This window comes from Marinobacter alkalisoli, assembly GCF_045449795.1.
Classification (GTDB): Bacteria; Pseudomonadota; Gammaproteobacteria; order Pseudomonadales; family Oleiphilaceae; genus Marinobacter.
This window is the reverse complement of sequence record NZ_JBJJLB010000027.1, coordinates 114,780-172,450: the sequence shown is the minus strand read 5'-3', so window position 1 is coordinate 172,450 and position 57,671 is coordinate 114,780. Positions and strand designations below refer to the sequence as shown.

The 57,671-nt window shown below is 58.2% G+C and carries 53 protein-coding genes (2 of these 53 cut by a window edge); 24 read left to right on the top strand and 29 right to left on the bottom strand.

Annotated elements, in window-relative coordinates:
* A protein-coding gene (locus tag ACJO3M_RS13535) for a 3-hydroxyacyl-CoA dehydrogenase NAD-binding domain-containing protein (protein ID WP_407001907.1) crosses the window boundary here: on the bottom strand, positions 1–1,530 show its 5' portion. 564 nt of this gene lie to the left of the window's left edge; 1,530 of the gene's 2,094 nt are visible here — the first part of the coding sequence; the start codon lies at positions 1,528–1,530; its stop codon lies beyond the left edge, outside the window.
* Positions 1,531–1,789: 259 nt separating this feature from the next.
* Positions 1,790–2,617 carry an IclR family transcriptional regulator gene (locus tag ACJO3M_RS13530; protein WP_407001906.1) on the bottom strand — a complete coding sequence of 276 codons (828 nt, stop codon included), beginning with the start codon at positions 2,615–2,617 and terminating at the stop codon, positions 1,790–1,792.
* A 285-nt stretch (positions 2,618–2,902) separates the two neighbouring features.
* Between ACJO3M_RS13530 and ACJO3M_RS13525 the strand changes: the two genes are divergently transcribed.
* Positions 2,903–3,832, top strand: a complete 930-nt coding sequence (locus ACJO3M_RS13525; protein ID WP_407001905.1) for a 2-hydroxyacid dehydrogenase — start codon at positions 2,903–2,905, stop codon at positions 3,830–3,832.
* Between the two features lie 33 nt (positions 3,833–3,865).
* Here ACJO3M_RS13525 and ACJO3M_RS13520 read toward each other — a convergent pair whose 3' ends face one another.
* Positions 3,866–5,218: a hypothetical protein gene (locus tag ACJO3M_RS13520; protein WP_407001904.1), complete on the bottom strand. Its 1,353-nt coding sequence runs from the start codon at positions 5,216–5,218 to the stop codon at positions 3,866–3,868.
* A 199-nt stretch (positions 5,219–5,417) separates the two neighbouring features.
* Here ACJO3M_RS13520 and ACJO3M_RS13515 point away from each other — a divergent pair, with 199 nt between their 5' ends.
* Together ACJO3M_RS13515 and ACJO3M_RS13510 are read left to right on the top strand one after the other, a co-directional pair.
* Entirely contained in the window at positions 5,418–6,623 is a 1,206-nt protein-coding gene (locus tag ACJO3M_RS13515) for a 3-oxoadipyl-CoA thiolase (protein ID WP_407001902.1), read from the top strand.
* Positions 6,624–6,691: 68 nt separating this feature from the next.
* Complete coding sequence (locus tag ACJO3M_RS13510; RefSeq protein ID WP_407001901.1) at positions 6,692–7,861, top strand: acyl-CoA dehydrogenase; 1,170 nt, start codon at positions 6,692–6,694, stop codon at positions 7,859–7,861.
* A 171-nt stretch (positions 7,862–8,032) separates the two neighbouring features.
* Here ACJO3M_RS13510 and ACJO3M_RS13505 read toward each other — a convergent pair whose 3' ends face one another.
* Positions 8,033–9,340, bottom strand: a complete 1,308-nt coding sequence (locus tag ACJO3M_RS13505) for a DcaP family trimeric outer membrane transporter (RefSeq protein ID WP_407001900.1) — start codon at positions 9,338–9,340, stop codon at positions 8,033–8,035.
* Positions 9,341–9,670: 330 nt separating this feature from the next.
* On the opposite strand from ACJO3M_RS13505, the gene ACJO3M_RS13500 reads away from it, so the two are divergent.
* From ACJO3M_RS13500 to ACJO3M_RS13485, 4 genes are all read left to right on the top strand, one after another.
* The gene (locus ACJO3M_RS13500) at positions 9,671–10,867 is read left to right on the top strand and encodes an acyl-CoA dehydrogenase family protein (protein ID WP_407001898.1); all 1,197 of its coding nucleotides are present in this window, start codon (positions 9,671–9,673) and stop codon (positions 10,865–10,867) included.
* 10 nt (positions 10,868–10,877) lie between these two features.
* Positions 10,878–12,020: an acyl-CoA dehydrogenase family protein gene (locus ACJO3M_RS13495; protein WP_407001897.1), complete on the top strand. Its 1,143-nt coding sequence runs from the start codon at positions 10,878–10,880 to the stop codon at positions 12,018–12,020.
* Between the two features lie 130 nt (positions 12,021–12,150).
* On the top strand, positions 12,151–12,912 hold the full coding sequence (locus ACJO3M_RS13490; protein ID WP_407001895.1) for a class II aldolase/adducin family protein: 762 nt from the start codon (positions 12,151–12,153) through the stop codon (positions 12,910–12,912).
* 77 nt (positions 12,913–12,989) lie between these two features.
* Complete coding sequence (locus ACJO3M_RS13485; protein WP_407001894.1) at positions 12,990–13,445, top strand: MaoC family dehydratase; 456 nt, start codon at positions 12,990–12,992, stop codon at positions 13,443–13,445.
* Positions 13,446–13,517: 72 nt separating this feature from the next.
* On the opposite strand, the gene ACJO3M_RS13480 is transcribed toward ACJO3M_RS13485, so the two are convergent.
* The 12 genes from ACJO3M_RS13480 to ACJO3M_RS13425 form a co-directional block, all read right to left on the bottom strand.
* Complete coding sequence (locus ACJO3M_RS13480; RefSeq protein WP_407001893.1) at positions 13,518–14,666, bottom strand: ABC transporter substrate-binding protein; 1,149 nt, start codon at positions 14,664–14,666, stop codon at positions 13,518–13,520.
* Between the two features lie 55 nt (positions 14,667–14,721).
* Positions 14,722–15,429 (bottom strand): ABC transporter ATP-binding protein, encoded by a 708-nt coding sequence (locus tag ACJO3M_RS13475; RefSeq protein ID WP_407001892.1) that lies wholly within the window; start codon positions 15,427–15,429, stop codon positions 14,722–14,724.
* A complete protein-coding gene (locus ACJO3M_RS13470) occupies positions 15,416–16,186 on the bottom strand; it encodes an ABC transporter ATP-binding protein (RefSeq protein WP_407001891.1) in 771 nt (256 codons plus the stop codon). The genes ACJO3M_RS13475 and ACJO3M_RS13470 overlap by 14 nt, the downstream gene beginning before the upstream one ends.
* A complete protein-coding gene (locus ACJO3M_RS13465) occupies positions 16,179–17,210 on the bottom strand; it encodes a branched-chain amino acid ABC transporter permease (protein ID WP_407001890.1) in 1,032 nt (343 codons plus the stop codon). Before ACJO3M_RS13465 ends, ACJO3M_RS13470 begins: the two co-directional genes overlap by 8 nt.
* 2 nt (positions 17,211–17,212) lie before the next feature.
* Positions 17,213–18,076 carry a branched-chain amino acid ABC transporter permease gene (locus tag ACJO3M_RS13460; protein WP_407001889.1) on the bottom strand — a complete coding sequence of 288 codons (864 nt, stop codon included), beginning with the start codon at positions 18,074–18,076 and terminating at the stop codon, positions 17,213–17,215.
* Between the two features lie 161 nt (positions 18,077–18,237).
* On the bottom strand, positions 18,238–19,905 hold the full coding sequence (locus tag ACJO3M_RS13455) for a long-chain fatty acid--CoA ligase (RefSeq protein ID WP_407001888.1): 1,668 nt from the start codon (positions 19,903–19,905) through the stop codon (positions 18,238–18,240).
* Positions 19,906–19,927: 22 nt separating this feature from the next.
* On the bottom strand, positions 19,928–20,707 hold the full coding sequence (gene surE, locus ACJO3M_RS13450; protein WP_407001956.1) for a 5'/3'-nucleotidase SurE: 780 nt from the start codon (positions 20,705–20,707) through the stop codon (positions 19,928–19,930).
* 14 nt (positions 20,708–20,721) lie between these two features.
* Complete coding sequence (locus tag ACJO3M_RS13445; RefSeq protein WP_407001887.1) at positions 20,722–21,786, bottom strand: phosphotransferase; 1,065 nt, start codon at positions 21,784–21,786, stop codon at positions 20,722–20,724.
* 167 nt (positions 21,787–21,953) lie between these two features.
* Complete coding sequence (locus tag ACJO3M_RS13440) at positions 21,954–22,721, bottom strand: SDR family NAD(P)-dependent oxidoreductase (RefSeq protein ID WP_407001886.1); 768 nt, start codon at positions 22,719–22,721, stop codon at positions 21,954–21,956.
* A 164-nt stretch (positions 22,722–22,885) separates the two neighbouring features.
* On the bottom strand, positions 22,886–24,088 hold the full coding sequence (locus tag ACJO3M_RS13435; RefSeq protein WP_407001884.1) for an acyl-CoA dehydrogenase family protein: 1,203 nt from the start codon (positions 24,086–24,088) through the stop codon (positions 22,886–22,888).
* A gap of 73 nt (positions 24,089–24,161) precedes the next feature.
* Positions 24,162–24,602, bottom strand: coding sequence for a PaaI family thioesterase (locus ACJO3M_RS13430; RefSeq protein WP_407001883.1), 441 nt, complete (start codon positions 24,600–24,602; stop codon positions 24,162–24,164).
* The gene (locus ACJO3M_RS13425) at positions 24,602–25,396 is read right to left on the bottom strand and encodes an SDR family NAD(P)-dependent oxidoreductase (RefSeq protein ID WP_407001882.1); all 795 of its coding nucleotides are present in this window, start codon (positions 25,394–25,396) and stop codon (positions 24,602–24,604) included. Before ACJO3M_RS13425 ends, ACJO3M_RS13430 begins: the two co-directional genes overlap by 1 nt.
* Positions 25,397–25,536: 140 nt before the next feature.
* Between ACJO3M_RS13425 and ACJO3M_RS13420 the strand changes: the two genes are divergently transcribed.
* The gene (locus ACJO3M_RS13420) at positions 25,537–27,123 is read left to right on the top strand and encodes a class I adenylate-forming enzyme family protein (protein ID WP_407001881.1); all 1,587 of its coding nucleotides are present in this window, start codon (positions 25,537–25,539) and stop codon (positions 27,121–27,123) included.
* Between the two features lies 1 nt (position 27,124).
* Here ACJO3M_RS13420 and ACJO3M_RS13415 read toward each other — a convergent pair whose 3' ends face one another.
* Positions 27,125–27,865, bottom strand: a complete 741-nt coding sequence (locus tag ACJO3M_RS13415; protein WP_407001880.1) for an enoyl-CoA hydratase/isomerase family protein — start codon at positions 27,863–27,865, stop codon at positions 27,125–27,127.
* 171 nt (positions 27,866–28,036) lie between these two features.
* Between ACJO3M_RS13415 and dctP the strand changes: the two genes are divergently transcribed.
* From dctP to ACJO3M_RS13395, 4 genes are all read left to right on the top strand, one after another.
* The gene (gene dctP, locus ACJO3M_RS13410) at positions 28,037–29,083 is read left to right on the top strand and encodes a TRAP transporter substrate-binding protein DctP (protein ID WP_407001879.1); all 1,047 of its coding nucleotides are present in this window, start codon (positions 28,037–28,039) and stop codon (positions 29,081–29,083) included.
* A gap of 80 nt (positions 29,084–29,163) precedes the next feature.
* A complete protein-coding gene (locus tag ACJO3M_RS13405) occupies positions 29,164–29,712 on the top strand; it encodes a TRAP transporter small permease subunit (protein ID WP_407001878.1) in 549 nt (182 codons plus the stop codon).
* Positions 29,709–31,019, top strand: coding sequence for a TRAP transporter large permease (locus ACJO3M_RS13400; protein WP_407001877.1), 1,311 nt, complete (start codon positions 29,709–29,711; stop codon positions 31,017–31,019). Before ACJO3M_RS13405 ends, ACJO3M_RS13400 begins: the two co-directional genes overlap by 4 nt.
* 116 nt (positions 31,020–31,135) lie before the next feature.
* Positions 31,136–31,717 carry a hypothetical protein gene (locus tag ACJO3M_RS13395; RefSeq protein ID WP_407001876.1) on the top strand — a complete coding sequence of 194 codons (582 nt, stop codon included), beginning with the start codon at positions 31,136–31,138 and terminating at the stop codon, positions 31,715–31,717.
* Positions 31,718–31,793: 76 nt separating this feature from the next.
* Here the strand turns inward: ACJO3M_RS13395 and ACJO3M_RS13390 are convergent, their stop codons facing one another.
* From ACJO3M_RS13390 to ACJO3M_RS13380, 3 genes are all read right to left on the bottom strand, one after another.
* Positions 31,794–33,176, bottom strand: coding sequence for a sodium-dependent transporter (locus ACJO3M_RS13390; RefSeq protein WP_407001874.1), 1,383 nt, complete (start codon positions 33,174–33,176; stop codon positions 31,794–31,796).
* A 155-nt stretch (positions 33,177–33,331) separates the two neighbouring features.
* Positions 33,332–34,906 (bottom strand): methyl-accepting chemotaxis protein, encoded by a 1,575-nt coding sequence (locus ACJO3M_RS13385; RefSeq protein ID WP_407001873.1) that lies wholly within the window; start codon positions 34,904–34,906, stop codon positions 33,332–33,334.
* 149 nt (positions 34,907–35,055) lie between these two features.
* A complete protein-coding gene (locus tag ACJO3M_RS13380; protein ID WP_407001872.1) occupies positions 35,056–35,925 on the bottom strand; it encodes a carboxylate/amino acid/amine transporter in 870 nt (289 codons plus the stop codon).
* A gap of 184 nt (positions 35,926–36,109) precedes the next feature.
* Here ACJO3M_RS13380 and ACJO3M_RS13375 point away from each other — a divergent pair, with 184 nt between their 5' ends.
* Positions 36,110–37,495 (top strand): MATE family efflux transporter, encoded by a 1,386-nt coding sequence (locus tag ACJO3M_RS13375; RefSeq protein ID WP_407001871.1) that lies wholly within the window; start codon positions 36,110–36,112, stop codon positions 37,493–37,495.
* Positions 37,496–37,653: 158 nt separating this feature from the next.
* On the top strand, positions 37,654–38,775 hold the full coding sequence (locus ACJO3M_RS13370; protein ID WP_407001870.1) for an HD-GYP domain-containing protein: 1,122 nt from the start codon (positions 37,654–37,656) through the stop codon (positions 38,773–38,775).
* Positions 38,776–38,787: 12 nt separating this feature from the next.
* Here the strand turns inward: ACJO3M_RS13370 and fghA are convergent, their stop codons facing one another.
* The 3 genes from fghA to ACJO3M_RS13355 form a co-directional block, all read right to left on the bottom strand.
* Complete coding sequence (gene fghA, locus ACJO3M_RS13365; protein ID WP_407001869.1) at positions 38,788–39,633, bottom strand: S-formylglutathione hydrolase; 846 nt, start codon at positions 39,631–39,633, stop codon at positions 38,788–38,790.
* Positions 39,634–39,665: 32 nt separating this feature from the next.
* On the bottom strand, positions 39,666–40,097 hold the full coding sequence (locus ACJO3M_RS13360; protein WP_407001868.1) for a CBS domain-containing protein: 432 nt from the start codon (positions 40,095–40,097) through the stop codon (positions 39,666–39,668).
* A 139-nt stretch (positions 40,098–40,236) separates the two neighbouring features.
* A complete protein-coding gene (locus ACJO3M_RS13355; RefSeq protein ID WP_407001867.1) occupies positions 40,237–41,190 on the bottom strand; it encodes an alpha/beta fold hydrolase in 954 nt (317 codons plus the stop codon).
* Between the two features lie 214 nt (positions 41,191–41,404).
* On the opposite strand from ACJO3M_RS13355, the gene ACJO3M_RS13350 reads away from it, so the two are divergent.
* Both ACJO3M_RS13350 and ACJO3M_RS13345 read left to right on the top strand, forming a co-directional pair.
* The gene (locus ACJO3M_RS13350) at positions 41,405–42,766 is read left to right on the top strand and encodes an alanine/glycine:cation symporter family protein (protein WP_407001866.1); all 1,362 of its coding nucleotides are present in this window, start codon (positions 41,405–41,407) and stop codon (positions 42,764–42,766) included.
* A gap of 194 nt (positions 42,767–42,960) precedes the next feature.
* Positions 42,961–43,614, top strand: a complete 654-nt coding sequence (locus tag ACJO3M_RS13345) for a peroxiredoxin (RefSeq protein WP_407001865.1) — start codon at positions 42,961–42,963, stop codon at positions 43,612–43,614.
* Between the two features lie 52 nt (positions 43,615–43,666).
* Here the strand turns inward: ACJO3M_RS13345 and ACJO3M_RS13340 are convergent, their stop codons facing one another.
* From ACJO3M_RS13340 to ACJO3M_RS13325, 4 genes are all read right to left on the bottom strand, one after another.
* Positions 43,667–44,932 carry a YncE family protein gene (locus tag ACJO3M_RS13340; protein ID WP_407001864.1) on the bottom strand — a complete coding sequence of 422 codons (1,266 nt, stop codon included), beginning with the start codon at positions 44,930–44,932 and terminating at the stop codon, positions 43,667–43,669.
* Between the two features lie 169 nt (positions 44,933–45,101).
* Positions 45,102–45,884, bottom strand: coding sequence for a MetQ/NlpA family ABC transporter substrate-binding protein (locus ACJO3M_RS13335; RefSeq protein WP_407001863.1), 783 nt, complete (start codon positions 45,882–45,884; stop codon positions 45,102–45,104).
* Between the two features lie 22 nt (positions 45,885–45,906).
* The gene (locus ACJO3M_RS13330; protein ID WP_406986635.1) at positions 45,907–46,572 is read right to left on the bottom strand and encodes a methionine ABC transporter permease; all 666 of its coding nucleotides are present in this window, start codon (positions 46,570–46,572) and stop codon (positions 45,907–45,909) included.
* Positions 46,572–47,579: a methionine ABC transporter ATP-binding protein gene (locus ACJO3M_RS13325; RefSeq protein ID WP_407001862.1), complete on the bottom strand. Its 1,008-nt coding sequence runs from the start codon at positions 47,577–47,579 to the stop codon at positions 46,572–46,574. The genes ACJO3M_RS13330 and ACJO3M_RS13325 overlap by 1 nt, the downstream gene beginning before the upstream one ends.
* Before the next feature lie 199 nt (positions 47,580–47,778).
* On the opposite strand from ACJO3M_RS13325, the gene ACJO3M_RS13320 reads away from it, so the two are divergent.
* Positions 47,779–49,200, top strand: coding sequence for an HDOD domain-containing protein (locus ACJO3M_RS13320; RefSeq protein WP_407001860.1), 1,422 nt, complete (start codon positions 47,779–47,781; stop codon positions 49,198–49,200).
* A gap of 9 nt (positions 49,201–49,209) precedes the next feature.
* On the opposite strand, the gene ACJO3M_RS13315 is transcribed toward ACJO3M_RS13320, so the two are convergent.
* Together ACJO3M_RS13315 and ACJO3M_RS13310 are read right to left on the bottom strand one after the other, a co-directional pair.
* A complete protein-coding gene (locus tag ACJO3M_RS13315) occupies positions 49,210–49,908 on the bottom strand; it encodes an anti-sigma factor (protein ID WP_407001859.1) in 699 nt (232 codons plus the stop codon).
* Positions 49,905–50,462: a sigma-70 family RNA polymerase sigma factor gene (locus ACJO3M_RS13310; protein WP_407001858.1), complete on the bottom strand. Its 558-nt coding sequence runs from the start codon at positions 50,460–50,462 to the stop codon at positions 49,905–49,907. The genes ACJO3M_RS13315 and ACJO3M_RS13310 overlap by 4 nt, the downstream gene beginning before the upstream one ends.
* Before the next feature lie 191 nt (positions 50,463–50,653).
* Here ACJO3M_RS13310 and ACJO3M_RS13305 point away from each other — a divergent pair, with 191 nt between their 5' ends.
* From ACJO3M_RS13305 to ACJO3M_RS13275, 7 genes are all read left to right on the top strand, one after another.
* Complete coding sequence (locus ACJO3M_RS13305) at positions 50,654–52,117, top strand: DUF4331 domain-containing protein (RefSeq protein ID WP_407001857.1); 1,464 nt, start codon at positions 50,654–50,656, stop codon at positions 52,115–52,117.
* A 12-nt stretch (positions 52,118–52,129) separates the two neighbouring features.
* Positions 52,130–52,351 carry a hypothetical protein gene (locus ACJO3M_RS13300; RefSeq protein WP_407001856.1) on the top strand — a complete coding sequence of 74 codons (222 nt, stop codon included), beginning with the start codon at positions 52,130–52,132 and terminating at the stop codon, positions 52,349–52,351.
* A complete protein-coding gene (locus ACJO3M_RS13295) occupies positions 52,335–53,555 on the top strand; it encodes a hypothetical protein (RefSeq protein WP_407001855.1) in 1,221 nt (406 codons plus the stop codon). Before ACJO3M_RS13300 ends, ACJO3M_RS13295 begins: the two co-directional genes overlap by 17 nt.
* A complete protein-coding gene (locus ACJO3M_RS13290) occupies positions 53,552–54,691 on the top strand; it encodes a HupE/UreJ family protein (protein ID WP_407001854.1) in 1,140 nt (379 codons plus the stop codon). Before ACJO3M_RS13295 ends, ACJO3M_RS13290 begins: the two co-directional genes overlap by 4 nt.
* 75 nt (positions 54,692–54,766) lie before the next feature.
* Positions 54,767–56,221 (top strand): PAS domain S-box protein, encoded by a 1,455-nt coding sequence (locus ACJO3M_RS13285; RefSeq protein WP_407001853.1) that lies wholly within the window; start codon positions 54,767–54,769, stop codon positions 56,219–56,221.
* Position 56,222: 1 nt separating this feature from the next.
* Complete coding sequence (locus tag ACJO3M_RS13280; protein WP_407001851.1) at positions 56,223–56,609, top strand: response regulator; 387 nt, start codon at positions 56,223–56,225, stop codon at positions 56,607–56,609.
* Between the two features lie 27 nt (positions 56,610–56,636).
* On the top strand, positions 56,637–57,671 hold the 5' end (the start) of the coding sequence (locus tag ACJO3M_RS13275) for an EAL domain-containing protein (protein WP_407001850.1). It continues 1,635 nt past the right edge of the window; only the first 1,035 of its 2,670 coding nucleotides appear in the window; it begins with the start codon at positions 56,637–56,639; its stop codon lies beyond the right edge, outside the window.

Genomic DNA, 57,671 nt, shown 5'->3' with positions numbered 1-57,671 from the left:
CAGCACCTTATCCACCTGCTGTGGGCTGGCGCCTTCGTTCACCAGCGCCATGGCTTCCGCGCCACGCTTGTGCAGCATGCGGTTGCCGACAAACCCGTGGCAGTTACCGACCAGCACACCGACCTTCTTGATCTTCTTGGCAACGGCCATCACCGTGGCCTTCACTTCATCGGAAGTCTTGCTGCCACGTACGTTCTCCAGCAGCTTCATGACGTTTGCCGGGCTGAAGAAGTGCATGCCCACCACGTCTTCCGGACGCTTGGTGGCAGAGGCAATTTCGTCGATATCCAGGGTGGACGTGTTGGACGCCAGAATGGCACCGGGCTTACAGACCTCGTCCAGCTTGCCGAAGATCTCTTTCTTGATGGCCATGTTCTCGAACACCGCTTCGATCACCATGTCCACATCCTTGAAGGAGTCATAGGTCAGGCTGCCGTTGATCAGCGCCATGCGCTCTTCAACCTGCTGCTGGGTGATGCGACCCTTCTTGGCGGAGTTTTCGTAGTTCTTGCGGATGATGCCCAGCCCCTTGTCCAGGGCTTCCTGCTTCACTTCTACGATGGTTACGGGAATGCCAACGTTGGCGAAGTTCATGGCGATACCGCCACCCATGGTGCCAGCGCCAATGATGCCGACGCTGTTAACGTCACGGACCGGCGTGTCCTTGGACAAGCCCTTCACCTTGGACACTTCCCGCTCGGCAAAGAAGGCATGAACCAGGCCGCCACGCTGCGGAGATTCCATACATTCCATAAACAGTTCACGTTCGCGTTTCATGCCTTCAGCGAACGGCAGGTTGAAGGCCGCTTCCACCGCATCCACGCACTTGAACGGAGAGAACAGGCCACGCGCTTTCTTCTGCAGACCGGCGCGGAACTGGTCGAAAACCTCACTGCCCTTGTCGGCCTCTACCTTGTCAGTCACATCCCGCACTCTGCGGACCGGCTTGCCTTCATCGGCAATTTTCTGAGCGTATGGCAGACCAACGGCCTTGATATCACTACCGTCTTCAACTGCATCGACAATACCCAGAGCCAGAGCGTCTTTGGCGCTCACAAACTCACCGGAGGTGATCATTTCCAGGGCTTTCTGGGCGCCGGTTAGACGCGGCAGGCGTTGGGTACCGCCGGCACCGGGCAACAGGCCCAATTTCACTTCCGGCAGGCCAACTTTGGCACTGCTCAGGGCCACCCGGTAATGGCAGCCAAGGGCGGTCTCCAGACCACCACCGAGGGCGGTGCCGTGGATGGCGGCAATAATCGGTTTGTCGCTGTTTTCGTACTGATCTATAACGGAAGCTAGCCCCGGCTCCTGCATGGGCTTGCCGAATTCGCGGATGTCGGCGCCGGCAATAAAGGTGCGGCCTTCGCAAACCAGCAACAGGGCCTTGGCGTCTGCGTCGTTCTGACCCTGCTCAAGCGCGGCCACCAGGCCGGAACGAACCGCGTGACCCAGCGCGTTCACGGGCGGGTAGTTCACTGTGATGACGCCAATGGCGCCTTCCCGGTTATAAGTTACGACCTCAGACATAATTTCTCCTCGCCTTATATGGAATGTAGTTTTATCAAGCGAAACATAAGTACGATTTAATACAAGTTTTCGGCAGGTTTCAACCATGAATTAAAATGCGGGCATAAAAAACCCCAGAACGAATTCTGGGGTTTTTCGATGGAAGCTCGGGGAGACGGTGGGCAGGGCGTTCCGAAACCGTGCGGAGCCGAGCGTACAGGGACGTATTTACAGCGTGTTTCGGAACGCCCTGCCCGCCGGCTCCTTCACCAGTGCCAAATCAAACGCCAAGCGATTCAATATCGCTGGCCAGCATCGCCAACTGGTGAGCGATGGACTCCCGCAGCTTTTCACCCGAAATCAGATAGGATGGGGCAGCGGCGGCCAGCACCATGATAGTGCCGTCCTGTAGATGGATAGGCACACCTGCCGAGTTGATGTTGCGATCCCATTCGCCCAGGGACAGACAGAAGCCGTACTGCTTGAAATCCTCCATCGCACGATCGAGCCCTTCTTTCTTCTCCGGCCAGACTTCCGGGCCGTACTTCACTTCCATGGCATCATCAATCAGCTTGCGGCCCTTGTCGCTGATGGCACAGTAGTAGGCACGCCCCGCCGAGGTGGTCGCCATCGGCAGCTTCATGCCGATATCCATGCGCAGAAGTGATGCTTCCGGCGGCAGGCGGTTCTCTACATAGATCATATGCAGGCGATCGCGGCAGGTGAGGCCCACGGACATGTTGGTCTGGCGTGCGAACTCATCCATGTAGGGCTTGGCCAACTGGCGCACTTTGAGGTTGGACACGTAGGCATAACCCAGGGCCAGCACGCCGGAGCTGAGCTGGTATTTTTCCAGCTGGGCGTTGTAGCTGAGATAGCCCAGTTTGGTCAGGGTGTAGGTCATGCGGGACACGGTCGGCTTGGGCAACCCGGTAAGCCTGGAGATGTCCTGATTGCCCAGGATAACCGACCCCTGACTGAAAGCACGGAGTACGTCCAGCCCACGGGAGAGCGCCTCTACGAACTTGCGGTCTTTTTCCGGCTTCACCGGCTCACCGTCACCGGAGGCGACCATCAACTCCGGTTTGGTGGTTTCTGCTTTTGTCATAAACTGGCGTCCTCCAACAGCTGCGCCTGATCCGGTGTGCCCGGGGATACCCGGATAATAGTCAGAAAGAAGAAAAGTTGCGGTATTTTAATCGCTGCAGATATCAAGTACCACAAACGATTATCAAAAGTCGTGCCAAATATGAAACACTCTTCCTTTATGTTTCACTTTTCTTCCACCAGTGCGATGCACCACCCCGGGTTTACGGATGTATTTCGGTATATTATTCTGCAAAGCGAAATATAGTAAACAAATTTAATTCACCTGACGATCCCTGGAGAGCACATGAAGGTACTATTTGTAGCAGGAGACCCTAAGCCAGAGCGCTGGACAGTGCCCATCCAGGAGCTGCTTCCGGAGGCCGAGGTTCATGTGTGGGAAGCCAACGGCCCCGCCGTTGATGCCGACTACGCCATTGTCTGGCAGCCACCAGCGGAACTGTTTGAACGTGAGAAGACGCTGAAAGCGGTGTTTAATCTGGGCGCCGGCATCGATGGCTTGCTGGCCGTACCCAACCTGCCAGCCCATCTGCCCGTTGTGCGCCTGGAAGACGCCGGCATGTCCGTGCAGATGGCGGAATACGTGCTGCACCAATTACTGGAAGCCAGCCGAGGCATGGAAACCTATCGGGAACAGCAACGTGAAGGTCTCTGGAAAATTCACCGTCCGATCAAGCGCAGTGAATGGCCGGTCGGGGTGATGGGGCTTGGCCATATTGGCAAACGGGTGGCACGCACTCTTGCCGACCTGGATTACCGGGTCAACGGCTGGGCCCGTAGCGAGCACCAGCTGGAAGGGGTCACCACATTTTCCGGCGCCGACAACCTGTCCGATTTCCTGCAATCGACCCGCGTGCTGGTGAACACCCTGCCGCTGACCGACGAGACCCGGGACATCCTCAACTACCAGCATCTCAGCCAGCTCATGCCCGGCGCCGTGGTGATCAACGTTGGCCGGGGCGAGCACCTGGTGGAGGACGACCTGCTCCGTGCCATCGACGACGGCCATGTGGCACGGGCATCGCTGGACGTGTTCCGCCAGGAGCCGCTGCCTTCGGACCACCCGTTCTGGCAGCGCCCGGATATCACCATCACGCCACATATTTCCGCGCGCACCCTGCGGGACGCCACGCTGGAGCAGATCACCGGCAAGATCCGCGCGCACCATAACGGCCAGCCAATTACCGGCATCGTGGACACCACCCGGGGTTACTGATAACGCCGGGCAATTGCGCCGGTCACGTTGGTATCACCCCATGGCCGGCGCCACCACGAATACACTCCACAACATTAACAGCAATAACGGAATGGACAGTAAGACGAAGACTCCATTCCAGCCAAACGCCACCACCCAGCGGGACACCTGACCAAACCGTGACAGCAACATCACCGCCGGCCCGAACGGCGACAGCATCATCGCCAGGGAGAACCCGATCACCAGGGCCACCGCAATTGGCAATGGATTTACTCCTTCCGCGATCAGTTGCGGCATCAGGCCTGCCTGAACACTCAATACAGTAATCGGGATGATGCCGATGGCCGAGAGCATCGGCATCATCAATAACCCAGCCATCGCCAACAGCAACACACCCAGTTCACCAGAGGCCATGCCTGCCAGGGCGTCCGCCGGAATCACCGCCACCAGCGCCACGCCCAGTCCGGCGGAACCGGCGAAGATGGACATCTCATTGCTCAAGCCCAGCATGTTGTCAGCTGCCTCCCGCACCACCACGGTCGCTGAGCGGTCGTGCCAGAGCATATAAAGGAGGGTTACCACCGGCACCGCCAGCATGGCCGCCACCGATACTTTCAGCTCCGTGAACTGCACCAGCAGGCCCATGGACGTGAAAATGATCAGCACCAGCAACAACAACCGCGCACTTCCGGCCGGCCAGGTTTCCAGTGGCTCACGCTCGCTGCTGACCAGTCGAAAGCGCTTGTGCTCCAATCCCCACCCCACCAGAATTAGCAACACCGCGCTGACAATGCCGTAGGGCAGCAGGCCGGACCAGCTCAGGGTGGGCACCTCCCGGGTAATAATGGCCACCGCAACGCTGGTGGGCGCCACCAGTGGCACCAGCGCGAACCCCCGCAATGTACTGATCAGTACGCTGCGCAACCAGCGCAGGCGCGAGGCGCCGGTAATGCCCCGCTGCCGCAGGGTATCCGCCAGGGTGCCACAGAGCAGGTTCATCACCCCGAAGCTCAGCACCGAGGCAATGCCACAGCTCACCACTGCGTATTTCGGGTACAACAACGCCGGACGACCGCCCAGCAAGACATCGTGTATACGCTGCAACACCTCGAGCCGTCGCACCAGACACTGCATCATCCCCAGGCTTCCCAGAAACGCGGCGTAAAAGGCCGCATTGGAGGCGGCCTTCATCAGATCTTTGGTGCCCAGCTGCCCGACGAAGCCCAGATAGCCAATCACCAGCAGTGAAATCAGGAACAGGTAGCGGGAATAAGCCTGCAACCGCCCCAGCACCAGTACGAAATAAAGTACAAACAACACGCCGGCAAACGCACTGAGATGGGAGCTGGAGAGGCAAAGCGCCACAAGTTCCAGAAAAACCGCGACAGGAACCAGAAAACGGCTCATAACAGATTAGCGCCCCTCGATGATGGTATCGGTTGCATTTCACACAGACCCGGATTAGTCTTTAACAACCAATATACAAAACTTAGTTCCGCTATACGAAACTATATCAACATTAATGACAAGGCAAGCCTGGAACCTTTCTTCATTATAGAAGGAGGACCACAATAGGGACTTGTCTGCTGATGAAACGGGAGATGCCATGAGCGCCTTTATCTACGACGGGCTAAGAACCCCCTTCGGTCGACACGCCGGCGCGCTGGCCAAGGTGCGCCCGGATGATTTGCTGGCCAGCGTTATCAAGGCGTTGGTCGAGCGCAACGCATTTGCCGCGGAAGCCTACGAGGATGTTATTGCCGGCTGCACCAACCAGGCCGGTGAAGACGCCCGCAACCTGGCCCGCCATGCCGGCCTGATGGCTGGCCTGCCCGTCGAAACCGGCGGCCTGACCGTCAACCGTCTGTGCGGCTCCGGCCTGGCAGCCATCATCGACGCTTCTCGGGCGGTTCGCTGTGACGAGGGTGAGCTGTTTGTAGCCGGTGGCGCGGAAAGCATGAGCCGCGCTCCGTTCGTCATGGCCAAGAGTGAAAGCCCGTTCAGTCGCGACTTCCGCGCCTTTGACAGCACCATCGGTGCACGCTTTCCCAACCCCCGCATTGAAGCGGAGTTCGGCGCGGACACCATGCCCGAAACCGCCGACAACATTGCCCGGGAGCTGAACCTGAGCCGAGAGGCGGTGGATCAGTTTGCCGCCCAGAGCCAGGCCCGCTACGACGCCGCCCTGAAAGACGGCTTCTATAATGAAGAGATACTTTCCATTGAGGTGCCCCAGGGCCGGAAAAAACCACCGGTCAGCGTGAGCAGCGATGAACATCCACGCCCCCAATCCACGGTGGAAGCACTTTCAGGTTTGCGCTCACTGTTTGACGGTGGCGTGGTGACTGCAGGCAACGCCTCCGGCATTAACGATGGCGCCGCCGCCCTGATCATTGGCTCCCGCGAGGCCGGCGAAAAGGCCGGAATCCGGCCACGGGCCCGCATTGTCTCCGCAGCCATTGCCGGGGTGCCACCGCGGGTTATGGGTTACGGCCCGGTACCGGCCAGCGAGAAAGCCCTCGCCCGCGCGGGTCTGGGCATCAACGATATGGACGTGATCGAGATTAACGAGGCCTTCGCAGCCCAGGTTCTCGGCTGCACCACCAAACTGGGCATTGACCCGACCGATTCCCGGCTAAACCCCAACGGCGGCGCCATTGCTGTTGGCCACCCCCTGGGGGCATCCGGCGCACGGATTGCATTGACCGCCACCCGACAGCTTGAGCGCAGCGGCGGGCGTTACGCTTTGATCAGCATGTGCATTGGCGTCGGCCAGGGCATCGCCGCTGTGATTGAACGGGTTACCAATTGAAAGAGCACCCGATTGAAAGAGCACCCGATTGAACAAGCTACTGACTAATTTTCTGAGGAGAGAAAACCATGGCTTCCGCACCCTGGGATGACCTGCTGCAATTCGACAAGCAACTGGATGAAACCGAACGCCAGGTTCGGGACAGCATCCGCTCCTTCTGTGACCAGCGCCTGATGCCGGGCATTATCGAAGCAAACCGTCACGAGAAATTCGACCGCGCTATCTTCACCGACATGGGCGATCTGGGCATGCTCGGCGCTACCCTGCCGGAAGAATACGGCGGCCCCGGCCTGAACCATGTCTGTTACGGTCTGATTGCCCGTGAAGTGGAGCGTGTGGATTCTGCCTACCGATCCGCCCTGAGTGTGCAGTCCTCTCTGGTTATGTACCCGATTTTCAGCTACGGCCAGGAAGCACTGAAAAAGCGTATCCTGCCAAAACTGGCCTCCGGCGAGTACGTTGGCTGCTTTGGTCTGACCGAGCCCAACCACGGCTCTGATCCGGGTGGCATGGAAACCCGCGCCAAGAAAGTCGACGGTGGCTACCTGCTGAGCGGTTCCAAGATGTGGATCACCAACTCCCCCATTGCCGATGTCTTTGTAGTGTGGGGCAAGCTTGATGGCAAAGTGACCGGATTCGTGATCGAGCGTGAAGGCGCCAAGGGCCTGGAAACACCGAAGATCGAAGGCAAGTTCTCACTGCGCGCCTCCGACACTGGCTCCATCTTTATGGACGAAGTGTTTGTACCGGAAGAGAACAAGCTGGACGTGGAAGGCCTGAAGGGCCCGCTAAGCTGCCTGACCAAGGCCCGCTATGGCATCAGCTGGGGTGCTCTGGGTGCCGCCGAGTTCTGCTGGCACGCGGCCCGCAACTACACCCTGGAACGCCAGCAGTTCGGCAGGCCGCTGGCCGCCAACCAGCTGATCCAGAAGAAGCTGGTGGACATGCAGACCGAGATCACCATCGGCCTGCAGGCGGTGCTTCAGTTGGGCCGCATGATGGACGCCGGCGTTGCCACCCCGGATTCCGTGTCCCTGCTCAAGCGCAATAACTGCGGCAAGGCCCTGGACATCGCCCGGGTTGCCCGTGACATGCACGGCGGCAATGGCATCTCCGATGAGTACCATGTGATTCGCCACGTGATGAATCTGGAAGCGGTGAATACCTACGAAGGTACCCACGATGTCCACGCCCTCATCCTGGGCCGTGGCCAGACCGGGATTCAGGCCTTCAGCTAATTCCGCCGCGCTTCCTCCATAAGGTTCGAAAGCAGGGCTCCGGCTCTGCTTTTTTATGCCTGGGCCGGGGGACCACCCACAAAAAAGCCCCGGAGCGGGGGAACACTCCGGGGCAACGCAACTGGTGCAAAATTACCTGAGAATCATCGCATTATTTCGGCAGCTCGCCGGTCAGAAGCTCAGCTTCGCGGAGGCAATGACCTCTTCGTACTGATGGCTGCTGCTGGTGGCAATCTCTCCGAAATCCCAGTAGGCGTACTCCAGCCCCAGCGTCAGGTTCCGGTGGGCGGACCACAGAATGTTGGCATGAACCGACGTTGCAGAATCGAAATAACTCACCGAGCCTGCCGGTGAGGCGACAAGATCATCAACGATTTCGGTATGGGAGACCGTCAGGCTGCTGCGCCATGCCGGCGACCAGAAGTGACGGTAGGCGGCCGTGGCGCCATAGGTCTTGAGCGGTTCCACATCTCCCATGGCCAACGCACCCAGGTCCACATCCGGGTAGCTGAATAGTCCCATGTAGCGGCCAAGCGCACCGTAACTGTATTGCAAGCGCAGATCGTCACGTCCAATGGTGGGAATACGAGCACTCAGAGACACAGCGCCATCGACCTTGGTTTCATCCGCTGCGTTGTCTTCAAAGTTCCGCACCAGACCTGCAATGGAGTAGAACCCATAATTGCCGCGAATCTGATAGCGCATGGCCAGATCCGGGTAGGACTGGTCATCGTAGGAGTTATCGGGGTAACCATCCTCCGGATTCTCCAGTGAAACCATTAGCTTACCACCAGGCGCAGCCATGTTGTAACGAATCATCGGCTGGGTTGCGTAAATGAAAGCTGACTGCTTACCCTGATTGAGAATCTCCGGCATGGCGGCCAGATCGGTGAATGTGGTGTAGGTCTGACCGAAGTCCCAGTTATTCCATGAGCCATAGGCCTGGCGCAAACGAGGGGAATAGCTATTAGAAACGATTTCATTACCGTCGTTCGGGCCCTTGTTAAAATCCATCTCTATATAAGTGGTCAGCGTATGACCGACGACATCCTCGGTTTTGGTACCAATACTGATGCGCGACTCCCGGGCGGAGAAACCGGTTTTCCAGTCACTTTCACCCGATGCTGCCGCGCTGGCAAAGGCTCGTGCCGAGCCGGCACTGTAACCGTTCATGGTACCGTTCCCGTTTGAACCAAAAACAGCATCCGCCTTGATGAAGCCACCGAATGAAATCGTGGTGTTTCCGATTTTGATCCCGTCACCATCCCGCAGCAGATAGGGGTTGTCATCCTGCAGTTCCGGCGCCGTGGATACCGCCCCTTCCAGTTTGCTTTCCAGCAGTTGCACCCGCTCGCGCAGTTCGTCCAACTCGGAACTCTGCGCAAGGGCAGATCCGGACCCGAGAGCGATCAGCGGGAGGCTGGTCAGGGCGACGGCACGGGCAAGTGGGCGTGCGTGGAAACGCGTTGTTGTTGTCATCTCAAACCTCTTAACGGAGTTGATTGCATGTCTTTGTTATTGAAATTCCGGTGCCGGCACTGGCTCACACCAAATCAATCACGCTGTTTCACTGTGCGGCATCTTGTGATTTATTAGTTTCGCATAGCAGTACCAGCTTCCGTGTTTCCGAATATAGACGATGCATTTGCTATCAACAAGGGTTTGAAACCAAATTTTGATGAAAGTCGTAATTACTGTGTGTTTTCTTGTTTCATTATCATTGACAGGGAAGCAACCTTTGAATGATCATTGAGTAATTCTGCTATGCGGTATATATTTTCGCTGTAATGCACTGACGAGGTTTATCCGATGAACATGAACTACACGGCCGAGGAACTTGCCTTCCGTGACGAGGTAAGAGCGTTCCTGGATGAGAAACTGCCGGCGGACATCGCCGCCAAAGTAAAAGGGTTCCGCCGCCTGTCCAAAGAGGACCATCAGCGGTGGCAAAAGATCCTCAGTGAGCAGGGCTGGTACGCCACCCACTGGCCGGAAGAGTACGGCGGTGTGAAGTGGTCTCCGGTGCAGAAGCACATCTGGGATGAAGAATCCTGCCGTTACGGTGTACCCCGCTCCATCCCGTTCGGGGTGAACATGGTGGCGCCGGTGATCATCAAATTCGGTACCGAAGAACAGAAACAGAAGTACCTGCCACGCATCCTCAGTGGCGAGGACTGGTGGTGCCAGGGTTATTCCGAGCCCGGCGCAGGCTCCGATCTGGCTTCACTGAAGACCCGCGCGGTACGTGACGGCGACCACTACATCGTCAATGGTCAGAAAACCTGGACCACCCTGGGCCAGCACGCCAACATGATTTTCTGCCTGGTGCGCACCAACACCGAGGTCAAGAACCAGGAAGGCATCTCGTTCCTGCTGATCGACATGAACACGCCGGGCATTACCGTGCGCCCCATCATCACTCTGGATGGCGAGCACGAAGTCAACGAAGTGTTCTTCGAGGACGTCAAGGTGCCGGTTGAAAACCTCGTGGGTGAAGAGGACAAGGGCTGGACCTACGCGAAATATCTGCTGACCTATGAACGTACTGGCCTCGCCGGCATTGGTATGTCCAAGGCGGCGCTGTCGCACCTGAAGCAACTGGCTAGCCGTCGTCTGAAAAATGGCAAACCGTTGCTCGAGGACCCGTCCTTCAGCCAGCGTATTGCTAAGGTGGAAATTGACCTGACGGCCGCAGGGATCAGCAACCTGCGGATTATCGCCTCTGTTGAAGGTGGCGGTGTTCCGGGCGCGGAAAGCTCGATGCTGAAGGTGAAAGGCACCGAGATTCGCCAGGCCATCAACGATCTGGCCCGCCGCGCGATCGGCCCCTACGCCCTGCCATTCCTGGAAGAAGAAATGGATATGGACTACGAGGGCGAATTCCTGTCAGACGAAAACGCCGCGCCGCTGTCGGCCCAGTACTTCAACAACCGCAAGCTGTCGATTTTCGGCGGATCCAACGAGATCCAGAAGAACATCGTGTCGAAAATGATTCTCGGGCTTTAAGGAGGCGACCATGGATTTCCGACTCAACGAAGAGCAGCAAATGCTGCAGGACACCGTGGCGCGTCTGGTGCGCGGTGAATACAGTTTTGAAAAACGCCTGGAGTTCAGCGAAACCGAACTGGGCTTCAGTGCCGATTTCTGGAAACAGCTCAGCGAGCTGGGCCTGACAGCCGTACCCTTCTCCGAGGAGTTGGGCGGCTTCGGCGGTGGCGGCGTGGAAGTTCAGTCCGTCATGGCAGAGCTTGGCCGCGGTCTGTGCCTGGAGCCGTATATGCAGTCCGTCATTCTGGGCGGTGGTCTGATCGGGCAGGCCGGCAATGACAACCAGAAAGACACCTGGCTGGCCGGTATTGCCAGTGGCGAACTGAAAGCCGCCGCTGGCCTGCAGGAACCCCAGAGCTTTTACGACCTGAACAACGTCGAAACCCGAGCCGAGAAAAACGGCGAGGGTTATGTCCTGAATGGCCGCAAAGCGGTGGTGATCGGCGGTCACTGCGCCGACCTGATCATCGTGTCTGCCCGTACTTCCGGTGACACCCGCGATGCCAACGGCCTCAGCCTGTTTGCCTTGAGCCCGGAAACCGCCGGTGTTGAACGCCGCCCCTACCCCACCATCGACGGGGCCAGGGGTTGCGACATTACCCTGAGCAACGTCCAGGTGGGCGCAGACGCGCTGCTGGGTGAGGAAGGCAACGCCGCCGAAGTGATCGAATATCAGGCTGGCCGCGCGGTCGCCGCCCTGTGCGCCGAAGCCGTGGGTGTGATGGAGATGGCCAATGAGCTGACTCTGGATTACCTCAAGCAGCGCAAGCAGTTTGGCGTGCCCATCGGCAAATTCCAGGTGCTGCAGCACCGTATGGTGGACATGATGTCGGAACTGGAGCAAGCCCGTTCCATGGCCATTCTGGCCGCCAGCGTCGCCGATGGTGAGCAGAACGATGAGCGTCGTCGTGCCCTGGCCGGAGCCAAGAACGTCATCGGGCGCGCCGGACAGTTTATTTCCGAAAGCGGTATCCAGATGCATGGCGGCATTGGCATGACCTGGGAATACAACTTTGCCCACTACGCCAAACGGCTGATCACTATCAACCATCAGCTGGGCGACGACGACTTCCACCTGGAACAGTACGCCGCCCTGCTGCAAGCAAGTTAATAGGCTTCGGACTTGTGAGCCTGAGACCTCTCTATCCAGTCAGGGGTCTTTTGCGGGGGTGGCGTCAGCCACCCCCTTTTTTATGCAGTACACTGCGGGAAACGTTCTGTCACAGCCTGAGGACATCACGATGACAACAACAAGCGATCAATCACAGCAACAGGACCTGAGAAAAGCCGAATGGAAGGTACGCACCGAACTGGCCGCCGCCTATCGTCTTGTGGCGCTGTTCGGCTGGGACGATCTGGTGTTCACCCATCTGTCCGCTCGGGTCCCGGGACCGGATCATCACTTTCTGATCAATCCCTATGGGCTGCTGTTCCATGAAATCACCGCGTCGTCGCTGGTGAAGGTGGACCAGGATGGACAGGTAGTGGAGTCCGGTAACGTCAGCCGTGTGAACCCGGCCGGCTTTACCATCCACAGCGCCGTACACATGGGTCGCGAGGACGCCGGCGCGGTGATGCACCTGCACGCGCCAGACGGCGTGGCGGTGTCCGCCCACCGGGATGGCCTGCTGCCCCTGAGCCAGACCGCCATGCTGTGCCTGAATCACCTGAGTTATCACGATTACGAAGGCGTCGCCCTGAATCTCGACGAGCGGGAACGGCTGATCCGGGACCTGGGCGACAAGTCGATGATGCTGCTGCGCAATCACGGTGTGCTGACCGCAGGCAAGGACGTACCGGAGACCTTCACCTATCTGTATTTCCTGATGAAGGCCTGTGAGATCCAGGTCAAAGCCCAGAGCTGTGGACCAACCTATCTGCCCTCGGAGCAGGCCATACAAACCACTGCCGACCAGTCACAGGCGCTCGGCGGTGCGGCTGCTTTGACGTGGCCGGCTCTGGTTCGGCTTTTGGACAGTAAGAATCCCGGGTACGCGGTCTGACCTTGTGCCTTGTGCGCCATGAAAGGAGGGGGCTTCTGTTTCAAACTCTTACAAACCATCAATTAATGGACGCAGATATGCTTTCAGTAGAATTAAACGATCTTGAGAATTTTTGTGGTACTACGATTGGCCACAGTCCCTGGAAAACCATCAGCCAGGAGATGATTCAGGCGTTTGCCGACGCCACCGGCGATCATCAGTGGATTCACGTGGACGTGGAGAGGGCAAAGCGGGAAGCGCCCTGGAAGAGCCCTGTCGCGCACGGTTTTCTGACGGTGTCGCTGATTCCGCTGCTGAATCAGGACGTGATCAATGTGCAAGGCGCCAGCGCCAGTATTAATTACGGTATGAACAAGCTGCGGTTCCCCGCCGCCGTGAAGTCCGGGTCGGCGATTCGCAGCAAGATGGAATTATTGGACGTATCCAGGGTGGATGATCAGCGCACACTGGCTACTTATAAGACGACCGTGGAAATCCAGGGCGAGGACAAGCCCGCCTGTGTGGCGGAGAATCTGGTGATGTATGTCGCCTAGAGGGTCGATGCCATGACGATAAAAAGGGGCCATAAGGCCCCTTTTTAGTTCAGGAGGAAGAGGCAGATCTGATCAATCAATCTCTACCTGAAGAATCTTGCCATCCTTCACCACCGCTAAGGTAGGATCAGTAATGAACCCACCGTTTTCGGTCACACCGATGACTTCGTACGGGTTCTTGCTGGCATCCATGTTTTTCAGGGCATCGTCAACCGCTGCACGCAGGGTTTTCGGATCGGTGGAATCCGTTGCATCCATGGCTTCCACCAGGGCGTGCAGCGCCAGGTAGTTGAAAGCCGCTTCGGAGCCGGGCACCTTGTCGTACTCGGCCTGGTAGCGTTTGATGAAGTCCTGGGCCGCCGAGGTCTCATACACGCTCAGCGGGACCACGCCAATGGCGCCCTCCATCATCTCCAGACCACCAGCGACCTGGGCCACTTCGTCGATCTTCGCCTGGTCCATCACGATGAAACTACCCTGGAAACCCATCTGGCGTGCCTGCTGTACTACCAGACCGGTTGGCTCGGAGGCACCGCCCACAAACATCACATCCGGACCTTCGGAGATGATACGGCTGACGCCGGTAAAGAAATCCGCCGATTTGTTGTAGTCCATGGGAGTCTCGGAAACGACTTCACCGCCCTTGGATTCCCACTCTTTCTTGACCATAGTCGCCCAGATCTTGGCATACTCGTGCGTGGCTCCACCCATTCCCAGCTTCTTGCCCTGGTGCTCAAGGGCGTAGTCGGTAAAGGCTTTGACGTAGCCATCAAACGTGGGCGGAATACGCAGGGTCAGGCTGTTTCCCTTTTCAGTGATGCTCGGCACGCTGGAGTAGGCCATCAACAGGAAATCATCTTTTTCGTTAAAGTCCTGCAGAGCAAAAATGCCGCCGGAATGGGGCACAAAGATCGCCGCAACGTTGGACTCCTGCTTCAGTCGCTTGGCGTTGGTGGCGGCCTGGGCCGGCGAGTAGCGATCATCCAGAGAAACCAGGTTTACCGTGGTCTTTTCGCCGTTCAGGTCAAAACCGCCGGCTTCGCTGATCTCCTCAACGGCCATCCGCAGTCCGGACAGGGTGTTTTCGCCGTAAAGCGCGGCGCCGCCGCTCAGCGGACCGGTGAAACCAATGTTGACTTCGCCCGCCATGGCACCGGCGGACAGGCTCATACCAAGGGTCGCCGCCGCGACAGCCTGACCCAGTTTTTTGGCTATTTTCATTGTTGTCTCCTGGTTTTGTGTTGTGCGTGTCTCTCTAATTTTTGTTTGAGGCCGGTCAGGCCCCGATATACGCTTTGCGGACTTCTTCATTGCCCAACATGGTCTCCCGGTCCCCTTCCATCACCAGACGACCGTTTTCCATAACATAGGCCCGATGAGCAATCTTCAAGGCCGCAAAGGCATTCTGTTCAGCCAGCAGCACCGTTGTGCCCAGGCTGTTGATCTGCTTGATGGTTTCGAACATCTGCTTGACCACCAACGGGGCCAGGCCCAGGGATGGCTCATCCAGCATCAGCAAGCGGGGACGACTCATCATGGCGCGACCGATGGCCACCATCTGTTGCTGGCCGCCGGACAGCGATCCGGCCGGTTCATCCGCCTTGTCTGAAAGGATCGGGAACAGCTCCAGCACCTCGTTCAGGCGCTTCTTGTTGCCCTGGCGATCCCGGCGATGCACGTAAGCCCCCATCATCAGGTTCTGCATCACACTCATGTCGGGGAAAAGCTTGCGCCCCTCGGCGCACTGCACCACGCCGCTGGAAACAACGGCACTGGCTTTCATGCCGTTGAACTGTTTGTCTTCGAACCGGATATCGCCGGCGGCTGGCTTCACCAGGCCGCTGATCGCGTTAAACAGGCTGGTTTTACCCGCACCGTTGGCTCCAAGCAGTACCACCAGTTCCCCGGTATCCACGGACATCGAAATATCCGTCAGGGCCTTGAAGCTGCCGTAACAGACATCCACATGTTTAAGCTGCAGCATCTTCATCACCTCCCAGATAGGCCTCAATCACCGCCGGATTGTTACGCACGTCTTCCGGCGTGCCCTCGGCAATCTTCTCGCCGTGGTCCAGCACCATGATCTTGTCCGCCAGGCTCATGATCATGTCCATCTTGTGCTCGATCAGGCACACGGTCAGGCCTTTCTCATCCACCATCTTGCGCATCAGCGCGGCAAAACCGGCGGTCTCTTCCGGATTGACCCCGGCCGCAGGCTCGTCCAGCAACACAATCTTTGGATCGGTCGCCAACGCCAGGGCAAAGGCCACCCGCTTACGTTCTTCCTGGGTGATATCAGCAATGAACTGACCGGCCACATGCCTGAGGCCGACAAATTCCAGGGCTTCCATCGCCTTGTCCCGCGCGGATTTTTCTTCCCGTTGCAGGCGTTTGCTGTTGATCAGCACGTCCCAAAGGCCGGACTTGGTGCGCAGGCGATGGCCCACGATCAGGTTATCCAGCACGGTGGCCTGCTCGAACAGGTTGGTGGTCTGGAAAGTCCGCCCCACGCCCAGCCGTGCCACCTTGTCGCTGGGCAGGGTGGTGACATCCATACCGTCCAGCAGGATGCGGCCGGACGTCGGTGCATACATACCGGAGATCAGATTGAAGAAGGTACTTTTTCCGGCGCCGTTCGGGCCGATGATGGCGTTGATCTTGCCCGTCTCGAACTCCACGGAGACATCATTCACCGCTGCCAGGCCGCCAAACATTTTGGTCAGATGTTCTACCTTAAGCATTGCTCTGCGCCTCCCGGTTCTGTGTGGTGTTTACCTTGCTCTCCTGGCGCTTCTTCGAGGGCGCCAGTGCCTGGGACTTGCGGTGCATCCAGGTCAGGAACGAACCGGTAATTCCACGGGGGAAGAAGATCACCAGCAGCACCAGCATCGGCCCGAAAATGATCATCCGGTACTCTTCCAGGAACTGCAGTGACTGAGTGATCCAGACGATGCCCACGGTACCCAGCAGCGGCCCCATGATGGTGCCGATACCGCCCACCAGCAGGTAGGTGATCATGTCGAACGTATGTTGGATATTGGCCTCGTCCGGGCCGATGAAACGAACCATCCCCGCATACAGTGCACCCGCCAGACCGGCATAGGTGGTGGACAGGACAAACGCCAGGACCTTGTTGCGCATCAGGTTGATACCCAGGGACTGGGCCAGCTCGTCACCGTTGCGAATGGCGAGGAACGTACGCCCCAGCAGTGACTTCGACAACCGCCCCATGAACCAGATCGCAAACACCAGGAAGGCCAGCACCAGATAGTAGAACGGAGTGGTGTCGGTGAAATCCACCAGGCCAAAGCCGTAGGGCTCGGCAATGTCACGGACACCAATGGCGCCATGGGTCAGCTCTTCCCACTTGTCGATCAACAGGTAGATGATGAAGCCCACGCACAGGGTAAAGATGGCGAAGTAGTGCTCTTTCAGGCGCAAGGAGACAATACCCACCAGAAAACCAAGCACGGCGGTCATGACCAGTGCGCCCACGAAAGCCGGCCAGAAGCTCCAGCCATAGTCGACGGTCAACAGGCCCAGAGTATAGGCACCGATGGCGAAGAAACCACCGTGGGCCAGGTTCAGCTGGCCGCAGAAGCCGGTGATAATGTTCAGGCCGTAGACCGCTATCGCCCAGACGAAGGCGGTAGCCATCACGTACACCTGGTATTCGTTCGCCGCGAAAAACGGAAACAGCACAGCAAAGAGCAGCATCAGGTACTTGGCAGCTGGCGTCATCAGCAAGGATGCGAATTTAAACATGATCAGTGTGCCCCCTTCGCGAACAGGCCCTGTGGACGAACGGACAGGATCAGCACCAACAGGCCGAAGGCGATGATGTCCTTGTAGGAAGTGGAGATATAGAACCCTCCGAGCGCCTCGGCGAAACCGATGATCATGCCCCCGACGATGGCGCCGGGGATGCTGCCCATGCCACCAAGAATGATGATCACGAAGGCTTTCATGATGACCAGGTGCCCCATGGCGGGATACACCAGGTTGATGGGCGCGTAGAGGGTGGCGGCAAAGGCGGCCAGCACGCCGGAGATGGCAAACGTCATCATCGCGACGCGATTGGCATCAATTCCAACCAGGAAGGCGCCGTCGCGGCTCTGAGCCATGGCGATGATGGTCGCCCCGGTCATGGTCTTGCGCAGGAACAGCTGCAGCGCAATCACCAGGGTAAAGGCACCGACAATGATCAGCAGACGCTGTTCGGGAATGATCAGCCCGTCGAAATTCAGGATGCCGGTAAACGGCGAGGACATGCGACGGAAATCCGAGCCCCAGAACATCTGTACCACCGCTTCCAGGAACAACAGAATACCGATGGCGGCGATCTTGTCATGGATCGGCGGCGAGTGTCTCAGGGGATGGAACACCAGGCGCTCACACAGTACGGCCAGGATGGCGACCACAACGGCCGAACCGGCCATGGCGATCCAGTAATGCGCTCCCAGGTCCACCATAAAGAAATAGGACATGAAGGCGCCGACCATATACAGCGCACCGTGTGCGAAGTTCGGGATATGAAGTATCCCGTAGACCAGGGTCAGGCCCAGGGCTACGAGACCGTAGATGCTCCCCAGGGTTAACCCGTTGATGATTTGTTGGAAGAAAAGGTTCAAGTGTGCTCCTCCGCTGTTTTGTTGTTGTAGCGAGTTATGCGGTTTTGAGCAGAGCCTTGCGGCCCTGCATCGGCATGGTGAAACAATTGCACCGATCGTCTCGCATGTCAATATTTAGAATTGCATTTCGCCATGCGAAACTTAGAGACAACAAAAAGACGTCATACCTTACTCTTCCACTCTTCTTCCTGTAGCGCGCGCCACATCAGCTTGCCCGTGGGAGATTTTGGCAGCTCATCCACAAAATCAATGATTTCAGGTACTTTGTAAGCCGCCATTTGCTCCTTGCACCAACTGACGATGTCTGCTTCGGTGGTCCTTCCATCCGCTTCCGGCGTCAGCACAATGCAGGCCTTCACGGTTTCTCCGCGCTTGGGGTGCGGCGACGAAATGATGCACACCTCGTGGATTGCCGGGTGGCGGTACATAAGCCCTTCCACCTCGGAGGGCCAGACCTTGAAACCGGAGGCGTTAATCATCCGCTTGACCCGGTCCACCATGAAGAAGTACCCCTCCTCGTCGTAATAGGCGAGGTCGCCGGTACGGAAGAAACGCTTACCGTCGATTTCCACAAACGCGGCCTCGGTTTCAGCGGGGCGATTCCAGTATCCCTGGGTCACCTGGGGGCCGTAGGAGACAATTTCCCCGACCTCACCCGGGCCTTTCTCTTCCAGGGTTTCTACATCAATAATGCGGCTGTCGACATCGAATACCGGGATGCCCAGGCATTGGGGCTTGGGATGATCCGGCGGATTGATGTGGGTGGCGGCCATGGTTTCCGACAACCCATAGCCTTCGATGTAATCCAGTCCGGTCATGGTCTTGAGCTTGGCGGCCACCGCTTCCGGCATCGCCGCGCCACCGCCGCCAATGGTGTTCAGGCTGCTCAGGTCGTAGCTGGCAATGTCCGGATTCGACAGGAAATCCACGGCCATGGTGACGATGTTGGTCCAGCCGCTGACCTGATAGCGCTCAATCAGCCGGGCTGCAGTGGTGCGGTCCCAACGCGTCATAATGACAGTAGTCGAGCCACTGAAGATGGAGCTGTTCATCGAACTGGTCATGCCGGTCACGTGGAAGAACGGCAGCGTTGCCAGTTGAACGGTGTTGGCCGTACTCAGATTCCAGAACGCACGATGCACAGCCGTGGCCATGACACTGCGATGGGTATGCACGCAACCTTTGGGCGCGCCCGTGGTGCCGGAGCTGTAGGGAATCACCGCCAGGTCGTCCGGTCCGGCGGTATGCGCTGTCGGCTTATGGTCCGCAGCCAGCGCCTGCTCCCAGGTCACGATACCCGGCATCTCTTTTGACCAGACCGGAGCGGCCACCTCCGCGGGCAGATCCAGATCGGTGTCCTTGTTGATATAGGTGCTGTAGGACGCCACCACGACCTGGTCGAGATCCGTGTTTTCCAGCAGCGGCACGATAAACCCCGCCAATTCCTGCCCGGCCAGACACACACTCGCACCGGTATCGGCAATGTAGTGTTCCAGCTCGGCGGCCCGATTCATCGGGTTCACCGGAATCACCACCGCGTCGGCGCGCAGGATGGCGTAGTAGGCAATCACATACTGGGGAGCGTTCTGCATATAGAGCAGAACACGATCGCCCTTTTTGACACCCTGGGCCTGAAGATAGCCGGCCATCGTTTCTACCTCAGCCAACAATTGGCTGTAGCTCAAAGGCGCGTCGTAAAAGATGATCGCCGTGTGGTCCGGATACCGCAGGGCGGAAATTTCCAGGTTGGTGAAAACGCTGGTGTCAGGCAGCGTCATGGTTTTCGGCAATTCTTTGGGCCAGACGTTGTGATGGCGTGTAAATGTCATTGTTGTAATCCCCTCGTACAAGTCAGTGGGCCGCAGTCGCGACCAGCTCAAATACTTCTACACCCCCAGGCAAGGCTTCCTGGTGACGCAATGGTGTTATCGCAATGGCTTTTTCCCGTAGCACAGTGACATCCTCATCCGGAGTCTGGATGTGCCGGGAGTTGCGATCGAACCCCAGCCACCAGTAAGGCAGGCTGCGGGCATCCTGCCCCGCCAGCAGGCGGGGACGCTGAATCGAACCGGTGGACTGACGGCACCATTGAGCCTGCCGGATCACACCGGCATCGCAAGCCGGAAAGTTCACATTCCAGGCGCGGCTCTCGCCAGGTTGCCAGAGCTTGCGGACGACCTGCTCGCCGAACGCCGACACTGGTGACCAGTCCACGCCTTCACGGCTCAGGAAGGCCTGACTCAGGGCAATGGCGGGTATACCCATGTGTTCCGCGCTAAGCACCGCACCCACCGTTCCGGAGTACTGCACCGAGTCACTGATATTGGCGCCACAGTTCACCCCGGACAGCACCAGGTCCGGCGGGGTTTCGCCAAACCACTGAGCCAGCGAATACAGCACACAATCTGCAGGCGTGCCGGACACGGCGTAGCGATTCTCACCCTTTTCATACACCCGCAACGGGTCATGAATGGAAATGCTCTGGCCGGCGCCACTGCGATCGTGCTCCGGCGCCACCACCCAGACCTCCTCGGCCAGGTTGCGGGCAATGCGTTCAAGAATCGCCAGACCCGGTGCGTTAATGCCGTCGTCGTTGGTGATCAGAATGCGACGGACGATCGGCTCTCCCATAGCTATGGAATCACTCATGAACGATCTCCCTCACGGGCTATTTTCCAGCCCACATCCGCCAGCTGACTCGCACGCTTGCCCACTTGCAGGGCATCGGCATTGGCGGCATTGCCCTGCAGCGCGCGGGCATAGACACCCTGAAGAATGGCCGCCAGGCGGAACAGGGAAAACGCCAGGAATACATGCCAGTCGGCGATACCATCCCGGCCGGTCTGCTTGCAGTAACGGGCAATGGTTTCCTGCTCATCGGGAATACCCAATGCCTCCAGGTCCTCACCCAGCAAACCGCGGGAACCTTCCATGTCCGATGGCAAGTGGTAGGGCAGACAGTAATAGGCCAGATCAGCCAGCGGGTGGCCGACCGTGGACAGTTCCCAATCGAGGATAGCGACAACCTCGGGTTTGTCGGGGGCCAGCATCAGATTACCGAAGCGATAATCGCCATGGGCGATGGCACACTCATCGGTGGAGGGCAGATTCTTCGGCAGCCACTCCATGAGTTTGTCCATGGCGGGCATCTCGTCGGTTTTGGACGCCAGGTACTGTTTCGTCCACCGTGCTACCTGCCGGGCGACATAGCCTTCGGGTCGACCATAATCACCCAGGCCCACCGCATTTACGTCTACCGAATGCAGTGCCGCCAGGGTATCAATGGCCGAGAGGTGCGCCGGCATCCGCTCTTGACGGTCCAGCGCCCGCAGCGCCGGATGACTGACAATCCGGCCTTCGAGGAAGTCCATGACGTAGAACGGTGTGCCGATGATGCTACTGTCTTCACACAGGGCCCGGGTGGTAGGCACCGGCACGTCGGTGTGTTCGGACAGGGCCCGCATGACTTTGTATTCCCGCTCCACCATGTGAGCCGAGGGCAGCGTTTTTCCGGGCGGCTTTTTACGCAAAACGTATTGGCCGCTGTCGGTGTCCAGCAGAAAAGTAGGGTTGGACTGCCCGCCTTGAAATTGTTTCACGTCCAACCTGGCACCAAAACCATCAATGGCTTTCTGAAGCCAGGCGAGGAGTTGCGCTTCATCGAATTGGTGGGCTGGCAGCACGTCTACCAACTCTGGAGTCATACTCATTGTTCGTTCATGCCTTCTTTATTGAGTCACGGCCCGCAAAAAAGTTTGATGGCCGGCGGGTGGGGGTGCCTTTGTGCAGGGAACAAAGGTGTCTGAGCGAAGCGAGTTCTTTTTCCCGGAACAAAGGCACCCCCACCCGTCGGCCTCCCCACTCTTGATGGCAATCCTCAGCAAATAGTTTCGCCGCCGTCGGCGACGATAACCTGTCCCGTGATATACGCACTTGCCTTTGTTGACAGAAAAACGGCCAGGCCGGCGATGTCTACCGGGTCACCGATTCTGCGCAGCGGGGTTTTGTCTTCCGCACGCTTCACGCGCACAGGGTCTTCCCAAAGGGCCTTGGCAAAATCGGTCTTGATCAGGCCGGGGGCAATGCTGTTCACGCGGATGCCTTTCGGCCCCCATTCCACGGCGAGGTTACGAGCCAGGGCCGCTTCGGCGGCCTTGGAGACACCGTAGGTACCGATGGTGGTATTGCCACGGATGCCCGCGATACTGGATAGAAGAACAACCGCACCTTCACCTTTTTCCGCCATCTGCGGCAGCACCATATTGGTGAGCCAGAAGGTACCTTTGACATTGGTGTCCATGATCTTGTCCCAGGCGTCGTCAGTCATTTCTGCGGTGGTGCCGTAGACCGGATTGGTGGCGGCGTTGCACACCAGGACGTCGATGGAACCCCAGGCTTCGTTGGTCTTGTCCACCAGGTTCTGCAGGTCTTCTTTCTTGCCCACGTGGCAGGGAATGGCGATGGCCTCGTAACCCTGCTCTTTCAGCTCGCCGGCGACCTGTTCACAGGCATCGGCCTTGCGGCTGGAGATCACGACTTTGGCGCCCAGGCGGGCCATTTCCTCGGCAATGGAGCGGCCGATGCCTTTGGTGGAGCCGGTGATCAGGGCGACTTTTCCGGTCATATCAAAAAGCGGGTTAGTCATTGTTCGATCCTCATACGCTGAAGTATGGGAGTGGCCGGGGTGATGTCCTTTCGGGACTGTGCAAAACAAGGATGTTTTGCTCAAGCCTACATGGACGTATTCACGGCGTGTCCCGGAAGGACATCACCCCGGCAGCTCTTCCCCCAGATTCAGCGGTTATTGGTTTAGCGGTATTGCTTCAGCTCCAGCTTGGCCACGGAATCCAGGTGCACCTCATCAGGACCGTCCGCCAGCCGCAGGGTCCGGACGTGGGCCCAGGCCTTCGCCAGGAAAGTGTCCTGGGACACACCGGCACCACCGTGAACCTGAATCGCGCGATCAATGATCTTCAGCGCCATACTCGGAGCAATCACCTTGATCATCGCGATTTCCTGACGGGCCACCTTGTTGCCGACGGTATCCATCATGTGCGCCGCCTTCAGGGTCATCAGCCGCGCCTGCTCAATCTCGATGCGGCTGCGGGCAATATCCTTGCGGATGGAATCAAAGCTGGACAACGGTTTGCCAAACGCCTCGCGGGCATTGGCACGCTGACACATCAGCTCCAGGGCACGCTCAGCCACACCAATGGTTCGCATGCAGTGATGAATACGGCCCGGCCCGAGGCGACCCTGAGCGATCTCGAAACCACGGCCCTCACCCAGCAGAATGTTGTCCACCGGTACCCGCACATTGTCATAGTGAATCTCGGCGTGGCCGTGCGGCGCGTGGTCATAACCAAACACCGTCAGCGGGCGGATCATCTTCACCCCCGGCGTGTCCAGAGGCACCAGAATCATCGACTGCTGCTTATGCTTCTCGGCATCCGGATCGGTCTTGCCCATGACGATGGCAATCTTGGCCGTGGTGGTCATGGCACCGGAAGACCACCACTTGCGACCGTTGATCACATATTCGTCGCCTTCGCGGCGGATTTCACAGGCGATATTGGTAGCATCGGAAGAGGCCACGTCCGGCTCGGTCATGGAGAAACAGGAGCGGATCTCGCCGTTGAGCAGTGGCTTCAGCCACTTATCCTGCTGTTCTTTATTGCCGTAGCGGGCAATGGTTTCCATGTTGCCGGTGTCTGGCGCGGAACAGTTAAACACTTCCGAAGCCATGGACGAACGCCCCATGACTTCGCACAGGTGCGCGTACTCGTAGTTGGTCAGGCCGGCGCCGAATTCGCTTTCCGGCAGGAACAGGTTCCACAGGCCAGCGGCCTTGGCCTTGACCTTCAGTTCCTCAATGATCGGTACCGGCGCCCAACGGTTCTCCGCCTGCTCGACCTGCTCATGGTACTTGTGCTCATTCGGGTAAATATGGGCATCCATGAATTCGTGAAGCTGCGCCTGCAGCTTTTTGGCTTTATCAGACAGTTCAAACATGTCCAGTACCTCGTTGGTTGATAGTCGTTCGCCGGCAGTGACAACACCGGTGCGTCTTTTGTTGTTTCAATGATCAGATTGGTACGCCTTCCGGCTTTTCACTGCCGGAACGGATACGGAAAGTGCCTTCCGCGATGGCCAGGAGATTGCCCTTGTCATCGTGGACTTCTCCGGTGCTGTTAAAAATCCGAGTGCCACCTGCCCGTTTGCGGCCCGTCACACGGATAGTTCCACCGGAACACTGGCCGGTGAATGTGGTGGTCAGCGACAGGGTGATGGCCTTGCGCATCCGGCCCGGATACGGGCAATAGGTACCGGCTTCGGCCAGGACAATATCCAGCAGGGAAGTCAGCACACCGCCATGGATCACGCCCCCCAGGTTCAGATGACGGGGTTGCAGCTCCAGCTCAATCACCGCCTCGTTCTCTTCCCAGGACACCTGGCGATACCCCAACAGATTGTGAAACCCGGGCAGATCCTGGCCGCCACGGATATGCAAACTCTCATCATTCATTACACTTTCATCCCCGGCAGGTTAAGAGAAGCGGTGTTGCCTCCATCCACGGGCAGGGACTGGCCGGTGATGTAGCTGGCGTCATCGCTGGCCAGGAACAGGATGGCAGCGGCAACTTCTTCCGGCGCACCGTAGCGGCGCAGTTCACAGCGAGCCCCCAGCTTGTGGGCTTTCTCGTTGGCGCGGGCATAGTCGAAAATGGCCTGGGTCATCCCGGTTTCCACCAGTCCCGGACACACGGCATTCACTCGGACATTGTCCGTTCCCAGGTCACAGGCGGCGGTCATGGTGAGGTTGATCACACCGGCTTTGGACGCACTGTAGGCATTACCACCGGCACCGGAGCGAATACCCGCCACAGAGGCGGTATTGACGATCGATCCCAGTTTCCGAGCCTGCATGTATGGCGCCACATGCTTAATGAACAGCATGGTGCCGATCAGGTTTACCGACAGGACTTTTTCCCATTCTTCCCGATCATTTCCAGTGACGTCGGGGTGGCCATCGCCGGTACTGGCAATACCGGCGATATTGCACAACACGTCAATCCGGCCAAAGGTGGACATCGTTTCTTCAACCAGCGATCTGACCTGGTCTTCGTCCGCCACATCGCCAATACGGCGCAGGGTTTCGGCACCTTCAGGAATGAGGCTTTCGGTATCCAGCAGACCCGCTTCAGAGCGATCCACCATCATCACCTGTGCGCCCTCGCGGGCCAGCCGTACTGCGGTGGCCCTGCCGATGCCGCTACCTGCCCCGGTAACGATGGCTACCCGATTGTCGAAACGCGCCATGCCGATGCTCCTTTTTGTGTTTTGTTGCGCCGTCATAAAATTCAACTTGACTGTAATTTGTCACGCCACCGGGTTTTGAGTCAATATATTCGGAAGTTAATTTCACTAGATAAAACACAACAACACCGAGAGGCGAAAAAATGAAAAACACCCAGCAAATGCCTGTGCATGCTCCCATTGAGCCGGAAGAGACCATGGAAGCCCTCGGTCAACGTATCCAGCAACTGGCGATCGAACGCCCTGACCATGTCGCACTCATTGATGGCGAGATTCAGGTCAGCTGGCGGGAACTGGTCTGGCGCGCCAATCGCATTGCCAATCGGCTTCGGTCCGCCGGACTGGAACAGGGCGATGCCGTGGCGGGGCTAGCGGAAAACAGCATCAACTACGTCGCACTGTATCTCGGTACATTGGTGGCCGGTGGCTGCATGGTGCCGCTCTCAGGCATGGCCAGCGATGACAGCCTGGTGCTGATGCTGAAAGATTGCGGCGCCCGTTTCCTGTTTGTGTCCCGAAAGAATTTTGATCTGTTTGAAGGCATGGCCGGCAAGCTCGACACACTCGGGCCTGATCAGCGTATAGGGCTGGATGGTCAAGGCCCGGGGATAAGCCAGGATCTTGAGTCCTGGCTGGGAGACATCGACGCCGGAGCCAACCCGGCGCCGGTCACCCTGGATGATCCGTTCAATATCATTTACAGCTCCGGCACCACCGGCACACCCAAGGGCATTCTCCACGACTATCGTTTCCGCCAGCGCCAGATGGTCCGGATGAGCCGCTTCGGGCTGGACGGCGACGCCATAAACCTGGTCTCCACGCCGATGTATTCCAACACCACCCTGGTGTCCGTACTGCCCACCCTTTTCCACGGTGGCACTCTGGTACTCATGGCAAAATTCGATGCCCGGCGCTTTCTCGAACTGGCCGAACGCTACCGCGTGACCCACGCCATGCTGGTTCCGGTTCAGTATCAGCGCATCCTGTCCGATCCGGAATTCGATCGCTTCGACCTGTCCGCCTTCCAGCTCAAACTCTGCACCAGCGCCCCTCTGGGAGCCAAGGTCATCAAGGAAGCCATGGAGCGCTGGCCCGGCAACATCCGCGAGGTGTATGGACTGACGGAAGGCGGTATTTCCACCAGCCTGGACTGCGCTGCACATCCGGATAAGTGGGACTCGGTAGGGACACCGACCGAAGGGGCGGAAGTCCGGGTGATTGACGAAGAAGGCAACGAGTTGCCTCGGGGTGAAACCGGGGAGATCGTGGGCCGCGCCATCTCAATGATGCGGGGTTACATCAACCGCGAGGAACAAACCCGTGAGATGCTCTGGACCAGTCCCGAAGGTCTGACGTTCTATCGCAGCGGAGATATGGGGCGAATCGACGAAGAGGGCTTTGTCTATATCCTGGACCGGCGCAAGGACATGATCATCTCCGGCGGTTTCAACATCTATGCCGTGGATCTTGAAAAGGTACTGCAGGCCCACCCCGCTGTCGCCGATGTCGCAGTGATTGGCATTCCCAGCGAGCAATGGGGAGAAACACCCCTGGGTCTGGTCGTGCGCAACCCCGGCTGCACGGAGGAGGAAGCGGACATCCTGGACTGGGCCAATGGACAACTGGGCAAAACCCAACGCCTGGCGGCGATTGAGTTCCGCCCGGAACTGCCCCGCTCCACCATTGGCAAGGTGCTGAAGCGGGAGCTGCGGGCGCCTTACTGGGCCTGATCTAGCGCTTCTCCATCCGTGTCAGAGCGGCCCGGCAATCCTCCGACCGGAGCCGCTCGGCAAATACCGTGCGCTCCCGCTCCAGGGCCTCACGCACCGCTTCCCGCCACGGGGCCTTGATCAGCCGCTTGCTGGCTCGCAGGGCTTCCCGGGGTTTGGCCGCGAGCCTTCTGGCCTGTGCCAGCGCCTCGTCCACCGCCTGACCGTCGTCGACCGCGCGGCTGACCAGCCCACATTCCCGGGCTTCCTCGCCGTCCAGGGTTTCCCCCATCAGCAACAAATCCGCGGCACGCCGGGCTCCCAGGTGCAGGGGCATAGTCACGGTAGACGCGGCTTCCGGCACCAGCCCCAGATCCACAAACGCGGTCTTGAAGCGCGCGGACCGGCCGGAGATGACGGAATCACAATGCAACAACAGGGTAGTGCCAATCCCAATCGCCAGCCCCTCAACTGCAGCGATGACCGGTGTATCACAAGCCATCAGGACTTCGATGAAGTCCAGGGCGGCGGAGGGTTTCGGGTTGGCATCCGTGGCGCGGGCGCGGAAATCATCAAGATCGTTGCCGGCGGTAAACACACCGCCCTCGCCACTGATCACGATGGCATGCACACTGGTGTCTGCCGCCGCTGCACTCACGCCTTCGGCCAGTGCCTGGTACATATCGCGGGTCAGGGCATTTTTCTTGTTCGCGCGACTGATGATCAGGTGAGTGACACCTGGCCAATTTTGCGTGTTAATCACTGAAAACCTCCCCATGGACTAAACTTTGGTAACGGAATATCGACGACCATCCTATTGCAAAAAGCAAGGCATGTGTTAGATTCAGACACATGAATTCATTCTGCAGTCGTTAGTTTTGCAGAGCGAAATCGACAAAAGGACGTCCAACACAATAATGATTGAGGTCCAGCAATGAAAATGCTAACCACCGCCAGAAAAACCCTGACTGTTTACGGCTCCGCCCTGACCCTGGGTCTGGCCGCTGCCCTGACAAGCGCCCCGGTCGCCGCCGAGGAAACCTATACCTGGAAGGTTCAGTCCCACTGGCCGGGCTCCAGCAGTTCCTATGAAGACAGCCTGGTTCGCCTCAAAAAGATTCTTGAAGAACGCACCGACGGACGCCTGGAGCTGGAGCTGTACGAAGCAGGCTCGCTGTTCAAGGCCAAGGAAATCTTCAACGCTGTCAGCCGGGGCATCCTGGAAATGGGCACCATTTCTCCGTCCTATGCCCAGGACAAGATCACCCTTGCCGGCATTGCTTCCGGCCTGCCATTTGCCTTCCGCAATGTCTGGGAAGCCGCCTATTTCCATCAGGGCCTGGGCTTTGAACAAATGCTTCGTGATGAAGCCGCCGAACATAACGTCTACTGGGCAACCGACAAGGTCTATCCCACCGAGATGGTAGTCAAGCAGCCGATCAACAGCTGGGACGACTTCACCAAGCTGAAAATCCGCTCCTCGGGGGCATTGCAGACATTCCTGACCGAAGCCGGTGCCGCCGCGTCCTACATTCCGGGCAGTGAACTCTACACCGCCCTGGACTCCGGCATTGTCGACGGCGCCCATTGGGGCGCTTCCCAGGGCGCCTTCAGCATGGGTCTGTATGAGGTGGCCAAGTACCACGTACAGCCGGCACTGAACATTGCCGGCACCGACGTCATCATTGTCAGCCAGAAGGCCCTGGACAAGCTGCCGGAAGACATGCAGAAAACCGTCAAGCAGGCGCTGGATGAGCAGTTCTGGTTCCGTACCAACGAGTACCTGTACAAGGAACGCATCACTCTGGCCAAGGCCATCAGCGAACACGATGTTCAGGTCAACACCCTGCCCGATAAGGTGCAGGATCGCCTGACCCAGACCGCCCAGAAACTGTGGGATGAGGAAGGCAAGCGCAGTGACAATGCCAAGAAAGCGCTGGACATGCTGAAAGGCTACCTGTCAGAACTGGGCTACCTGTAAACGCCTGACAGCTGAACCCGGCCGGGCCAGTTTTCTGGCCCGGCTTTGCTTGTGAACCCACCGTTTCCCGGAGAATACCAATGGGTGTGCTGACTGCATTCATGAGAGGCGTTACCCGCCTCAATGATGTTATCGGGCGCGGGATAGCGCTGATCGTTTTTGCCATGTTCGTGTTCCTGATCATGGAAGTGGCCTTCCGCTACCTGTTCAACTCACCCACCGTGTGGACTAACGAACTGACCCAGATGCTGTTTGGCATCTACGCCGTCATGTCCGGTGGTTACATCATGGCGCACCGTGGCCACGTGAATGTCGATCTGCTGCATTCACACCTGTCCCCTCGCGGCCGGGCCATCCTCGACATTCTGACTTCGGTGGTCTTTTTCATCTTCACACTGGCACTGCTGTATTTCGGCTACGACATGGCCAGCGAGTCCATCGCCAGCTGGGAAACCTCCTATTCCGCCTGGAACCCGCCGATCTGGCCAGTTAAGGCCGCCATTCCACTGGGCACCGGTTTGCTGGTTCTGCAAGGCATCGTCAAGTTACTGGAAGACATCGCAGTGGCCTTCAACCTCAGTTACTACACCCCCGAAACCCAGGAAGACGAGAAAGGAGAGGCACTGTGAGTATTGAAGTCCTGACCCTGCTTTTCTTCGGCTCCCTGCTGTTCTTCCTGCTGCTCGGCCTGCCACTGGCCTTTGTGCTGGGCGGCGTGTCCGTTGTCTTCCTGTATTTCACCTGGGGATTCGATTCCTTCTACATGGTGTCCTCGCAGATCTGGGGCACCATGGAAAGCTTTACCCTGGTGGCGATCCCCCTGTTCGTGTTCATGGCGATGATCCTGGAGCGAACCGGGGTGGCCAAGGATCTGTACCGCATGATGCACCTCTGGTGCGGTGGCCTGCGGGGTGGCCTGGCCATCGGCACCCTCGTTATCTGTGCCGTGTTCGCGGCCATGGTCGGTATCAGCGGCGCGGCGGTTGTCGCCATGGGCACCATCGCCCTGCCGTCCATGCTCGAACGGGGTTATGACAAGAAGATGGCCCTGGGTGTGATCAACACCGGCGGTGGCTGGGGCATTCTTATTCCCCCCAGCATCCTGATGATTCTCTATGCCCTCATCACCGGCGTGTCCGTGGGCAAGATGTTTGCCGCCGGCATCATGCCGGGCATTCTGCTGATGGTGCTGACCGCCATCTACATCCTGGTGCGCAGCCACCTGCAGCCCGAACTGGCTCCTGCTCTGCCGAAGGAAGAGCGCGGCACCTGGCCGGAGAAGCTTCGTGCCCTGCGGGCGGTGCTGTTGCCCATCGGCGTAGTGTTCATGGTGCTGGGTTCGATCATTGGCGGCATCACCACGCCAACCGAAGCCGCCGCCATGGGTGTCCTCGGCGCACTGATCTCCGCTGCTGTCTACAAGCAGTTCAAGTGGAGCATCCTGCAGGAAGCGGCGATCCGTACGTTCAAGCTCACCGGTATGATCATGTGGATCCTGTTCGCGGCCCACGCCTTCAGTGCCGCCTATCAGAGCATGGGCGCCCAAGACCTGATCGAGAGCCTGATGAACATGATTCCCGGCGGGCCCTGGGGCATCATCATTGCCATGATGGTGATTGTGTTCCTGCTGGCCATGGTGCTGGACCCGGTCGGCATCATGCTGATCACCCTGCCGGTATTCATGCCGATTGTGGAATCTCTGGGGTTCGATCCGATCTGGTTCGGCATCCTGTTCGTGATCAACATGGAAATCGGCTACATGACACCGCCGTTTGGCTTCAACCTGTTCTACCTGAAGGGCGTGGTGCCACCCAGCATAACCATGAAAGACATCTACTCCTCGATCATTCCTTTTGTCATTGTCGAGATTGTGGGTCTTGCTCTGATCATGATCTTCCCGGAAATCGCCACCTACCTGCCGGATCTGTTCTTCTGAGCCGATCCGGCTCCTGGCAGGTCTGAGCAGGTTGCGCGCTTCAAGGAGTAGCGTCTATTTTGTAGACAAGTCCCCGGCACAAGGATTCGGGGACACCCTGCTCACGGAGGAAACTCATGAAACGCGCATTTTCGCTTTGCCTTGCCCTGGCTTTCACCCTGTTTTTTACGGCCAGTCCGGTGGCTGCCGGCAGTCTCACTGACGGGAAAGTCCGGGCCTTCATCAACACCCTGCAAGAAGCTGAAACCCTGGAAGGCGACTTTGACCAGCTGAACGAGGAACTGTCGGGCTCCGGAAATCCGTCGGAAATGCCCGATTTTTCATCCATCTTTTCCGACTCGGTCAACAAAATGCGGGGGCACGAAGCCTACGACCGCATGGAAGATATCGTTGAAGACAACGGGTTTGACTCCATGGAAGACTGGGGCGCCACGGGGGATCGGGTATTCCAGGCCTGGATGGCCATTGAAATGGAAAATCAACATCCTGAAATGGTGCGGGAGATGGCCGGCGCAATGGATGAGATCAACAATAACCCTAATCTGACCGAGGTTCAGAAGGAACAGATGCGGGCCATGATGGGGAATGCGACGTCCGCCCTGGAGAATGCGAGCAAGGCCCCGGAGGCAGACAAACAGGCAGTCAGGCCACACATGGAGGCGCTACGATCGGCGACTGGCTCGGGTGAGGACTACTGACGAACTCTGTCTTGCGGAGTTCGGTGAACGGCAGGATAAAAAGGGCAGAACCAACGCGGTTCTGCCCTTTTTAGTGTCACGCCATCAGGTTGTATATAAACACGATGGCCACCGCGACCGGTGTCACGAAACGAATCAGGTTATACCAGAGGGTGAAGCTGCCACTCTCCAGCGCCAGATCCGCCTTCAGGGACTCTTTCGCCACAAACCAGCCGACAAATACCGCGGTCAGAAGTCCTGACAATGGCAGCATGACGTTAGCCGTGAAGAAGTCCAGCAAGTCGAAGATGGTTTTGCCTTCAAAGCGCTCGAACATACCCAGCGGCGCAAAACCGGCCCACTCGTTCAGGGACAGGATAGACGCAACACCCAGCAACCAACAGGCAGCGCCCACCAGGATTGCGCTACCAACACGCCCCATGGAGAACTTCTCTTCAACCCACTCAACCACCGGTTCCAGCAGCGAAATACCGGAGGTCCAGGCGGCAAACAGCAGTAGCACGAAGAACAGCGTGCCGAACAGGCTACCCATAGGCATCTGGCCAAAGGCCAGCGGCAGCGTCTGGAAGATCAGGCCGGGACCGGCACCGGCTTCCAGTCCATTGGCAAACACCACCGGGAAAATCGCCAGCCCCGCCAGCAACGCCACCACGGTGTCCATAACCGAGACCATGACCGCTGTGCGGCCAATGGAAACATCAGGGCTGAGATAGGAACCGTAAGCCATCATGATCGCCATACCCAGGCTCAGGGTGAAGAAGGCATGGCCCAGGGCGATCAACACGCCGTTAACGGTCAGAGCGCTGAAATTCGGGGTGAACAGGAAACTCACCGCCCGGCCAAAGCCATCGGTTGTCGCGGCATAGCCAACGACAAGCAGCAACAGCACAAACAGGGCCGGCATCAGGATAGTGACCGCCCGCTCAAGGCCGGATTTGAGGCCACGGGCTACCACAAAAATGATCAACCCCATAAACAGGGTATGCCACGCCAGCAACACACCGGGGCTGGCGAGCAGATCACCGAAGATAGCGCCGATGGCGTCCGCACTCTGGCCGGTAAAGTCACCGCTGGCTGCGTGGCCAATATAGGATGCTGCCCAGCCGCCAATCACGGAATAGAAGGACAGGATGATGAAAGCTGCCAGCACGCCGATGATCGCAGAGATACGCCAGGCCGGTGAGCTCAGATTTCGCTCCGCAACCAGTCGCATGCTGGTCACCGGGTTATGACGGCCATTACGGCCAAGAAACACTTCCGCCATCATGATGGGGATACCGATAATGGCGATACACAGCAGGTAAACCAGGACAAAGGCACCGCCACCATTCTCACCGGTTACATAAGGAAACTTCCAGATATTGCCAAGGCCAACGGCGGAACCTGTCGCCGCCAGAATAAAGGCCAGCCGTGAAGACCACATGCCGCGTGGAGCTGTGGCCGTATTGTTGTCAGTCATGTTTTCATCCTGTGCTTTTGGCTGATGAATCGCTTTATATTGGATTTGCCGGAGATGGCCTCCGGCAATTGGAGCGGGATTTTGCCAGTAGTCGCACGTCGATGCCAGTTAACCCGGGCGCAACACATGACTGCCTGCTGCGCCCGGTTTGTTAACTAGCCGTTTCTACTGACAAAGCGTGTGACCAGATCTTTCAATCCGTGTGACATGTCACTCAAACTGGTACTGCTGTCCTGCGCGGAGTTGGCCTGCTCGGTACTGTTATCCGCCAATTCGGCAATGCTCACGATCTGCCGGTTAATCTCATCCGATACGTGGCTTTGCTCCTCAAAGGCCGCGGACATGCTGATAAAGCTGTCGGAAATACTCTGGATAGCCGACACAATGTCCCGCAATGAGGTTTCTGCCTCGCGGACTTTCGCCAGACCCTGGCCAGCCACTTCCTCACCGTCACGGGTCGCCGATACCGCCTGTTCAACCTGTTGGCGGAAGTCGTCAATCACTTCCTGGATTTTCACGGTTGACTCACGGGTCCGGCTGGCCAGGGTCCGGACTTCATCCGCCACCACCGCAAAGCCCCGTCCCTGCTCTCCGGCACGGGCCGCTTCAATCGCCGCATTGAGAGCCAGAAGATTGGTCTGGTCAGCAATGTCAGAGATCAACTTGGCAGCCTCACCGATGCTGTTGGTGGATTCGCCCAAACGACCGATCACTTCACCAATGCCGTTGACGCGCGTCACCAACTGCTCGATGGCGTCCAGCGCCTCCGCACTGCGCTTGCTACCCGTGGCTGCGAAGCTGTTGGCTTCTTCAGCGTCGCGGGCGTTGGCGTTTACGGTTTCCGCCACTTCCTGAATGGACGCTGTCATCTCATTGATTGCAGATGCCGTCTGATCGGTTTCCGCGCGTTGGCGCGCTATGGCCTTGGCACCCTCGCTGATGTAACCGTGGGACGCTTGTGCCTGTTCGAACAACAGCTCCGCCTGATCCTCTATCCTGGCCAGTGCCGTACGGATTCGGGCGTCTTCGCTGACCAGTACCATTGAAAGCTGCGAGAACAGACCGCTCTCGTCACTGTATGTTCGGGCCACAACGGGGTCACGGAACGCGTCCGGACGAAACGACAGGATCCGGTTCAAACGGCCTGCTACGGATTTCAGGGTAAAAATCGCTCCCAAAACATGACCAGCCACAATCATCGCAATAGCCAGTGTCTGCTCGCCCATACCGAGCGCCCCGAGACTCAAAACCAGAGACAACAAGAATGGCCATCCGGACTTTAGCACGGAGGTCACACGGCTCTGGAGACCGACAATGGAACGCCCCGCGTTGATCCGCTTATACAGGTTCTCGGCACGACCAACCTGTTCCCGTGTCGGGGGTACGCGAACCGATTCATAGCCAACAACCTGGCCATTCTCCCGAATCGGTGTGACATACGCACTGACCCAGTAATGATCACCGGACTCGGCGCGGTTTTTCACCACCCCCATCCAGGCCTTACCGGCTTTCAGGTAGTCCCACATACCCTTGAACACGGCCTGGGGCATATCCGGGTGACGGATAATATTGTGCGCCTGGCCAACCAGTTGATCGCGGGTGAAACCACTGATCTCGGCAAACTCTTCGTTGCAGTAGGTGATTACCCCTTTCAGGTCGGTGGTGGTGATCAGACGACCACCCTCACGCATTTTTACTTCCCTCTGGGTAACCGGCAGATTCTTTCTCATAACGGCATCCGTCTATGTGGGCGCTTTGGCAGCATTTTTTTGTCAGATAGTTGCAAGGTAGACTAATATCACGCTTCTACCAAAGGCGACTATCTTTATGTGGTTACCAAAGTTATCGGCCCGTAACGGGATTTCATTAGTTCGAAAGTTCAAGTAATAGCGAGGCGAGCCCGGGGGTGGAAACGAGCGTTCAGCCACAGGGATGACGCAATCACCACGCCCCCGATAGCCAGCCGGAACAGGTCCGCATCCCGGTTCCAGATCAGCAGGTTAACCAGCAGCCCCGCCGGCACCAGTGCGTTGTTCATGATGGCCAGCGTTCCCGCATCCACCTGACAGCCGCCACGGTTCCACAGGAACAACCCGACCCCGGAGGCTGCCAGCCCCAGCCACGCCAGGACGCCCCACTGCAGTCCGGTTTCCGGCAGCCGGCTGCTGTCACCGAAAATCAGGAATGAAGGCAGCGCGATGATCAGCGCGCCAAAGAAGAAATACCCAAACGTACGAAAGGCAGGCACATCGGACGGGTAGTGACGCATCACGTGCTTGTAGCCTACCTGCCCGGCGGCAAAGGTAAAGTTGGCCACCTGCAACAGCAGGAAGCCGGTAATGAAATCCTGGCTCAACCCATCATAGCGGATGATACCGGCGCCCAGTGTGGCAACGGCGGCTGCCAGCAAAGCTACTGGCGAAAACCGACGATACATCGCATCGTCGATCAGGGTGACATACAGCGGCGTGAAGATGGTGAACAGCAGCACCTCCGGTACGGTGAGGTAGCTGAAGGACCGGTATAGACACAGGTAGGTGATACCAAACTGGAGCATGCCGGCGACCAGGATCCCCAGCTTCTGTCCTGAGGCGACCCCGCGCCAGCGGGTAAACGGCAGAAACACCAGCGCCGCCAGCAAGACCCGTGTCAGCACCGCAAAATCACTGTCCACTTGACCGGCAAGAAATTCACCGATCAGACTGAAGGAGAATGCCCACAAAACCGTTACAAAGACCAGAAGTCCCATATTACCGACGCCAGTTGTTCAGAAAAACGGCACTTTACCGCTTCGTTCCCAAGTCTGTACAGCCACGCAGGACCATTTGCCTATACCGGAAAAGCGGTATGCCGATCGCAACGCTGTTCGGTTACCATGCCCGTTGGCACAACACCCGTTCACCTCCCAAACCGCCAAGGTAGCATCATACTCCATGGACGAGACCCATCAGCCCCTGCCCGCCAGCCGACAACCGCTGATCCGGCGGACGCTCACCGAATGGCGCACCCTGGCGATACTGGGCGGGCCAATCCTGATTGCCCAGCTGGCGCAGATGTCCAATGGTGTGATCGATACCGTTATGGCGGGCCACGCCAGTGCAGAAGACCTGGCGGCGGTGGGTATCGGCAGCAGCCTGTGGATGCCGCTTTTCCTGTTTTTCATGGGGTTGCTGGGCGCACTACAGCCCATCATTTCCGGCTACAACGGCGCCCGCACCACCGACAAGATCATGCCTGCCACCTGGCAGGGGCTCTACATCGCCGCCGCCGGGTCGCTGGTGATGATCCTGCTTCTGACCCATGTGCATCCGGTTCTGGATCAGCTCAACCTCGATCCCCATACCGCCGGCATCACCCAGGGTTACCTCGACGCCTTTGCCTGGGGAATACCGGCCCTGTTACTGATGACCGCGTTACGGGGTCTGACCGATGGCCTGGGCCACACCCGTGTGATTATGGCCTTTGCCGTATTAAGCACCCTGCTCAACCTGCCGCTGAATTACATATTCATCTACGGCAAACTGGGACTGCCCGCCATGGGTGGCGTGGGATGTGGCTGGGCCACGTCGCTGTCCAACGGTGTCGCCGCGATTGCCCTGCTGGCATACCTGAATCGCAGCGAAGTTTACCGTCGGTTTCACCTGCTGGCCGATTGGGCAAAACCGGACCCTGACGGCATTCGCTACATCCTGAAAATCGGGGTGCCCATCGGGTTCACGATTTTCGTGGAAGCCAGCCTGTTCTCTGTCATCGCCCTGTTCCTGGCACCGCTGGGACCAGTGGTCGTGGCCGGCCACCAGATCGCGCTTAATGTAGTCTCCCTGGTGTTCATGCTGCCGCTGAGTATCGGTATGGCCCTGACTCTCAGGGTCAGTTTCCTTGTGGGTGCGCAGGCGCCGGACACCGCACGGCTGATTTCCCGCAGTTCACTGATCCTTGCAGCAACCGTAGCGTTGGTGTTCGCCACCCTGTTGTTCACCTTCGCGGAGCAGATTGCCGCGCTGTACACCAGCGATGCTGCGGTCAGGGAGGTGACGGTCAGCCTGTTGGTGTTCGCGGCACTGTTCCAGATTGCCGATGTCATTCAGGTCACTTGCATCAGCGCCCTGCGGGGCTACAAGGACACCGCCATCCCCATGTTTATCATGCTGTTTTCGTTCTGGTTGGTGGGACTGCCGCTGGGTTACGTGCTGACCTTTACCGACTGGCTGACACCAGCCATGGGTGCGGCTGGTTTTTGGGTGGGGTTAACAGGCGGGCTGGCATCCGCCAGCATCCTGCTGGGATTACGATTGTTTCTCTATGCGCCAAGAGCCTGAATGTCCGAAAACACGACCTTATCGCGCCAGACACGAGTCAAACAATGCAAAATCCCCATGAATAGCGCCGTTGACCCTCTCTGCATCTGGCAGTGATCCCGGTTTCAGGGGTAGAGTTAAGCCAAATGCAGGAAAAACAAAACTCAGGAAATCAATCCGTGTCGAATCTTGTCCGTATCGCACCCGGCGCGTTGGTGGTAGGCAAACCCCTGCCATGGACGGTCTACGACGTTGAGGGTAACGTCCTGTTGCGCCAGGGCTATGTGATCCAGAACGACATGCAGCTGGAACAGCTGTTCGACCGGGGCCTGTTTCATCCACGCAAGATTGAACGCGGGCAGGAGGAGATCCTTGAGGACAACCGCCAGCGGAATCCATTCGCGGATTATCCGGTGCTGTTGCAAACCCTGGAAACAACTCTGAACGCGATCACCTCTGGCGAAGAAAGCGCCCTGAAACGACTGATGGGCCTCACCCGCCTGATTGAACGTATCTGTGACGAAGCGCCGGATGCCAGCCTGGCCCTGGTGCATCTGTATTCCATTGAGCCCACCATTCACGAACAAATCCTGTTCTATGGCATCCTCAGCCACTTCACTGCGCAATCGTTCGGACTGGACCGCAATCGAACCAGCCTGCTCACCAGTGCGGCCCTGGTGGCCAACCTGGCGCTGGTCCCGGTGGCAGATCAGTTGAATGCTTCCCGCAAGATCCTTTCCGATGACCAGCGGGCGGTGATCCGCAAACATCCGCAGCGGAGCATCAGCGCTCTGCGCGAGGCCGGTATCGATAACCAGGCTCTGTTTGACGTGATCGCGCAACACCATGAACAAGCGGACGGCTCAGGATACCCGAAAGGGCTCAGCGGCACCGAAATACGGCCCGAGGCTGAAATTCTGGCGCTGGTAGAACGTTATGTGGCGATGATCACCAAGCGGGCCTACCGGGAGCGGATGAACATCACTGACGCACGCAAACTGGTGGCCAGCCTCACCGATGGCCAGCTCCGACCGGCCATTCCCAGGGCGCTGCTGGCGGTTCTGACGGAACATCCCCCCGGCACTCTGGTGCGGCTGGCCAATAATGAAGTCGGGGTGGTCACGCAGCGCCCGGATCGTCACCTTGGCCCCTTTGTGAACGCCATCCTCGGTCCCCGTGGCAACCGTTACAGCGGCACGTTTGAGCGTGATTGCAGCTTGCTGGAGTTCAATATCCGCGCGGTCGAGCAGCCTGAAGTCATGCCATCGATGGATTTCAGCCTGCTCTGGGGTTTCCACTAGGGCCGGCAGCCACTACTTCAGTCCCAGTGCCCCGGCATGATGATTGAGGTGATCGTCAATAAACGAGGCGATAAAGAAGTAACTGTGGTCGTAGCCCCGATGCATCCGCAGGTCGATGTGGTGATGCACTTTCTCGCAGGCATCGACCAGTACCTCCGGATTCAGCTGGCTTTCCAGAAACTCATCGGCCGTACCCTGATCCACCAGCAGAGGCAGTCGCTCCCTGGCAGCAGGAATCAGCAGGGTGGCATCCCACTCTTCCCAGCGGCTTTGGTCATTGCCCAGATAACCGGTAAACGCCTTTTGTCCCCAGGGACACTCCGTGGGGTTGGCTATCGGTGCAAACGCTGAGACCGACGCATAACGCCCCGGATTTTTCAGGGCGCAGATCAGAGCGCCGTGGCCACCCATGGAATGGCCGCTGATGGCTCGCTGTTCGGTCACCGGCAACCCGCTTTCCACCAGCTGCGGCAACTCCTTCACCACGTAATCGTACATGCGGTAGTGAGGCGCCCACGGCTGTTCGGTTGCGTTGATGTAGAAGCCGGCACCGGTGCCAAAATCGTAGCTGTCATCTTCTCCCGGCAGCCCCAGACCCCGTGGACTGGTATCCGGGCACACAATGGCCATTCCCAGCCGCGCGGCCTGCTTCTGGGCCCCGGCCTTCTGCATGAAGTTCTGATCGGTGCAGGTCAGTCCGGACAGCCAGTAGAGCACCGGAGCCGGGCGCGGGTTATGGCCAACAGCCGAGGGCGGCAGATAAACCGCAAACTCCATGTCACAGCCCAGGGCTGCCGAGGTGTGGCGGTAACGACGGTGCTCTCCATCGAAACAGACGTTGGCAGATAACAGTTCCATGGTGCCCTCGGTTCAGAGAATGAATGCTGTGCTCAGTCTTCCGCTCCAGCGTACTTTGGCAATTCGATGCCACAGCCGGACCTGGCCAGTTCGGCCAGTATCGCGGTGCGGGTCACTATACCAACCAGACGACCATGATCCACCACCGGGTACACCTTGGGCTTGCCGGCCCCCAGGTTCTGGGCCAGATCCACCACCGCCATTTCCGGGGATATCGTCACCGGGTCGCGGAACATCACATCATCAACAATGGGATCACCCTCGCAGTGGTAACTGCTGACAAGCAACGCGTGGATACAGTCCTGCTCCGAGATGAATCCGATCACCTTCCGGTGCGCATCCACCACCGGCAAACCGGTGACATGATTCCGCAGGAGCGTTTTCACTACCCGGGTTAATGGCGCCCCACACCGAATGGGTTCGATGTGGTTCCACATTACATCAGAAGCTTTCAATGAGCGCATGGATCATCCCTCACCAGTTATCGTTCTGCAGTAACGTCGCAGAACCGATACGTTCTCCTATAACCATAGGCAATGGAGACACAAATGAAAACACAAAGCAGCGGATATTGAGCGAGTTCCACCTCTTTCCGCCGCAACGTCAGAACGGCGCCCGCATCACCGACAGGCTTGTCTCCACAAAGCGCTCCAGCAGAGGCTCCGGAAGATCATGACCCATGCCATCAATGAGCTCCAGACGGGCATGGGGAATCAGGTATTTCAGCTGTTCCGCCGCCACCGGTCGTACCAGCGGATCCGCCTTGCCATGAATGATGGCGGTTGGCACCCTTATCCGGCGGCTCAGGGAAGACAGGCTGCCGGTGGCCAGGATGGCCCGGGTCTGTCGCAGGATACCGGCAGGATGATAACTGCGCCGGTATTCCCGGGTCAGTCGCTCACGCACCTCGTCCTCCGCCGGAGGAAACGCCGGGCTCTGGATCAGCTTCCAGAACGCCAGCGAACGCGCCACCACCGAGGCCTCGTCATGCCCCCTGGCGCCAACGCCGGCCAGCCGCCAGATCAGTTTCGCTTTTGGCATCGGCAGTCGCGGACTGTTAGTGGACGTCATGATCAGGGTGGCGCTGCGAACCCGCTCCGGCCACAGGGACGAAACCAGCTGGCTGATCATGCCGCCCATGGATACCCCAACCAGGTGAGCACTTTGCAGCCCCAGGGCGTCCAGCACTCCGATCGCGTCTGCCGCCATATCCTGCAGGGTGTACGGTGCCGGAATTGGCAGCCCTACCCGGGAGCGGGCCATCATCGCCACCGGATGCCCCTCCAGCCGATCCTTCAGGCGCGAAGACAGGCCGATGTCACGGTTATCAAAGCGGATTACGTAGTACCCCTCGTCAGCATACTGATCCAGCAGGGCCTCTGGCCACAGCGTCATCTGGGCGCCCAGGCCCATGATAAACAACACCGGCTCACCCTCCGGGTTGCCCCGGGTCTCGACGCAGAGAGACAGCCCGCTGGCCTCGACAAAACGATGATCGATCGTCCGGGCGGTGTTCGCGGTTTGCTGTTTCGCCTGCGCAACTGCGGTCTGGGACATCGGTTTTCCTCATGAACAAACTGGGGTTACCCGATCAACACTACCGCAAATCCTGTCAAATCCAATCACTTTGTTGACAGGTTCACACGATGAACCGGCAAATTCCCCGGACAACCGGTTTACAGATAGAAATATCCAACTAAACTCAATCAGTTAACCCTCACAAGGGTAAAACCATAACGACAGTCTTTGGCAATAACTCAGGGAGATCCCCATGGAAGCCATTGAAAACTTTGTAGGTGCAGTAAACGGACTGGTCTGGGGCCCGCCCATGCTGGTGATGATCCTCGGTGTGGGGCTTTTCCTCAGCCTCGGCCTGAAACTGATGCCGGTGCTCAAGCTCGGCGCGGGTTTCAGGCTGATGTGGAAAGGCCGTTCCGGCGAGGAAAGCGACGGTGAGATCCCACCGTTCCAGGCTTTGATGACAGCACTGTCCGCGACTGTGGGCACCGGTAACATCGCCGGCGTCGCCACCGCGGTCTTCCTCGGTGGGCCGGGCGCACTGTTCTGGATGTGGCTGACCGCCCTGGTGGGCATGGCCACCAAGTATTCCGAGGCGGTTCTCGCCGTACGCTTCCGGGAAGTGGACGAGCGCGGCGCCCACGTTGGTGGTCCGATGTACTACATCCGCAATGGCCTGGGCAGCAAATGGGCCTGGCTGGGTGTGCTGTTCGCCATCTTTGCTGCCATTGCCGGGTTTGGTATCGGCAATACGGTACAGGCCAACTCGGTCGCGGACGTGCTGAACGCCAACTTTGGCCTGCCTCACTGGATGACCGGGGTGATCCTCATGGTTCTGGTGGGTCTGGTATTGATCGGCGGCATCAAGCGTATCGGCCAGGTCGCCAGTTCCCTGGTTCCGCTGATGGCCATTTCCTATGTATTAGTCGGCCTGATTGCCCTGGCAGTCAATGCGGATCAGATTCCGGCTGCTTTTGCCCTGGTCTTCAAGCATGCCTTCAGCCCGGTTGCCGCGGAGGGCGGCTTCGCCGGCGCCGCTGTGTGGGCAGCAATCCGCTTTGGTGTGGCCCGCGGCATCTTCTCCAACGAAGCCGGCCTGGGCTCCGCTCCGATTGCCCACGCCGCAGCGCAAACCAAAAACCCGGTTACCCAGGGCATGGTGGCCATGCTGGGCACCTTCATTGATACCATCATCGTCTGCAGCATCACCGGTCTGGTGATCATCACCTCCGGTGCCTGGACGTCCGGCGAAACCGGCGCGGCGCTGACATCACTGGCATTCGAGGGTGGTCTGCCCGGGTTTGGTAACTACGTGGTGGCGATTTCCCTGGCCATCTTTGCGTTTACCACCATTCTTGGCTGGTCGTTCTATGGGGAGCGGTGTGTTGAATTCCTGTTTGGCGTGAAAGCCATTGTGCCCTACCGGGTGCTGTGGATTCTCGCCATTCCGGTCGGCGCAACCATCAACCTGGGGTTCATCTGGCTGCTAGCGGACACTCTCAACGCCATGATGGCACTGCCGAACCTGATCGCATTGCTGTTCCTCAGCCCGGTGGTGTTCAAGTTGACCCGCGAACACTTCGAGAAGGAGAAGGCTCTCGGAGTCAACAATTGATCCAGTGCTTCAGCGGTTATAAATAACCGCTATATTGTTCTGGTCAACGATGGATGAGGCAAATCAAGGCCCCTTGTATTCACCTCATCCATCACCACTGATTATCGTATAGACTCAATATAAACACTCCGGCGATTGATCATGCCGGTGACACACCGAATGTTGTCACAAGCTTCACCGAAGGAGGTTACGCCATGAGTTTACGTCTGGGAGATACCGCACCGGATTTCGAACAGGACTCCAGCGAAGGCAAGATCCGTTTTTACGACTGGCTTGGAGACAGCTGGGGGGTTCTGTTTTCACATCCCGCGGACTTCACGCCGGTTTGCACCACCGAACTGGGACTGACCGCCAAGCTTAAGGACGAGTTCGCCAAGCGCAACGTCAAGGCCATTGCCCTGAGTGTGGATCCGGTCGATTCACACCATGAGTGGATCAAGGACATCAACGAAACCCAGGGCTGCGCCGTGAACTTCCCGATCATCGCAGACCATGACCGGAAGGTGTCCGGCCTGTATGACATGATCCACCCCAATGCCAATGAGACCCTGACCGTGCGTTCGCTGTTCGTCATCGACCCCGCCAAGAAGGTCAGGCTGGTGATCACTTACCCGGCGAGCACCGGTCGTAACTTCAACGAGGTGTTGCGGGTCATTGACTCGCTGCAGCTAACCGACAACCACAAGGTGGCGACCCCGGGCAACTGGGAAAGCGGGGGCGATGTTGTCATCGTGCCATCGTTGCAGGACGAAGACGAAATCAAGGAACGCTTCCCGCAGGGTTACAAGGCGGTGAAGTCCTACCTGCGGATGACGCCGGACCCCACGTCCAATTGGAGCGGTGAATAACCCCCAGGCTACTCTGCAATGCCAGGGCCGGGCACACGCCCGGCCTTTTTTGTTACCAGTCCCTCGGCACCCTGCCTTCGCGGATACGCTGAGGGTGATCGCCAACGTCCACCCGGACAATTTCACTGGCGGTTTCAATATCAATGACCGACATCTGGTCCGTACCGCTCCAGGATATGTAGCACCGGTCTCCGGTTTCGTTGGTGGTCACCCAGTAGGGTTTCTCCCCTAGCCCGGTGAGGATTTCATGGCTGAAGGTCTCGCGATCCACGATGGCGATGTAATCACTCATGGTTCCGGCCACGCACAGGGTGTCACCGTCCCCATTCATGGCGATGCCATGGTGGGCGGAATCGTTAATATAGAATTCCCTCGGCGTATCGGGAATCAGGTTTGGCAGTTCCGCCAGGCGGGTAATACGATCCTCCTCCATGTCGTACTCGATAAAGCCATGCAGGAATGACAACTGGAAATAGAAGAAACGCTCGTCCGGGGTATGGGCCATGGGCCGGATCGCCGGGCTCAGGTCACTGTAGCCGGCCGCTTCCAGCTTGTCTTTCAGGTCAAACCGCTTGATGATCTCCAGGCTTTCCGCATCCACGACCTGAAACAATCGCTCACCCTTGGTAAATTCCATCAGGTCCTGGTCCAGAGGCGTGAACACATAGCCGATACTGGCGTGGTAGATGCGCTTGCCGTCCTCAGAATAGACATTCTCATGGGGTGAATTACCGGTCGGAAAGCGGCCCATTTCCTCGCCGGTCTCCACATCCAGCACATGCACCACATTGCCAGTGGACGCGGACACCGCGACCTGGGTCCCGTCCGGCGACAGCGCCATATGATCAGAGCGGTAACCGTCCACCTCGAAACGCCAGGCGATGTCGCCACTGGCAATATCAATGCCTACCACATCGGCAAAGCTGGGGCGGGATACCACCAGAAGGCGACCATCGGGGGTGCTGTACATATCATCCACGTACTGGTCGTTGCCTTCACCGATAAACAGCCGAACCGCCTGGAAAAACACCAGACGCACCGGATTGAGGACGATTTCCGTCATTCGTTGGCGCTTGTCAGGAATGCCGTTGATGCGACCGACCTTGTTGTAGCTCTGTGCATCAATAACGTCGATGGTGCCTTCCCAATTATTACCCACGAAGATCACCGGGCGGGTTTTACCGGGGTTGGTGTCCCTGGCGTCCTGGCCAATCCCGAACCAGCCGGCCTGGGCGGGCAACGCCATGGCAATAAGAGAAATGAACAAAAGAGGTACAAGTCGCCGGGACCATCCCCGGCCGGGTGTTGTCAGTGTCATCGTCATATTCCTTGCGATTGTTGTTATTACGTCCGCGAACACTTGTACACCGAATAAACAACACGGCTCTATGACATGGTTGACACCGCCAGCGTCATTTCGGCCAACCCGAAAACAAAAAAGGCCGGATTCCAACGGAACCCGGCCTTTTCAGAAACCCGAGGAAAAATCAGAAGGCGGGAACGACCGCACCTTCATACTTCTCCATGATGAAATCCTTCACCGCGTCAGACTTCAGGGCATTCGCCAGTTTCTGCATGGCGTCGCTGTCCTTGTTGTCCGGACGGGCAACCAGAATATTGACGTAGGGCGATTCGGAGCCTTCAATCACCAGTGCATCTTCGGACGGGTTCAGACCGGCTTCCAGCGCATAGTTGGTGTTGATCAGTGCTACGTCCACCTGCCCCAGAATGCGCGGCAGTGTGGCAGCTTCCAGTTCCTTGAAGTCCAGATCTTTCGGGTTCTCAGCAATGTCGCGCGGCGTTGCGGTGATCTTGCTCTTATCTTCCAGCTTGATCAGCCCGGCTTTCTGCAGCAACAGCAGAGCGCGGCCACCGTTGGTGGGATCGTTCGGGATGGCCACCACGGCACCTTCCTGCAGGTCTTCCAGTGAGTCGATCTTGCTGGAATAGGCGCCGAACGGCTCCACGTGTACACCGGTCACGGTGACCAGGTCGGTACCACGGCCATCGTTGAATTCGTCCAGATACGGCTGGTGCTGGAAGAAGTTGGCGTCCATCCGCTTCTGATCCACCTGAATGTTCGGCTGGATGTAATCGGTGAACACTTTTACGTCCAGCTCGACACCCTGCTCAGCCAGCTGCGGCTTCACAAATTCCAGAATCTCCGCGTGAGGCACCGGGGTAGCCGCCACAGAGAGCTTTTCTGCGGAGACAGCAGAAGAGAAGGTTGCAACGGCGGCCAGGGCCACCAGGGCTTTCTTGAAGTTCATAAACACGTTCTCCCGTTTGATGTTATTTACGGCTGAAATACAGAACCAGGCGATCCCCGGCCATCTGCAGCAGTTGCACAAAAATGACCAACAGTGCGACGGTAATCACCATCACATCGGTCTGGAATCGTTGATACCCGAAGCGGATCGCCAGGTCACCCAGACCGCCGCCGCCAATGACACCGGACATGGCCGCATAGGAGACCAGTGTAATCGCCGTGACCGTAATGCCAGCGATGATGCCCGGAAGCGCTTCCGGCAGCAAGGCGCCGAGAATAATCTGCCTCACGTTGGCGCCCATCGCCTGGGTTGCTTCAATGATGCCGCGATCCACCTCACGCAACGACGTTTCCACCAGTCGGGCGAAGAAAGGCGCGCCGCCGGCCACCAGGGGGGGAATCGCGCCGGCGACACCGAGGGACGTTCCGATCAGCATTACCGTAAACGGAATCATCACAATCAGCAGGATAATGAACGGCACGGAACGCAGCACATTCACCACGAACGACAGCACCGCATACGCCACCGGCTGCTCCAGCAACTGACGCTTGCCAAACAGGAACAACAGCACGCCAATCGGCAGGCCGATCAACACACTGAACAGCAGGGACATACCCACCATCACCAGGGTGTCCCAGCTGGCGATACCGATTTCCGCCCAATCCACGTTACTCAGCAAAGCTTCCATCAGCGTACCACCTCCACGTGAACTTCTGCCGCTTCCAGCGCTTGCATCGCCACGTCCAGGTCACCGCCGACCAGGGACAGGGTCAACTGACCGTAGGGCGTGTCCTTGATGTGATCAATACGACCGGACAGGATGCTGAAATCCACACCGGATTCCCGCGCTACGCTGCCCAGCAACGGCTTGTAGGTGGATTCGCCGCGGAACGTCAGGCGCAGGATGCGGCCATTGGCTTTTTGCAGATCTTCCTGCATTTCGTCGTGATCAATATTTTCACTCTCGAACACGAAGTCCCGGGTGGTGGGATGTTGCGGATGGAGAAACACATCGCTGACCGCACCCATTTCAACCACTTCACCGGCGTCCATGACCGCCACCCGATCGCAGACCCGGCGTACCACATCCATTTCATGGGTGATCAGTACAATAGTGAGGCCCAGCTCGCGGTTAATATCCGCCAGCAGACGCAGCACCGATTGCGTGGTCTGGGGATCCAGAGCGCTGGTGGCTTCATCACACAGCAGAATGGTGGGGCGACAGGCCAGGGCGCGGGCAATACCGACCCGCTGTTTCTGTCCACCAGACAGCTGCGAGGGGTACTTGTTGGCGTGATCCGCCAGGCTGACCCGGGCCAGCAATTCCTCCACCCGTTCCCGAATCTCGGTGCGGGAGTATATGCCCGCCAGCTTCATCGGGAACGCAATATTGTCCGCCACTGTTTTAGACGACAGCAGGTTGAAATGCTGGAAGATCATGCCGACCTTGCGACGGAAAGCCCGCAGCTCGGCGGCGTCGTAGTCGGTGATGTTTTCATCATCAACAAGAATGCGACCGCCGGTGGGCGGCTCCAGCAGGTTAATCAGGCGAACCAGGGTGGATTTCCCCGCGCCGGAGTGACCGACGATGCCAAACACCTCGCCGGTTTCAATGGTCATACTGGTGGGATGCAACGCAGGGATTGCCCGCCCGCCTACCTGGTATGACTTCTGGACCTGGTCAAATACAATCACGGATCAGCCTTGTCAGCGCCTTGTGGGTGCAATGTTAAAACCGGCCATTATAGCCTAATCCCCGGCCAAACCCGAATTCACGACGCTTGGTACATCCCCGTACACGTTCTGTTACCGACACTCTCCATCGCCCTGCGCTAAACTCAGGTATTAAAAGAACCTTTCAATCCCGAGGCGCGCACCAGAGTGAATAAATAACGTGACAACAAAAACCGTTAATCCGCCCTCAAGGATGAACTCCACCCAGGCATGGGTGACCTATCTCAGCAAGGTTGAACTGCCGGTACTGGCCAATACCCTGAAACGCATCAACGAGCTGACCGACAGCACAAACAGTACGGTCAATGAGCTGGCCAACGTGATACTCAACGACGCCCAGCTCACCTCCCAGGTATTGCGGTTGTCCAACACCGTGTTCTACAACCAGACCCGGACCCAGGTCAGTACGGTCAGCCGTGCGATTACCCTGATTGGCTTCGATTCCGTGAAATCCATGGCCATATCTTCCTTGATTGTGGATGCGCTACTGCAACGCAATGACCGGCCACACTTGCTTCGATGTCTTGCCAGGGCTATCCATTCCGCCGTTCAGGCCCGCTGCCTGATGCCCAAACGCAATGAAAACGCCCTGGAGGAAGTCTTCATCGGGGCCTTGCTGATGAACATTGGCGAACTGGCGTTCTGGTCCTGCGAGACCGAACAGGCCACCGAACTGGAGCAGCGGCTGCGCCTGGACGAGCCACCGGTAGAGGCGCAGAAATCGGTACTGCACAGCACCTTCACGGAAATCACCCGGGGCCTGGTGGACGCCTGGGCACTGGGGCCGTTCATCAAGGATGTGGTCTCTCCCGGCCAGGCCAATTCCAAGGCCGCCAGCCTGGTGCGCAACTCGGTGGAAATGGCCCGGCTGTCGGAAAACGGCTGGCGCGGCGCCGAGATGGACAAGGTGCTGGAGCGATTGGGTAAAGATACCGGCGAGACACCGGCCGCGATCCGCGATCAGCTCAAGGTCAACGCCCAGGAAGCCGCCAGGGTGGCCGTTTCCCTCGGTATTCCCCAGGTCACCGCCCTGATGCCGGGCAACGAGGACAGCGCCGACCGCCAGTCCGCCCGGGCGCCGGATATGGATCCGGCGCTGCAATTGCAGATCCTTCGGGATCTGACCCTGAGCCTGACCGAGAAACCGGATATCAACGAGGTGTGCCAGCTGGTGATCGAGGGCATCCACCGGGCGATTGGCATGCAGCGGGTGGCCCTGCTGATGACCGACAAAACCGGCCACCAGTTAATCCCCCGTAAAGTAGGCGGACGAGGCTCGGAAAACTGGCGCGAAGACTTTGTCATTGCCAAGGATGGCACTGGCCCCCTTGGCAACCTGCTTCCCCACGCCGCCTGTGAAGTATTCAGCCCCGGCCCAGCGGACGAAGGCGTACCCTATGATCGCTGGCTGGGTAAGGTGCCGGCGTTGATCGGCCCGCTGACCGCCAAGGGGCGGCTGGTCGGTCTGTTCTATGCCGACAACGCCGCCGGTGATTACGTGCCCTCAGATGAACAATTGACCGCCTTCGGCCACTTTGTCCAGAACGCCCAACTGTGCATCACGCTGCTCGCGTCCAACTGAGAGGCCCGGTTACAGCTCGTAAAGCTTGGTGACGTGCAGGATCGGGCCGGTGGGCGCGCCGGTGGGCGAGCCACCCCGCGGCTCCAGACTGATGGCCAGAGTACGGCTCTGGCTCAGGGTTTCACGGGCTTCGTCCGTGAGTTCCACCTGATACATATCACCGACCGGTATCACGCCCAGGGACAGCGGGTTGCCGTTATCCGGCACGATCCATAATTCATAGTCTTTCCCGGCCTCGGCCGAGGTAGCCGCCACAGACCTCAATCGCAGACGACTGTCACGACTGGATTCACTGACCAGCCACAGCGGATCACTGACGTCTGCCTGAACAATGGCGCCAGAAAGCCGGGAATCCGGCTCGAGCGTTGGCTGCTGAACCAGCATGACCGCCAGCACCAGTGCCGCCGCCGTCGCGAACAGACTCCAGACTGGCCAAATCCGGTTTGCAGCCTGTTTGGGCGAAGTCGAGTGCCTTTCTTCCTGCGGCCACAGCCGCTTCTGTATTGCCAGCCATACAGATTTCGGGGGCTCCCGATCCGGCACCTGGTCACCCAGTTGGCCAAGTTTCTCCTCCCAGTACCAGACTTCCTGCCTGACCCGGCCCGACTCCATCATCCAGCGCTCAAAGCGGCTTCTTGCTTTGCCCTTCAGCGAGCCCAGAACATACTCTGCCGCGAGACTCTCAATTCTTTCCGGTGTCTTTCTCATCGTTCCAGGCACCTCTTTAACGCCATCAGTCCACGACGAATCCAGCTTTTGACGGTGCCAATGGGCGAACTCAGCGCCTGGGCAAGCTCGTCATGGGTGAATCCCCGGTAGTAAGACAAAAGGATACTGTCTCGCTGAACATCACTGAGTTCATCAAGACAGCCAGTCAACTGCTCAGCTCCGGCACGTCGCAATGAATGGTCCAGGGGGCCGCTGCGGGGATCCTCCACATGCTGAAGGTGTTCATCTCCGGCGGTTCTGCGCACAGCCCTGGCCCTCATCAGATCCAGCGTTCGATAACGGGCAATGGTCAACATCCAGCTCAATGGCGTCCCCCGATCACTGTGATATTCCCCGGCGTGATGCCAGATCTGCACAAACGCATCCTGCAAGGCTTCTTCGGCCAGCTCCTGCTGACCCGCCAGTTTGAAGCACAGACCGAACATCCGTGCCGCGATCTTCTGATACAGCTTCTGAAACGCCTGCCGATCGCTACGGGCTACAGCCACAAGCAGCGTCATCAGCTCTTCTTGTTCTACCTCTGGATTTGTCATTGTGTTCTCCGCACCTTGTCCTTCCACTGACCTATTGCCTACTACGTACTTCGGCCCGCTCAGGATGCACCGTCGCCCAATTACACCCACTGATTTTACACCCAGTCATTTTTTTGCTTGCGACCTGCATCTTTTTTCAAAGCCATGCCGTTTCTCCCCATGCAACACCAACAATAGATGAGGAAAACGGAATGAACACAGTAATTAAACGCTCCGGCCTCGCCCTCGCGATTGCCGGGATCTGTCTGACTGCAGGTACAGCCTCTGCCTCCAGCCACCGCGAGGCGCCGTTCATCACCGAAGTTCCCAAGGTGGATGGCACCGACTTCTACATGTTCCGAAGCTACGAAAGCGGTCGGGAAAGCTTCGTCACCCTGATTGCCAACTATCTCCCGCTTCAGGACGCGTACGGCGGCCCCAACTACTTCGACCTGGACGAGGACGCCATCTACGAGATTCATATCGATAACTCTGGCAACGCCCAGGAAGACATTACCTTCCGCTTCCAGATGCAGGACGTCCTCAACGACATCCAACTGGACGTCGGTGGCGAAATGGTCTCAGTACCGCTGAAAAACATTGGTGATGCCACCAATAATGACAATGTACAGTTCCGACAGGAGTACACCGTCACCGTCATCCGCGGGGACCGTCGCTCTGGCACACGTCAGGCGGCCACCAACGCGACCACCGGTACCGAAACTTTCGCCAAACCACTGGACAACATAGGCGGAAAATCCTTCGGTGACTACGAAGCCTATGCCAACCAGCATATCTTTGATATCGCCATTCCAGGATGCGGTACCGAGGGCCGGGTATTCGTGGGTCAGCGCAAGGAAGCCTTTGCAGTGAACCTGGGTGAGATTTTCGACCTGGTGAACACTGACCCGCTCGGCCCACGTGATGGCGAAGGTGCCGGGGATCTGGCGGACAAGAACACCACGTCCTTCGCTCTGGAAGTACCCACCGCCTGCCTGACCGGCACTGCCCAGACAGCCTCGGGCGACCCGGTCATTGGCGGCTGGACCACCGCCAGCGTGCGTCAGGCTCGCGTGCTGAACCCGGCGCCGGCTGCCAACGGCAAGGGCGCAACCGTGGAAGGCGGCGCCTACACCCAAGTTTCGCGACTGGGCATGCCGCTGGTCAACGAAGTCGTTATCGGCCTGAAAGACAAGGATGCCTTTAACGCCAGCGAGCCCAAGGACGATGGCCAGTTCCTGACTTATGTGACCAATCCTACGCTGCCCGAATTACTGGAAATTCTGTTCGCAGCCGAAGGAGCTGAAGCGCCCAACAACTTCCCAAGAAACGACCTTGTCACCGCCTTCCTGACCGGTGTGCCTGACCTGAACGGCCCGGATGGCGTCACCGCTTCGGAAATGTTGCGGCTTAACCCGAACATCGCCACCACGGCGGCAGGGGCACAGAACGACCTGGGTGTACTCGGGGCTGACAACGCAGGCTTCCCCAATGGACGCCGTCCTGTGGATGACACTGTCGACATTGCGCTCAGGGTTGTTATGGGGGCACTGACCGAAGACGCTCCCAACAAGGATGCGCCGTTCACCGACGGTGTACAGCTGGACCCAGCGGAGTTGAAAACCTCCTTCCCATACCTCGCGACACCGATCGCCGGTTCACCTAACGGTCTGTAAGGGAGGAAAGCCATGACACTCCGAATAGGTATTACCCTGGTTGCCGCACTGGTGCTGGCGGGCTGTTCTGATGGCTCCAGCAATCGCGGCGCGGGCCTGTCGGTTGATTTCACCACCTTTGTGAAGAATGAAATCAAGCGCACAGACGACGAACGCAATGCGGTTAACATCAACAAACTGGAGTTCAGCTTCAATGACAAGGACAACGAACAGGCCTATGACGACCTGTTTTGAATCCTGCGGGCTCCGCCGTCAGTCTGACTCCGATCCTGGGTTGACGGCCCTCCACCCTGCGCTGCGGCGCAGGGCTTTTTCCATCGTCGCGCTGGTTACAGCACTGGCCATGGAAACAGCACTGGCTGCCCCCGCAGCGATTGAAACAGAGTTTGACGATCAGGAAATACTGGTCACACTGCCCTCTGAGGCCCTGACACCCGATACTCCACCAGATTCTGCCCCGGCACTTGCCGACCAGGTTCAGGCCTTTCTGCTGCAGGCACGCTCCCAGGGCGACCCACGTTACCTGGGCTATGCCCAGGCACTTTTTGAGCGCTGGCCCGAAAGCCGGATGACTGACCGGCTGAAGATTCTCCGTGCCACGCTCAACCAGAGCCTTCACCGTTTCGAGTCCGCCCGCGAGGAGCTGGCCGACATTCTCAACGAGTCGAACAGTAACCGCCAGCAGGTCACCCAGGCCCGGCTGACCCTCGCCAACCTGGAACTGGTGCAGGGCCACTATGAATCGGCACATTCCCACTGCCAACAACTGGCAAACGATTTCCCCGGCCTGATTGCTGCGAGCTGCCTGGCTCAGGTGGAGGCACGAACCGGCCATGCGGAAACGGCTTACCAATCCCTGCATGCGCAGACCCGCCAATCGCCCGCCAGTGACGCCACCAGCCAGATCTGGGCCCTGGGCACCCTGGCCGACATTGCCGCGCAACTGGGCAGGCCGGAGGCAGAACAACACTGGCGGCAGGTGCTCGCACTGGCCCCGGACGATCTTTACACACGGACACAGCTGGCTGACTGGCTGCTGGAACGGGGCGAAAACAAAGCTGTGATAAAACTGACCGATGCGTATGAACAGGTCGACTCCCTCGCCGTCATCCGCGCCATCGCCATGAAGCGCCACAAACATACAGACGCCGGCCGACTCTCCGCCATGCTGGAGGAGCGCTTTACCGAGGCTCGCTGGCGCGGCACTCTGCTGCACCAACGGGATCTCGCACGTTACGCCCTGGAGATTGAAGGCGATGCCGAAACGGCCCTGACCCACGCTCTGGCCAACTGGCAGGACCAGCGTGAACCCCTGGACACCCGCCTGCTGCTCCGCGCAGCGGAATCCGCCGGTAACGACCCGGTTGCGGCGGACGTCCGGGCCTGGCTGGACAAACATGACCAGCGCGATGCCCGCTATCCGGAGGTGCGCTCATGATCCCTGCAGCTCTTCGACTCATTTCCGTTTTTTCCGCGCTACTGATCCTCGCGCTGCCGGCATGGGCCCACAAGGCCAGTGACAGCTTCATCTATGTGGACCAGACCCAGTCGCAGGTTCGCATCGACCTGGCCCTGAGGGATCTCGCACTGATCCTGCCCCTGGACAACAATGGTGATGGCAAACTCAGCGGCGCCGAAGTCCGTTCAGGGAGGGACGCCATCACCCGCCTGGTCGATCAGGGCCTGACGCTCAGCAACACCAGCGGTACCTGCCAGCTGAGCGGCAGGCAATGGGGGCTGTCACGCCACAGCGACGGCCCATACGCTGCCGGGCGTTACCAGATTGCGTGTCCGGATAACCAGGCACCGGAGTTCCTCAAATACGCTCTGCTGTTTGAACAGGACCCGTTGCATCGCGCACTGGTCAGCGTGACTGACCGCCAGGGCGAACACCTGGGCGTGTTGGCGCCCGATGACCGGACAATGTCTCTGGGCACCGGCGCCAGTGCGCTCGGAAACAGCCTGAAACTGTTTGGCACCTTCCTATACGAGGGCATCATCCACTTGCTGATTGGTCTCGACCATATCCTGTTTCTGCTGGTGCTGATGCTACCGGCCACCCTGCCGCTGAAAACCCGCCGGTCACGCGGGCACTCTGGCCAGGGCCACGATCTGAAACCCCGCCTGCTTGAGCTGGTAGGCATTGTCACCGCCTTTACCGTGGCCCACTCGATTACCCTGGCGTTGGCGGCTCTGGAGATCGTGACACTGCCCATTGCCTGGGTGGAAACGGTCATTGCCTTGTCCATTGCCGTTGCTGCGCTGAACGTATTCTGGCCGATCCTCGGCCGCAAGACCTGGAAACTGGCGTTCGGATTCGGGCTGATTCACGGTTTCGGTTTCGCCAGTGTGCTGGGGGATCTGACGTCCGGAGTGTCGCAGACCGTTGTCGCTCTGGCTGGCTTCAACCTGGGTGTGGAACTGGGTCAGCTGGGATTGCTGGTGATTCTGTTTCCGGCGCTTTACCTGTGTGGCCGGTTCCGGGTCTACGAGCGCGCCGCCGTACCCGCCATGCTGCTGACAGTCGGCGCCGTGAGCCTGTACTGGGTGGCTGAACGGGCAGTGGCAATCTGAATTATTGTCCCACTGGCATCTTGCCAATTTTCGACCATACTTTCCCGATCGGACAAGGCATTTGATCGATCATGCATGGAGCGCAGACCAGTGGGGAGCGAGCACGATAGTATTCAACAACCATCCCCCGACGGAGTGGTACTGCTGTCCCCTGAGGGGATGGTATGTGACTGGAACCCGGCAGCTGAGAAGCTTCTGGGGTATTCGCGGGCAGATGCCATGGGACAGTCTCTCTGTGACCTGATCCAGCTGACGGACCAGAATGCCACTCCTGTCATACTTGGTCGCTTGCACGAAAACACCAGTGTAACCAACGATGGCTTCTGCCGGCACAGGAACGGCTATTCCTTTCCCGTTGAGGTGATTCGCAGCCCGATTGAAATACAGGGTGACCAGCTGGTGGTTACCATCGTCCGCGATATCTCCGAACGAAGGAGAGCGGAACAGAAATTCCGGGGTCTCCTGGAATCCGCTCCGGATGCGATTGTTATCGTCAAACAGGATGGTCACATTGTGCTGGTGAATTCCCAGGCCGAATCCCTGTTCGGCTACCACAGGGAGGAGATGGTTGGGGAAAACGTCGAAATTCTCATGCCCCAGCGCTATCGCTCCCAGCACATAGGACACCGGGACGGTTTCTTTGCAGATCCCCGGGTAAGACCCATGGGGGTCGGACTGGAGCTGTTCGGGCTGCGCAAAGGGGGCATAGAGTTTCCCATCGAAATCAGCCTGAGCCCGCTGGAAACCGAGGAAGGCATCCTGGTATCCAGTGCAATCAGGGACATCACCGAACGCAAACACTTCGAGCGGGCCCTGCAGGAAAAGAACGAGGAACTCGCCATGGCAAACCAGGCCAAGGACCAGTTCCTGGCCAGCATGAGCCACGAATTGCGCACACCATTGAATGCCATTATCGGTTTTACCGGCACCCTGCTGATGGGGTTGCCGGGCCCTCTCAATCAGGATCAGAAAAAGCAGCTGGAAACAGTCCAGTCCAGCGCGGGACACCTGCTGTCCCTGATCAATGACCTTCTGGATGTTGCGAAAATTGATGCCGGTAAACTGGAACTCAACCCGGAACAGATCAACCTCAATCAGTTGCTAGAGGAAATTCACGGCACCTTCTGCCTTCAGGCCAAAGAACAGGCGCTCCAACTGACCCTTGAGCTTCCCGGTCAGCCTATCAATATAGAAACCGACAGGCGGGCTCTGAGCCAGATTCTCATGAATCTGACCAGCAACGCTCTGAAGTTCACTCCAAATGGCGAGGTCTGCCTCACTCTGGCTCCGTCTGCTGACAAGTCTGTGTGTGTGTCAGTCCGGGATACCGGGCCAGGCATTGAGCCGTCGGTGCAGCACAACCTGTTCCAGCCGTTTTCCCGGGGAGGGCTCTCCGCCCGCCGTACAGAAGGTACCGGCCTGGGTTTGTATCTCAGCCAGAAACTGGCGGGACAACTGGGTGGATCCATACACCTGGCCAGCACACCCGGCCAGGGCTCCGAATTCACTTTGCAACTTCCGGGTGGCTAACATGAGCGCGGTGATTCTGGTTGTTGAAGACGACCTTGCCAGCCTTGAGCTCGCCACTTACCTGCTAAAACACGCCGGTCATGAAGTCCACCGGGCGGAGGACGGTAAGCAGGGACTTCAGGTAGCCCGCAACCTGCAACCAAGCGCTGACCTGATACTGAGCGATATCCAGATGCCGATAATGGACGGCTACCAGCTATTGGCAGAGTTGCGCAAAGATGCCTCCTATTCAGACATACCGATTGTCGCTATCACTGCATTTTCCATGCGAGGTGACGAGCAGAAAATCCTTGCATCCGGATTCAATGGTTACATATCCAAACCCATAGATCCTGAACAGTTTGTCAGTCACGTTGAACATTGGTTGCCTGCGAATTTGCAGTCGTAATCAACGGAAACAGGGAGACCAGGCACAGTGGCAAGGATACTCATCGTTGATGATCATCAACCAAACCGTGAGCTGGTGGCTTCACTGGCGGGCTACCTGGGGCATGACGTGCTCGAAGCGGAAGACGGCGCGGAAGCGCTATCGCTCGTCCGCAAAGAACATCCGGAGCTGGTGATCTGCGACCTGCTGATGCCGGTTATGGACGGATACGAATTTGTGCGGCATGTGCGCAACGACCCGGAAATCGCGCACACGGAAATCATTTTTTACACAGCCAACTACCGGGAGGATGAAGCCCGCAACCTGGCCCGGCAACTGGGTATCCGGCGCATTCTATACAAACCCTGCATACCGGAAGACATACTGGAAACCATCGAGGAATCACTGCAAGAAGGCACCAAAAAATCCAATACCCGCATTCCGGTCGATGATCAGGGCTTTGACACCGAGCATACCCGGGTGCTGACAGACGTGCTTTCCCGCAAAAGTGACGAATTGGAAAAAGCCAACCGCCGGCTTTCCGCTCTGACAGAAATCAATCTGCAGCTTTCTGGTATGCAGGATGCCGGGCGCATGCTGGAAACCATCTGTCGTGATGCCCGCGTCCTGCTCGGCGCCAGTTATGGCATCCTCTGCCTTAATGAGAGCCACATCGGTGAACAACAGATCCGCCTGTTTCTCAGCGGATTCAACCAGGGCAGCGAGCAGGCACTGCCTTGCCCGGACCTTTTCCAGGGCGTTCCCGGCGAAGTTTTCCGACAGAAAATGCCACGCAGGCTGAATGCGGAAAATCATTCAGAGCTGAACATTGGCTTACCTCAGGGTTACCCGCTCGTTCGCTCCTGCGTTATTTCGCCAATCATGTCTGCAAGCCGAGTGTACGGTTGGGTGTGTCTGATTAACAAACTGGACGGTATGAACTTCAGCGAAGAAGACGAATGGCTCTGCAGCACACACGCCGCTATGGCGGGGCGGGTCTATGAAAACCGGAGCCTTTATCTGCAACTGGAGAGCCGGGCACGGCAACTGCAACTTTACGACCGGGCGATTGAGGAAAGCAGC

Coding starts and splice junctions, on each gene's coding strand:
- ACJO3M_RS13530 (WP_407001906.1), bottom strand. CDS start 2,617: ATGACAAAAGCAGAAACCACCAAACCGGAGTTGATGGTCGCCTCCGGT.
- ACJO3M_RS13525 (WP_407001905.1), top strand. CDS start 2,903: ATGAAGGTACTATTTGTAGCAGGAGACCCTAAGCCAGAGCGCTGGACA.
- ACJO3M_RS13520 (WP_407001904.1), bottom strand. CDS start 5,218: ATGAGCCGTTTTCTGGTTCCTGTCGCGGTTTTTCTGGAACTTGTGGCG.
- ACJO3M_RS13515 (WP_407001902.1), top strand. CDS start 5,418: ATGAGCGCCTTTATCTACGACGGGCTAAGAACCCCCTTCGGTCGACAC.
- ACJO3M_RS13510 (WP_407001901.1), top strand. CDS start 6,692: ATGGCTTCCGCACCCTGGGATGACCTGCTGCAATTCGACAAGCAACTG.
- ACJO3M_RS13505 (WP_407001900.1), bottom strand. CDS start 9,340: ATGACAACAACAACGCGTTTCCACGCACGCCCACTTGCCCGTGCCGTC.
- ACJO3M_RS13500 (WP_407001898.1), top strand. CDS start 9,671: ATGAACATGAACTACACGGCCGAGGAACTTGCCTTCCGTGACGAGGTA.
- ACJO3M_RS13495 (WP_407001897.1), top strand. CDS start 10,878: ATGGATTTCCGACTCAACGAAGAGCAGCAAATGCTGCAGGACACCGTG.
- ACJO3M_RS13490 (WP_407001895.1), top strand. CDS start 12,151: ATGACAACAACAAGCGATCAATCACAGCAACAGGACCTGAGAAAAGCC.
- ACJO3M_RS13485 (WP_407001894.1), top strand. CDS start 12,990: ATGCTTTCAGTAGAATTAAACGATCTTGAGAATTTTTGTGGTACTACG.
- ACJO3M_RS13480 (WP_407001893.1), bottom strand. CDS start 14,666: ATGAAAATAGCCAAAAAACTGGGTCAGGCTGTCGCGGCGGCGACCCTT.
- ACJO3M_RS13475 (WP_407001892.1), bottom strand. CDS start 15,429: ATGCTGCAGCTTAAACATGTGGATGTCTGTTACGGCAGCTTCAAGGCC.
- ACJO3M_RS13470 (WP_407001891.1), bottom strand. CDS start 16,186: ATGCTTAAGGTAGAACATCTGACCAAAATGTTTGGCGGCCTGGCAGCG.
- ACJO3M_RS13465 (WP_407001890.1), bottom strand. CDS start 17,210: ATGTTTAAATTCGCATCCTTGCTGATGACGCCAGCTGCCAAGTACCTG.
- ACJO3M_RS13455 (WP_407001888.1), bottom strand. CDS start 19,905: ATGACATTTACACGCCATCACAACGTCTGGCCCAAAGAATTGCCGAAA.
- surE (WP_407001956.1), bottom strand. CDS start 20,707: ATGGGAGAGCCGATCGTCCGTCGCATTCTGATCACCAACGACGACGGC.
- ACJO3M_RS13445 (WP_407001887.1), bottom strand. CDS start 21,786: ATGAGTATGACTCCAGAGTTGGTAGACGTGCTGCCAGCCCACCAATTC.
- ACJO3M_RS13440 (WP_407001886.1), bottom strand. CDS start 22,721: ATGACTAACCCGCTTTTTGATATGACCGGAAAAGTCGCCCTGATCACC.
- ACJO3M_RS13435 (WP_407001884.1), bottom strand. CDS start 24,088: ATGTTTGAACTGTCTGATAAAGCCAAAAAGCTGCAGGCGCAGCTTCAC.
- ACJO3M_RS13430 (WP_407001883.1), bottom strand. CDS start 24,602: ATGAATGATGAGAGTTTGCATATCCGTGGCGGCCAGGATCTGCCCGGG.
- ACJO3M_RS13425 (WP_407001882.1), bottom strand. CDS start 25,396: ATGGCGCGTTTCGACAATCGGGTAGCCATCGTTACCGGGGCAGGTAGC.
- ACJO3M_RS13420 (WP_407001881.1), top strand. CDS start 25,537: ATGAAAAACACCCAGCAAATGCCTGTGCATGCTCCCATTGAGCCGGAA.
- dctP (WP_407001879.1), top strand. CDS start 28,037: ATGAAAATGCTAACCACCGCCAGAAAAACCCTGACTGTTTACGGCTCC.
- ACJO3M_RS13405 (WP_407001878.1), top strand. CDS start 29,164: ATGGGTGTGCTGACTGCATTCATGAGAGGCGTTACCCGCCTCAATGAT.
- ACJO3M_RS13395 (WP_407001876.1), top strand. CDS start 31,136: ATGAAACGCGCATTTTCGCTTTGCCTTGCCCTGGCTTTCACCCTGTTT.
- ACJO3M_RS13390 (WP_407001874.1), bottom strand. CDS start 33,176: ATGACTGACAACAATACGGCCACAGCTCCACGCGGCATGTGGTCTTCA.
- ACJO3M_RS13385 (WP_407001873.1), bottom strand. CDS start 34,906: ATGAGAAAGAATCTGCCGGTTACCCAGAGGGAAGTAAAAATGCGTGAG.
- ACJO3M_RS13380 (WP_407001872.1), bottom strand. CDS start 35,925: ATGGGACTTCTGGTCTTTGTAACGGTTTTGTGGGCATTCTCCTTCAGT.
- ACJO3M_RS13375 (WP_407001871.1), top strand. CDS start 36,110: ATGGACGAGACCCATCAGCCCCTGCCCGCCAGCCGACAACCGCTGATC.
- fghA (WP_407001869.1), bottom strand. CDS start 39,633: ATGGAACTGTTATCTGCCAACGTCTGTTTCGATGGAGAGCACCGTCGT.
- ACJO3M_RS13360 (WP_407001868.1), bottom strand. CDS start 40,097: ATGCGCTCATTGAAAGCTTCTGATGTAATGTGGAACCACATCGAACCC.
- ACJO3M_RS13355 (WP_407001867.1), bottom strand. CDS start 41,190: ATGTCCCAGACCGCAGTTGCGCAGGCGAAACAGCAAACCGCGAACACC.
- ACJO3M_RS13350 (WP_407001866.1), top strand. CDS start 41,405: ATGGAAGCCATTGAAAACTTTGTAGGTGCAGTAAACGGACTGGTCTGG.
- ACJO3M_RS13345 (WP_407001865.1), top strand. CDS start 42,961: ATGAGTTTACGTCTGGGAGATACCGCACCGGATTTCGAACAGGACTCC.
- ACJO3M_RS13340 (WP_407001864.1), bottom strand. CDS start 44,932: ATGACACTGACAACACCCGGCCGGGGATGGTCCCGGCGACTTGTACCT.
- ACJO3M_RS13335 (WP_407001863.1), bottom strand. CDS start 45,884: ATGAACTTCAAGAAAGCCCTGGTGGCCCTGGCCGCCGTTGCAACCTTC.
- ACJO3M_RS13330 (WP_406986635.1), bottom strand. CDS start 46,572: ATGGAAGCTTTGCTGAGTAACGTGGATTGGGCGGAAATCGGTATCGCC.
- ACJO3M_RS13315 (WP_407001859.1), bottom strand. CDS start 49,908: ATGAGAAAGACACCGGAAAGAATTGAGAGTCTCGCGGCAGAGTATGTT.
- ACJO3M_RS13310 (WP_407001858.1), bottom strand. CDS start 50,462: ATGACAAATCCAGAGGTAGAACAAGAAGAGCTGATGACGCTGCTTGTG.
- ACJO3M_RS13305 (WP_407001857.1), top strand. CDS start 50,654: ATGAACACAGTAATTAAACGCTCCGGCCTCGCCCTCGCGATTGCCGGG.
- ACJO3M_RS13300 (WP_407001856.1), top strand. CDS start 52,130: ATGACACTCCGAATAGGTATTACCCTGGTTGCCGCACTGGTGCTGGCG.
- ACJO3M_RS13295 (WP_407001855.1), top strand. CDS start 52,335: ATGACGACCTGTTTTGAATCCTGCGGGCTCCGCCGTCAGTCTGACTCC.
- ACJO3M_RS13290 (WP_407001854.1), top strand. CDS start 53,552: ATGATCCCTGCAGCTCTTCGACTCATTTCCGTTTTTTCCGCGCTACTG.
- ACJO3M_RS13285 (WP_407001853.1), top strand. CDS start 54,767: ATGGAGCGCAGACCAGTGGGGAGCGAGCACGATAGTATTCAACAACCA.
- ACJO3M_RS13280 (WP_407001851.1), top strand. CDS start 56,223: ATGAGCGCGGTGATTCTGGTTGTTGAAGACGACCTTGCCAGCCTTGAG.